The sequence below is a fragment of the Acinetobacter sp. YH12255 genome (genome assembly GCF_013417355.1).
In the GTDB taxonomy this organism is placed as follows: domain Bacteria; phylum Pseudomonadota; class Gammaproteobacteria; order Pseudomonadales; family Moraxellaceae; genus Acinetobacter; species Acinetobacter pseudolwoffii.
The window spans coordinates 1-50,959 of sequence record NZ_VPEC01000024.1 but is presented as its reverse complement, the minus strand read 5'-3'; the positions used below and the strand labels follow the sequence as shown (position 1 = coordinate 50,959).

Genomic DNA, 50,959 nt, shown 5'->3' with positions numbered 1-50,959 from the left:
AAATGTATATCGTTGGCAGAAGAAATTATTTAGACCAGTTATCAAAAACTTCATTGATGACTTTATTCTCGATAAAAATCATCTGCTACCACAGAGAATCTATAAATAATAGTGCGTAAGTCCTATATGTATAAATATTATCGAATAATTAAAGATTTAAATACAAATTAGCAATTTCAACACCAAAGAAAGAATACTTTAGACATACCGTTTATCTGCCTCCCCCTAATTTGGTGATAACAGTTTTTCTCTCAATTAAGTAAATCTAAACAGTAATTACTTCACAACAACAATACTCATCACAAAAGTAGATAAAGGTGATTACGATGTTACAGCTTGCGATTATCGGTGTCATAGCAGCGGTCATAGCCGTACTGGCATCAAACTGGAATGGAGCTAAAAACCCTCCTAATCCTTATAACCCTTCAAATCCAAATAATCCGTCAAATCCAAGTAACCCAAACAACCCGACTCAGCCACCACCTGCTCCAACAGCACCGGATTCTCTGATCAGTAATCCGCCATTGCTACAGAAAAATGCCAAAGGCAAATACGAACTGATCATCGCGTATAAAATGGATAAGTTGTATAACCCCAGAAAAGGAACATGGGATCAACTGGTGCTCCGTGGCTATGTGACCAAGCCCAGTTTATTTAATAAGAAAAAAGCAGGTGAATATGTCGAAGACCGGCTGGTTGGGCCACAGATTCGGGTCAAACAGGGAGAAATCTTTTCTGTGCATTTGAATAACCAACTGCCCACGGAGTCCACAGCAACCTGCCCAGAACATATTCTCGATGCGAATGACCCACATTGTTTTAATACCACCAATCTGCACACTCATGGCCTCTGGGTCAGCCCGCAAGGCAATAGCGACAATGTTTTCCTGAAGTTCAAACCACAGGAAAAATTTGACTATCAATTCAAAATGGAACCAAATCATCCTGCGGGTACTTACTGGTATCACGCTCATCTACATGGTTCAACGGCTATTCAGGTCTCTAGCGGCATGGCTGGCCCATTAATCGTAGAAGGCAGCCGTATTCCTCAAGTCAGGAATGGCAAAATCACATCGACGGGAGACATGGATATTCTGTGGAAAGATAAAGGCAAGAACAGCTATTCTAATGAAAATATCCTCCTGTTTCAGCAAATTCAGTATCGATGCACTCACCCGGCAGGTACAACCAATCTCAATAATTGTGATGCTGGTGAAGTCGGTATGCTGGAAGATTATCAAGGCCTGAATGCCTTTAATTCATGGGGAGCAAATCATTATTACACCTCGATTAATGGTAAAGTACATGGCGAGATTCAAGTTGAGCAAAACCAGTTTAAGCGCTGGCGTATGATTCATGGTGGTGTTCGCGACACCCTTGGTCTTATTATTAAGGAACTGCCAAAATCACAAAAATTTACCGCTGAACAAACCATTAAAGCTTGTTCTGAATTTCAGGAAGAAGACAAAAAAGCAGATTTTGATCAGCTCACCAGCTTGCCGGTCTATACCATTGCTCAGGATGGTTTAACCATGGATCATGTGCAGACACGTAGAATCTCGATATTTCAACCCGGTTACCGTCACGATGCGATGGTCGCCTTTCCAAGCACGAATAGATACTGTATTTTTGACACCAACTTGAACATTGATGATGAAATCAATGCCATCCCTACATCCGGACAAATTACCCCTCAACTCGCTCCGGGTAATACGTTAAATGCCCAACTACTGGGATGGGTGAATGTCAAAGCGAGTAAATTAAAAGCGCAAACGCCAGCCCAGTTTTTACAAGCTCAGGCACAGAAAATTGGCTTAAACAAAGAAATCCAGACCCAGCTCTCACAGTTAAAACTTTCTGCCTTTATCGACCATCCATCGCTGATGACCACTGAAATTGAAAATCGCTTAAAGAACCGCCCACCACAACGCTCAACCTTCGATGCCAGCTTTGGTCCAAATGGTAAGTTTGGCTACCGTTACAGTGATATTGAGGGAATCTATAGTTTTGGTGACCTCTTTACCGGCGCGGATGCAGTAGAAGGTGCATATGTACGGAAACTGGAATTTGGGCAAATTGATGAATGGATTCTTAGCAGTAATAACCTGAATCATCCTTATCATATCCATGTGAACCCCTTCCAGATTGTAAAAGTACTGGATCCAACGGGTAAGGATGTCAGCGATATTCCGCTGGCAGTAGATCCAAATCCTAATCTGGAAGATATTCAATACCGCGGCTTAAAAGGACAGTTTAAAGATACAATCTTTGTTAAACAGGGATATCAGGTAATTGTCCGCAGCCATTACAAGAAATTTGAAGGTGATTTTGTACAGCATTGTCATATTCTCGATCATGAAGATCAGGGCATGATGGAATATGTTCGGATTTGTGGCGGTAAATTCCCTTGTGATTCGCCATTGCCGGCTAGCCATCACCACTAAATATTATCATTCCATAAAAGCCGATGATTTAGATTGTCGGCTTTTTTGTTTGCCTCTATTTGATGCTTGCTGCACAATAACTGCATTGATTTATAGTATTCAAACTGGGGCTTATCATGGCAACGTCTCCTGCTTTTACATTGTTTAGTCTGAATGGTGTTGATGCACAAAAATTCCTTCAAGGTCAGGTGACTTTGAATACTGAAACATTGGCTGAAAACCAGACACGTTATACCGCGATCTGTAGCTTGAAAGGCCGTATTCAATTTGGCTTATGGCTTAAAAAGCTCAGTCCGGAAAGCTTTGAAATTGTAAGTACTGACGATCAGGCCACTGAACTGGCGAATCATATTAAAAAATTTGGTGCCTTTTCAAAAATGAAACTGGAACTGGTCGGTGCGGTTTATCCTGTGATCAATGATATTCATACTGACTTTGTTGCGACTGAAACCGATGTGGCGACCTGGGAGCAGCAAGCCATTGAATCAGGTCAGGCCTGGATTCAGGCGGCCACTGCGACCCTGTTTCAACCACAGGAATTGCGCTTACATCAACGTGAAAGCATTCACTATGACAAAGGTTGTTACTTAGGTCAGGAAGTCATGGCACGCTTATGGTTTAAAGCCAAGCCAAAACATTGGCTGCATCTGATTCAAGCGACGGGTGAAGCACCTGTAGTCGGCACTCAGCTCAACAACAATGTTGAAGTCGTGAATAGCATCAGTCTGAAGGATGGCTATAAAGCCTTGGTCGTAGCCAAACCTGACGCATTGGCCGAGTTGGGTCTAGAGGTTCTGAAACTTCCTGAAGCTTTGAGCGGTGATGTAGCACGTCCGCAATAATTCCGGTTTAGGCCCTAAAAAAGCCAAGAGTTAACTCTTGGCTTTTTTTGTTTTAGAAACCATGAAACAGCTTATTCATATCTTTCACCACATAATCTTTGAAGTGATAAGCACGAGCATGTTTGGCATCAAATTTTGTGGTTAATTCACCTTTTTGAAAGGTGTAGACCCGGTCTTCCTGACTAATCAAAAATTCTGCACCGAGCTTCATCAGCAGTGCGTCAATCTTGTCTTCATCCGCAATCGTGTCATCTACGTTAATTCTGTCATAGTGGCGTTTAATCGTTTTGACAAACATGGCTCAATCCTGGGAGGCTGATTTAAACCGAGATTTAACCAGAGAAGTTCCTTTAAGCAAAGTAATCCTTTCAATATCTGAATGATTGATAGGAAAGTTATCCAGATCAGTGATCTGGTTAAATCGGTATATCCTGCTTTGATGATTTATTTTGATTAAATCCCTTTCATAACTCAAGAAATGATAATTTTATTCATATTTAAATAGAGGTTGGACGTTCCTTCTCCCTTCGGGAGGAGGAGCATGCTGCGCAAGTCTCCGACAAGAAGATAGAATTTCATTTATAATAATTAAAAAATGATTTATGAAAGAACTCTAATGACAAATTGTATATTTACAAAGCACAAAATCCTTTTATGATGTAAGTGAAAATGATTAAAACCGCACCAAGGACTTAGGTGCCAGCAATAATAAGGTTATAGGAACCATGAAAAAGTTAATACTCGCTACTGTTCTTGCAGTTTCTGCGCAATTCACTCTGGCAAATACTGTAAAAGATCAGGCTGACCCCCAGTTTGTAAAAATTGAAGCCATGGTGAAAGCCAATAATTTCAAAGGCGCCTATGACGCTTTAAATCAATTGGCTAGTCAGGGAAATGCCCAAGCCATATATAACTTAGGCTATTTAACCCAGACCGGCCAGGGCACTGCCAAAGACGAGAAAAAAGCCATCCAGCTCTATGAACAGGCAGCCAGCAAAGGTTACCCTGTGGCCAATTATGTACTGGGCAAAAATTATGCGGCGGGTACATTAGGACTAAAGCAGGATTTAAGCAAAGCCAAACAGTATCTGGAACGTGCCTCAGCAGCCAATTTTGATGATGCCAGTGTAGATCTGGTTGTGCTGTTATTTGCTGAAAATACCCCTGCCTCAAATAAAATCGGACTACAAAAGCTGCAACCATTAATCACAAAAGGTAATATGCAAGCGATTCACGCCAAAGCCTTATATGACATCAGCTCTGGTTTTAAAAACAAAGATGAAAAACCGATTCAGCAAGGTTTAAGCAGTATTCAGGATCTGGCGAAAAAAGGCTATATCCCTGCCCTGATGGCTGTCGGCAATATGTTTGCTAATGGCAGTATCGTGCAGCAAAACTTGCCTGAAGCGAAAAAAATCTTTGCTGCATTGGCACAGCAAAATATTCCGCAGGCTAAAGAGTCTTTGGCAGCAGTAGACAAAATGATGGCTGAGCAGAAAAAAACACCTGCCAAAAAGAGTTAATTTGGTTTCACCCCAATGAGAAGCGGAGCTTCGCAAGAAAGGCATCTTGCGGAGCCATACTCTCATCGCAAAACTCGTCAGCCAGCACCCACTAGTAAATTTGTCGCAAAAACAATCATTTTTAATCTTGCGGTGCAATACACCGCATGCCTCAAACAGTTGCGGCTGACTTTTCTACCTGTAAAATATAATCATGAATTTAAAAAAGAAAATGCCAATATGGGGCTTTTTATAAGGAGAGAATCAATCCTGGAATGAGCTATCCCCACCACAAGGCAATCAAGCCGCTGGTCACGATAAAACCAGCGATAGTGCTCATCAGCAATGGTGTTAAGGCTCGATCATTTAAACCATAGGCCTGTCCCAACATACCGAAGATTGTTGGCATCGGTAAGGCAGCAATCAAAGTACCCGCATGAACCATTTCCTGACTTAAACTGGTCAATTGACTGAGGCCAAGATACATCAGCAGCGGCATCATAATGTTGTTAGAAAACACCAGATAGAAACTTTGCAGATTGACGTATTTCAGGCTCATTCCCACAATACCGCCACCAATTGCAAATAAGGCCAATGGCGATGCTGTCTGTCCGATCAAGGCAAAAACCTGATCGATATAGAGCGGAATTTTAATCTGGAAAATCGCACAGGCCATACCCAGTACGACCCCCATAAATAAGGGGTTTGTTACTAAAGTCAGCACCACACTTTTAAAAATGGAGCCAAGATTTGCCTGATGCTGTGTTCCCAGCGCAGCCATGACCAGTACCAAAGGAATCAGCAACATACTTTCAATGATGACCACCAGAGAAGTATAAGTCATGGCCTGCTGCCCGATTAACAGACTAAGCACGGCCGTACCAATCAGTCCGGTATTCGACATCGCGGCGCCCAGCGACAATACTGCACTCTGCGAATGCGTATTCTGAAAATAACGGCGCATCATCCAGAAACCGCTACCATAGAGCAGTAAAGTTACGCTGCTATACACCGCAAAGTATTCAAAATACCAGATTTCATGCAGGTCTTTAGAGGCGAGAGACTGGAAAAACAGCAGAGGCAACGCCACTTTAATGACAAAAGCACCGACTGTACCCACTTGCTCTTTGTCTAACACTTGACTTTTTACAGTCAGATAACCCAGTGCCAACAATAAAAAAATGGGCACAATGACCGCAAAAATCATAATGCAGCGTCCTCATTTGCAATGAGTGACTATTATACGACCTTCCTGCTTAGAAAAGATTGTTAAAAAGGCTCAAACAGATGGTTTAGACCATGCGGGGCACTGCGAAGATATTGGGGTGAAATCTTTAGTTTTTCTTCAAGTGCCGCAGCTGCATGCCAAGGCCAATGTGGATCGTAGAGAATTGCCCGTGCAATAGCGATGGCATCGGCCTGCCCTTTTTGCAGAATATGTTCTGCCTGTTCTGCTTCGGTAATTAAACCTACAGCAATCACCGGAATATTGACGGCTTTTTTGATGGTATCTGCAAAAGGTACTTGATAGTTCGGTTTCACATCAATGTTCTGTTTGACATGTAAACCGGCACTAGAAATATGAATATAAGCTGCGCCCACCGCTTCGAGGGCTTTAGAGAGTTCAACCGAAGAATCAATATTCCAGCTATCCTCATGCTCCATCCAGTCACTCGCTGAAATACGCACTCCGATTGGATAATCTTCCGGAACTGCTGCCTTCATCGCTTGCAATACTTCCAGCGTCAGGCGAATCCGGTTTTCCAGTGAACCACCATATTTATCCTCACGCTTATTGGAAAGTGGCGACATAAACTGATGTAACAGATAACCATGTGCTGCATGTAGTTCAATCAGGTCAAAGCCTGCATCAACTGCGCGTTTGGCACTTTCTGCAAAGTCTGCAATGACCTGATCAATCTCTGCCTGATTCAGCGCTTTAGGAGGATGTTCGTCTGCCTGAAAAGGAAGATCACTGGCAGAAACAGTTTGCCAGCCATGTGCCTCATCCGGTTTAAACTGGCCTCTACCTGCCCATGGTTTATCTGTAGAGGCTTTACGTCCGGCATGTGCAAGCTGGATAGCAAATGGCATTGGCGATATAGATTTAACTTTGGCCAATAATGCTTTGATCTGGGCAGCTTGCTGATCATTCCACAATCCCAGGTCTGCATAACTGATCCGGCCTTCTGGCTGTACCGCAGTCGCTTCGACAATACATAAACCTGCACCCGATAAGGCATAGTTGGCCCATTGCTGCTCGTGCCAATAGGTAATTTCCCCCTGCTCTGTTGCAGAGTACTGACACATCGGCGCAATTACGATTTTATTTTGAAGTTGCAGTGATCCAAATTGAATAGGTTGAAATAGTAATGCCACGCTGTATTTCCTCTTTTTATTGCACAGTTTCACTCTAGAAATAAAAACAGGCTCCCAAGAGCCTGTTTAGTTATAACGTGAACGATCAAACTTTAGAAGATGATTCGTGTAGTCAAACCGAGTACCAGTGCATCATCCACATTGTTGCTTGAACCTGGATTAATGACATATTGCAGGTTTGGACGCAGCATTAGCCACTTTGTTGCGTTATAGCTATAGTTCAGTTCAATATTGTATTCTGCACTCGCATCAAAATTCAGATTCTTGATCCGGTCATTAATATGCACACGGTTGACCGCCAGACCTAAAATGTCGTTCGGTTGGCTGTCCGCAAGACCGATATATTTCACACCGATTTGTTGTGAATGATCGACTTTATTGGTATCGCGGTCATGCCAAGTAAAGTTGGCAAATGAATGCAAACCCTGACGGCCCTGACCTGTAGACGTTAACTGTTGCTCTACAGCTAACCAACCAGCAAAGGTACGGTTTTTGGCATCAGTAGGATTGGCAATATCTTTTTGGTTGGCAACATCATCGGCCGTATTATACATTCCGCCGACCCGGTAGCTGCCTGGCAAGCCATTCACCCATGATTTCGGTGTCCAGATGACTTCTGCCGGAATTGTCACGCCATCAGCATGGTCGGTATCTAAACTCCAGCCTTGATCTTCGCCATAACTTAAGCCATTGTCTGGATTAAACTCATACACACCGACTTGTACTACAAGTTCAGGATTGAGTTGCTGCTTCACGCGCGCACCCCATTGTGCTACAGGCGTATTCATCCAGATATTGCCCTGCCATTTACCCATCTGAGCAGCACAAAATGCCGTACTGGCAAAATCACAAGCCATGACATTAAAGTCCATGCCCAGACCAAGACGACCCGCCTTAATACTGAGTCCTTGGTCTTTATAATTCTTTTCAATAGACAGCTCGCTCAGACGGCTATCCTGATTACCACGCCCAAACGTACCTTGTGCATTGGCCAGCTGTGGTGCATTAAGATCCTGCAAGTCACGGACAGAGGTACTTTGACCCTGACGTGCAGTCATCGCGGCACGTACGGTGACGCCATTCCATCCTGCCAGCTTTTCCATATCCAGTTGAGTACCCAGCCATAATTGGGCAGAAGTTAATGGATCTGCGCCCTCATTACGACCACCATCAGCAAGATAGGCGGTATCGGTTAACAGATTGGCTTCAAATTTAATTCCCTGTTGGGCCAGTTCTGTACGTTGACCATTCCAGTCCCCCAGTAAATACTGACCTTGTGGATCAAATGCAGATTCCGCCTGAGCGGTTGTCATGGCAGCCATTAAAGGCAATAGAGCTAGACCTAAATATTTCATGTAAAACCTAAACATTCGGAGAGAAAAACAAGCAAGGTTTTTAAATTGCTATTAGGTGCATGAATTTACATAACTTTTCATACAAATTCCCAGCATTTTTTTTATTACTCATTAAACTTTTAGTTATGTCTTAAACATAAAAATATAATTTTTATTTAAAAAATCTTAAATTATTTATATATTTTTCATTAGCTTATAATGTATTGATAATTTCCATTCGATTTACTTCTAAGAAAATTCGCTATAAAAACATAGAAACCTAGTTTATTCTTTAAACAATTCCAGTTTAAATAAAGATGAAATACCCAGTCATTTTCCAGCGATTTCACCCAGATTAACGCTTGCAATCCCAGCCAATTCACCCAATATTAGCTGCATCTCCCTCGCCTCTGATGTGTTATGCCTGAATTACCAGAAGTAGAAACCACCAAAACCAGTTTATTACCCTTGTTAGAACAACGTGTAAAACGGGTTGAAATCCGTCAGTCAAGTTTGCGCTGGCCCATTCCCGAAAATATACAAAAGCTGGTCGGGCAGAAATTACTCAACCTGTCGCGCCGTTCCAAATATATTCTGGCTGAGTTTGAGCACGACACCATGCTCTGGCATTTAGGCATGTCTGGCAGCTTTCGTTTGTGTGAAACAACTGAAGAATTACGCAAACATGATCATCTGATTATTCAGTTTGATGATATTGAACTGCGTTATCATGATCCGCGTCGTTTTGGCTGTATTTTATGGCTAGATGCGCAGTCACAAAGCAAACTGATTGATACGCTGGGACCAGAACCCCTGAGTGAAAATTTTAATTCTCAGTATTTATTTGAAAAATTGAAAAATAAAAATGTTGGCACCAAAGTTGCGATTATGGATAACCATGTGGTGGTAGGTGTCGGCAATATTTATGCAACCGAAAGTCTGTTCAATATGGGCATTCATCCAGCACAACCCGCCTCGACTTTAAGCTTGGCACAGATCGAAAAATTAGTGCTGGAAATCAAGCGCATATTAAAACAGGCCATTGATTTAGGCGGGTCGACATTACGGGATTACACCAACGCCATGGGGGAAAATGGCTATTTTCAGCAAACGCTGCTGGCCTATGGTCGTGCCGGGGAAATGTGCGTGAACTGTGAGACCACGCTTGAAAATATTAAACTGGGACAACGTGCTTCTGTGTTCTGTCCAGAATGTCAGCCTTTGAAAAAGATGCAACTCCCTGTCAAAAAACTGGCAACTGTACGAGGGAAAAAGTCATGAAAACAGCCATTGTGCGTCATATTCTGGTTAAAGATAAAGAAACTGCCGAGCAGCTTAAAAAGAAGATTTTGAGTGGCGCTGACTTTAATAAAATCGCCAGACAATATTCAACCTGTAATTCTGCCAAGCGTGGCGGAGAACTGGGCGAAGTGAAAAAAGGCCAACTGGTGCCTGTCATTGATAAGCTGGTGTTTACGGCTGCTGAACGGGTCTTACATGGTCCGGTCAAAAGCCAGTTTGGTTTTCATTTGGTAGAAATTAAGTTCCGGATGGATTTTTAATCTTATAAATCTCTCCCCACCTCCCTTTAACAAAAGGGGGGATTTAGGAGGATTAAAAAAACGGCGCAAGAGGCGCCGTTTTTTATTTGTGTCAGAACGCTTATGCTTCAGGACGTTTTTTCAATTCATCACGAATTTCACGCAGTAATTCGATATCTTCAGGGGTGGCTTCAGGTGCAGGTGCTTCTTCTGCCTGTTTACGACGAAGTTTATTCATCATTTTCACCAGTAAGAATACCACCCATGCCAACAACAGGAAATTAATCAGAATCGTTAGGAAGTTACCATAAGCAAATACATTCAGGCCTTCAGCCTGTGCATTTGCCAAAGAAGTGACATTATTAGGATTATCACCCAGTACCAGGAACCAGTTAGAATAGTCAACATCCCCACCTAAAATCCAGCTAACGATTGGCATGATGATATCTTTTACAAAAGAATCAATAATTTTACCAAATGCTCCACCAATAATGACACCGACCGCGAGGTCCATCACATTGCCTTTGACAGCAAACTCTTTAAATTCTTGAATAATACTCATTTTTTCTCCAATAATTCATTTTAAAGTTTGTGATGAATTATACATTAATTATAAGTGATTTCATTTTCATATAAGGTGATGTTTTTTATAAGTTTTATGGTTCTAGTTAAAATTTTAATACAAAAAACCGCAACCTTTGAAAAGATTGCGGCTTTAGGAATCTTAGATCAATAATCTACAGATTATTTACCTGAACGGTTACGTTTACGTTCGTTTTCAGTCAAATAACGCTTACGGATACGGATTGACTTCGGTGTTACTTCAACTAGTTCGTCATCTTCAATGAATTCAAGCGCTTGTTCAAGCGTATATTCAACTGCAGGAACAAGTGTTAATGCTTCATCAGTACCAGATGCACGTACGTTGGTTAACTGTTTTGCCTTAGTCGGGTTCACAGTCATGTCGTCAGAACGTGAGTTAATACCAATAATCATACCTTCGTAAACTTCTAACTGAGGCTTAGCGAATAGACGACCACGGTCTTGTAATGTGAACAATGCATAGCCCAGGCAAGTACCTTGAACCATAGAGATCAACACACCGTTTTGACGTTTCGCAACTTGGCCTTGTTTCATTGGACCATAATGCGAGAAGCTTGATGTCATGATACCCGTACCTGAAGTCATCGTCATGAATTCAGAACGGAAACCGATCAAGCCACGTGAAGGAACAGTTGCTTCAATACGGATACGGCCTTTACCGTCAACTTCCATATTGGTCATCTCGCCTTTACGGCTGCCCATTTGCTCCATTACAGAACCTTGGTGCTGTTCTTCAACGTCAAACGTCACGTTTTCGTACGGTTCTTGCATTTGACCGTCAATTTCTTTCAAGATGACTTGCGGACGAGATACACCCATCTCGAAGCCTTCACGGCGCATGTTCTCAATTAAAACTGAAAGGTGAAGTTCACCACGGCCAGATACTTTGAAACGGTCAGGACTGTCAGTGTCTTCAACACGTAATGCGACGTTGTGGATCAATTCGCGATCTAGACGCTCACGAATGTTACGTGAAGTTACGAATTTACCTTCTTTACCAGCAAACGGTGAGTTGTTTACCTGGAATGTCATTGTGACTGTAGGTTCATCTACAGAGAGCGGTGGAAGCGCTTCAACAGCTTTCGGATCACAAATCGTGTCAGAAATGTTCAATGCATCAATACCCGTTACGCAAACGATATCACCTGCGTTGGCTTCTTCGATGTCCACACGATCTAAACCATGATAACCCATGATTTTTAAGATACGACCGTTACGTGTTTTGCCTTCTTTATCGATTACAGTCACTTGCGTGTTCAATTTAACTGAACCACGTTGAATACGACCAACCCCGATAACGCCTACGAAGCTGTTATAGTCAAGTGAAGACACTTGCATTTGGAATGGACCATCAACGTCAACTGCTGGCGGTTCAACGATGTCTACGATTGTTTGGAACAATGGTGTCATGTCGTCAGCAAGTTCTTCTGGAGAAGGACCCGCCACACCACGAAGACCAGATGCATAAACGACCGGGAAGTCTAACTGTTCGTCAGAACCACCCAAGTTATCGAACAAATCGAATACCTGGTCAATCACCCAGTCTGGACGTGCGCTTGGCTTATCAACTTTGTTAATAATTACGATTGGCTTCAAACCACGTGCGAACGCTTTTTGCGTTACGAAACGTGTTTGTGGCATCGGGCCTTCTTGTGAATCGACAAGAAGAAGTACGCAGTCAACCATCGACATTACACGTTCAACTTCACCACCGAAGTCGGCGTGTCCCGGGGTGTCCACGATGTTAATGCGATATTCAGTATTGGTACGTGCATCCGTCCATTTAATTGCAGTGTTTTTTGCAAGAATGGTAATACCACGTTCACTTTCGATAGCGCCAGAATCCATGACACGCTCAATCTCACCCGCGCGATCACCGAGAGCACCTGATTGTTGCAAAAGTTTGTCTACAAGAGTGGTTTTACCATGATCGACGTGCGCAATAATGGCGATGTTACGGAGAGTTTTAATATCTGACATGTAAATTCAATGCGTATGTAATTTGAGGGCAAATTATACAGAAAAATACAAAACTTTTATAGTCACTGTTACCACACTCCTCAACTTTTTTTAAGGAGATGGGCTTTTTTTGATTTTGTAAAGGCGTGTAACTCGATTAGAATAGCGCCACCCTGCCTTAATTTGCATTGACACATGTCTGATTTTAATCAATCTCCTCCTCCTAAAGATCAACTCGACCTGGTATATGGTCTGGATGATCGTCCAAAACCATTTATTGCTTTTTTAGCTGCATTCCAACATTTATTGGCAATTATTGTCCCGATCGTGACCCCTGGCTTGCTAATTTGTCTGGCACTGGGGGTATCCAAAGAAGACACCAACATGATTTTGTCCATGTCCCTGGTGATCTCAGGTATCGCGACTTTTTTACAGTCTAAAAAAGTCGGACCTTTTGGTGCCGGTCTGTTGATTGTTCAGGGAACCAGCTTTAACTTTATCGGCCCAATTATTGGTATTGGTTCAGCCATGGTTGCTGCCGGTACGCCAGTTGAGTCAGTCATGGCAGCAATTTTTGGTGTGGTGATTGCAGGTGCATTTATTGAAATGGGCGTGTCCCAGATTCTGCCTTGGATAAAAAAACTGATTACCCCTTTGGTGACCGGGATTGTCGTCCTTCTGATTGGTTTAACCTTAATTAAAGAAGGTCTAATCAGTATGGGCGGTGGTTATCAGGCCATGAGCGATAAAACTTTTGCCAATGCAGACAACCTAATCATGTCCTGCACAGTCTTGGCGCTGATCATTATCCTGAACCGTATCCGGATTACCTGGGTAAAAAGTTCTGCCATTTTGATTGCCCTGGTTTGTGGTTATATTCTGGCCGGCTTTATGGGCCATCTGGATTTTTCAGGCTTAAAAGATGCCCCACTGGTACAGATTCCAACTCCAATGCATTTCGGTTTAAGCTTCTCCTGGAGCCTGTTTATTCCGATGGCATTCATTTATCTGGTGACCTCTTTAGAAGCGATTGGCGATATCACGGCGACCTCAAAGCTTTCTAACCAGCCAGTCGATGGGCCAAAATGGATGCAACGCATTAAAGGCGGTGTATTGGTTAACGGTGCCAATTCATTCCTTGCCGGTATTTTTAACACCTTCCCAAGTTCGGTATTTGCACAAAATAACGGTGTGATTCAGTTGACGGGTGTAGCGAGCCGTTATGTCGGCATCTGGATTGCTGCTTTACTGATCATTCTGGGTTTGCTGCCTGCGGTTGCCGGGATTATCCAGGCGGTTCCGCAAGCGGTACTGGGTGGTGCAGTGATGGTGATGTTTGGTGCAGTAGCAGCTTCCGGCATTAATATTCTGTCTGGCGTACATCTGGATCGCCGTGCCCTGCTGATTATTGCGATTTCACTGGCACTGGGTTTAGGTGTTGCACAAGTTCCACAAATTCTTGAGCATCTTCCTGAGTTATTCCGTAATATCTTTAGCTCAGGCGTTGCCACTGGTGGTATCGCTGCCCTTATTCTGAATGTTGTACTTCCTGAAACAAAGAAGTAATTTCATGTCCAAAGAACACTGTCTAGGTCAGACTTAGGCAGTGTTCTTTATATTGGAGAGATACCTATGGATCCTAAAAGCGAAGTTTTATTAAGACAATATGATTTTTTGTCGGGTCGCATCTTACTCATTAATGCACCGACAGATGATCTACTCGCTGAATTCGATGCCTCTATCAATCCCGCTGTCTGGACATGGAATTTTAATGATTTTCAATATTTCCAGTCGCAACAAGCAGATGTCCACTTTGGCGCAGAGATGCCTGAAGCTGAGTTTGATCAGGCGGTTATTTTTGTACCCAAGTCTAAAGAACTGCTCAATTATTTACTGCATAATGTGGCAGCACAACTTAAACCGGGCAGCAGTATTTTCCTGGTTGGTGAAAAGAAAGGCGGGATAGAGCGTGCAGCCAAACAGTTGCAGCCTTATGGTAAAACCCTCAAACTGGATAGCGCACGTCATTGCCAGCTTTGGCAACTGGTTCTAGACCACACGGTCGAGAAAAAATCACTTGCAGACTGGGCACAGCGTTATAGCGTCTCGACCCCGAATGGTGACCTGAATATTTGTGCCCTGCCGGGCGTGTTTAGTCAAAACCGTTTAGATATTGGGACTGCCACCTTATTACCTTATTTGTCACAAGTTACCTCGGGTAAAATCGCTGACTTTGGTTGTGGCGCAGGTGTGATTAGTGCGTATCTGGCAAAGTTGAATCCGAAAAACCGGATTTTCGCCATGGATGTGGATGCCTTTGCGCTAGCCTCCACCCAAATGACCTTTGATGAAAACCAGCTTAGCCCTGAACAGATTGAAATTAAAGCGGTCACTGGCATTGCTGATGCACCCTTGTTCTTGCATGCCATTGTCAGCAATCCGCCTTTTCATATGGGAATCGAGACCGATTACACGGCCAGCGAAACCTTGTGTAAAACTTCGCGTCGTCATTTAAAATCAGGTGGCGAGCTCTGGATTGTGGCCAACCGTTTCTTAAACTACCCGACCCTGATTGAACAAAACTTTGGTCGCTGCACAGTGAAAGCGGATCAACAAGGCTTTAAAGTGCTGTTCGCTAGCACACAAAAAAATGTTAAGGAATCGTGATGAGCGAAACGCAAAATACGATGCAGCTGCAGCGTAAGCTGGGTGCTCGTCATCTGAATATGATCGCTATTGGCGGATCCATCGGTACAGGTCTATTCCTAGCCTCGGGTGCGACCATTGCCAATGCCGGGCCAGGCGGAGCACTACTTGCTTATGCACTGATTGGTGTCATGATTTATTTCTTGATGACCAGTTTGGGCGAACTCGCCACGCATAATCCCACCTCGGGTGCATTTTTCACTTATGGCACTAAATATGTCGAGGGCGGTTTTGGTTTCGCCTTGGGCTGGAACTACTGGTACAACTGGGCCATTACCGTAGCTTTTGAGCTGGTTGCCGTTCAGTTCATCATGAAATTCTGGTTTCCCGATATTCCTGGTGTTTATTGGAGTGCAATTTTCCTGGCCATTATTTTTGGGATTAATGCCCTGACAGTTAAAGGCTTTGGTGAATCTGAATTCTTCTTCTCTCTGGTGAAAGTTGTCGCGATTATTGCCTTTATCATTATCGGTATCTGGATGATCGTGAAGATTATGCTGACCCCAGGCGCAGAAGCATTTGCCAACTGGAGTATTGGTGACGCACCTTTTGTCGGTGGTTTCCAAGCCTTAATTGGCGTGGCGATGATTGCCGGATTCTCCTTTCAAGGAACCGAAATGGTCGGGGTGGCTGCGGGCGAATCGAAAGATCCAAAGAAAACCATTCCGGTGGCAATCAAGCAGATTTTCTGGCGTATCCTGTTATTTTATATCGTGTGTATTTTCATTATCGGCACATTGATTGCCTACAATGACCCACGCTTATTACAGGCGGCTGCGACCGACAATATTGCGCTTTCTCCTTTTACCCTGCTCTATGAAAAGGCCGGCTTTGCCTTTGCTGCGAGCATTATGAATGCGGTGATTTTGACAGCCATTCTGTCTGCGGGTAACTCAGGCATGTATTCCTCTACGCGCATGCTATTTGATATGGCACGTAAAGGTAGTGCGCCAAAACTGTTTGGCCGTCTGGATCCACGTGGTGTACCGATGAATGCCCTGTATGCCACCACTGCAATCGCAGCACTGTGTTTCCTGACCACCTTCTTCGGTGAACAGGAAGTCTTTAACTGGCTACTCAATATGTCGGGCATGTGCGGCTTTATTGTCTGGCTCGGGATTGCGATTTCACACTATCGCTTCCGCAAAGGTTACTTGGCTCAAGGCTACAAACTGGAAGATCTGGCTTATCGCGCCAAGTTCTTCCCCTTTGCTCCTTGGTTTGCTTTTATTCTCTGTGCGATTGTCGTCCTTGGTCAAAACTATCAGGATGTTCTGGCAGGTCAATGGATGGGGGTTCTCTCGACCTATATCAGTATTCCATTGTTCTTGGCAATCTGGTTCGGATACAAATGGAAGAAAAAATCCAAACTGGTGTCTTATCAAGAGATGGATGTACAACCTATGAAACTTGATCAGGAATAAACCATCATAAATTAAAAAATCAGCCTACGGGCTGATTTTTTAATTTCTTAGATTAGTTATGCCGCATGACAAAATTACGGTCATCGATCACAATCACTTGCTGACAGATCCCCTCTGCCTGACGCTGCTGCTCGAATACATCTGCCGGCATCGCATCAAAACTGTCAAAGAAACTGATCTCATGTTCATCTATTGCATAGATCAATGAATGATTACCGACCCCTTCTAAGGTATCGTAGAAAACAATCACGAAACGGCCTGCTTCCACCTGCTGCTGGATTTCTGCATAAGAGATCACACGCTCTTCAACAGGTATTTTAAGTGTCTGTACTTGTTGATAAAAATCAAGCTCGACTGGCTGTTTATCTGCATCATATTCGCTAAAAAAAGCAACATCCAGTCCCAGCGTCTGCAAAGCCACTGCAAGGGCAATAGTTGAAGTTCCCATTTCCGGATTGTGACGACAGAGCTGAACCAAGTCCGGAATATGCAGGTCAATTCCATAATGATGGAAAATCATCCAGATCGAGAAAATTCCACTATTGGCTTCCAGATTTTGTAAATCTTCAGGAATTTCAACACCCATGTTATCACTCAATTACATCTTTAATGACTCAGTGTAGTCAAAATTCAAATATAAAAAAAGCGGCTCATAGGAGCCGCTTTTTTTTAACAATTCAATAATTAATTATTGAGCTTGTTGTTGACCTTCAACTAGTACAGTACGGCTACCAGTGATCGTCGCGAATACACGACGGTTCATAGCACGACCTTCTTTAGTGTTGTTGTCAGCAATCGGTTGATCCCAAGCAAAACCTTGAGTAGACAAGCGAGATGCATCTACGTTGTATTCATTCACAAGTGAAGATTTAACAGAGTTAGCACGAGCCAGAGACAAACGTTCGTTTAGTGCACGTGGACCAGTGTTATCAGTGTGACCTTCGATGCGAGCAGTAGCGTTTGGATATTCAACTAGCTTCTCAGCAACTTTCGCGATTTCAGGTTTGTATTGATCTTTGATGTTTGATTTGCTGGTATCAAAGAACACACGAAGTTCCATGTTCAGGTCTTCAGTCAACTCTTGTGGAGCTGGAGCAACCGGAGTTACAGGCTCAACTGGAGCAACTTCTACTACTGGAGCAGCTGGCTTCAGACGGCCACCTAGAACTACGTTAAGACCAGCAAGTGCTGTATAGTTCCAGAATTTTTCGTCAAAGTGGTAAGTACCACGAGCTTCAGTACGTAGTGCCAATGCATCATTAATGTGCCAGAATGCACCGATACCCGCATTACCTAGAGTACCTTCTTCTTCATTACCACGAGTACCGCGATTTACACCTTCAAATTCGTATTTGTAGTGACCAGCACCTAGAAGCATGTATGGCTTCACTTTGCTGTCATAGTTGCCAGTAAATACATCAGAAGTTGCGTAGAAGTTACCTGCGATGTTTTGGCCTTTATATTCTGCACCAGGCTCAGCACCGTCAACATCACCTTTAACTTGGCTGTATTCAGCTTCAAAACCTAACCAAGGAGTAAGTTCTACACCAATAGCTGCACCTACAAATAAATCATCTTGTAATTCAGGGCTGCTTGTAAGCTCACCATCATTACCGCCATTGTTGTGCTGAGTGTCTTGGAATGTATAACCTAACATCAACGGAGTAACAGTTACGCCTGCATTTGCAGCAGCAAAAGGTGCAGCTACAAGCATAGCTAAAGCAATACGACTCATTTTCATGGATTTATCCTCCAGAGATAACAATTGTTGTTCAAGCTCAAGCCCGTAATAGGCCATCCTGAGATAGGCTTTTTATTACCCCAGTTTTATTCTTAAGCTATTCACATGGCATCATACAAACACTTTATTATTTTTCCAAGTGCTTGATTAATTTAATCAAGTAAATTATTGACAAAATTACTTACAATTTCCGTTGTAATTCAGTAATTTTTTACTCAATTTTTTATTCTGAATGACCTATTGTGATTGCCAATTATTTTTTAATCGCTTTCTTGAGATTTGAGTAACAACCAAATTACATGCTCAACAAAGCATAAAAAACGCATAATTAATAACATGTTTCTTATAAAAATAATATATAAATCAGGTAACTCTATGTATAAAAAAATAACAAGAGCGTTCACTATTGTTGAGTTAATTATCTGTATTGCAGTGATTGCAATTTTAGCCAGTATTGCTTTACCTTACTTCCATGAGTATCGTTCCAAACAGGAAGCCAAAAATATTCCAATCAAATTATCTGCGATTAACCGCTATGCACGCAGCCAGGCAACAGTGTTTCATCAGAATATTGTCATCTGTCCAAGCCAGGATTCCCTGACTTGTCAATCTAACCAATGGAATAAGAGTATGTTGGTCTTTATTGATAAAAATAAAAATCGGCAAGTCGATGCGGGCGAACAAATTTTACACATTGATGCTCTAAATCTTAAATATGGCAACCTGAGTTGGCGAGGCGCATTAAGTTCACCAAGTGTCACTTATCAGGCACATACCGCCCTTCCGATTGGTTCGAATGGTAGTTTCTATTATTGTTCTGCTCAACTTTCCAGCCAGCAGCGTATTGTACTGAGTAAAATGGGACATATCCGGGTAGAAAGTCTCCCTTCTTGCTAACAGAACTATGCAGTTTATGATTGACTGCGATTAGCGCTTCAATCCTGAGTTTTTTTCAATATACTGCTTATGTTTGAAAAATTGATTAAAACTCATACGGAGATATAACAATGACTGATATCGTAATTGTCAATGGTGCACGCACAGCCATGGGTGGCTTTCAGGGTAGCCTTGCCAGTGTAACTGCACCTGAACTGGGTGCGGCTTCAATTAAAGAAGCGATTGCTCGCGCAGGCTTACAAGCAGCAGATATTGAAGAAGTCATTATGGGTTGTGTCCTTCCTGCGGGTTTGAAACAAGGCCCTGCCCGTCAAGCGATGCGTCAAGCCGGCCTTCCGGATTCAACTGGTGCTGTGACCATTAACAAACTCTGTGGTTCTGGCATGAAAGCGGTGATGCAAGCAGCCGATATGATTAAAGCCGGTTCTGCAAATATTGTGGTTGCAGGGGGGATGGAATCAATGACCAACGCGCCTTATGTATTGCCGAAAGCGCGCGGCGGCTTCCGCATGGGACATGGCGAAATTAAAGATCATATGTTCCTAGATGGTCTTGAAGATGCTGAGACAGGTCGTTTGATGGGTTCATTTGCCCAAGATATGGCAAATACCAAAGGCTATACTCGCGAACAGATGGATGATTTCGCCATTCGCTCATTGAAACGTGCACAAACTGCTGTGAATGAAGGCTATTTTTCTGATGAAATCGTAGCAGTTACGGTAAAAACACGTAAAGGTGATGTGGTTGTTGATAAAGATGAACAACCCTTCAATGCCAATATTGATAAAATTCCAACCCTGCGTCCAGCCTTTGCCAAAGACGGCACCATTACCGCTGCCAATGCCAGCTCAATTTCTGATGGTGCATCAGCTCTGGTGATTAGCTCAGCGGATCATGCCGCAGCAAAAGGTTTAAATCCTTTGGCCAAAATTGTTGCCTATGCTTCAAATTCACAGCATCCTTCTGAATTTACCATAGCGCCAGTGGGTGCAATTCAAAAGGTTCTCGATAAAGCAGGTTGGAATGCTCAAGATGTCGACCTCTGGGAAATCAATGAAGCCTTTGCCATGGTGACCATGTGTCCAATGGATGAGTTCAAGCTTGATCCTGAAAAAGTCAACATTAACGGCGGTGCCTGTGCCCTCGGTCATCCTGTCGGTTCAACCGGTTCACGTATTATCCTGACTTTGATTCATGCGCTGAAACGTACCGGTGGTAAACGTGGTATTGCTGCACTTTGTATCGGTGGCGGTGAAGCGACTGCTGTGGCGATTGAGTTGCTTTAATTAAAAGTCTCCCTTTTAAAAGAGAGATTTAGAGGGATTTTAGAAATCCTCCCCTCTTGCGGAACATCGTTCCTCATCCTTTAATAAAGGAGGGGGAATTTTAGAAATCAAAAAGCCTCCAATTGGAGGCTTTTTATCGTCAAATATTCAAAGCTGTACTTTAAATGATAAGACTTAAAGAATTTCTTTACGAAGTTGCTCAGGTGATTTCATTGACAACAAGCCCGGTGCCACATCAAATGCTGTTTTTGCACCATACTGCTGCATTTGATTTAAACGATAAGTTGCACGTGCATAAGCAACTAAAATGCTGGCTGTAAATTCTGGATTACTTTCTAGTTTTAATGAAAACTCAAGCACTTGTTTATGTGCATCACTGGTGTTTCCACTACGAATCACAAAACCACCATGCGGCATACGTTGGTGATCTTGTGCTAAAGTTGCTTCATCAATGAAATTCACAGTCGTGTCATAGTCGGCAAAATAATCCGGCATGGTCACAATCGCTTGCTTCACTGCTTCTGCATCTGCATCCTCTGCAAGCACCACATAACACTCACGGGTATGTTTTTCTTTGGTCGTTAATACTGGACGAACACCACTACGTACTTTCTCAATTGCTTCTGTTGAAGGAATGGTATATTGCACCCCTGCTTTCACACCTTCTACACGACGAATGGCATCTGAATGACCCTGGCTTAAGCCTTTGCCCCAGAAAGTATAGGTTTCACCGTCTGGCAGTAAGGCTTCACCAAATAAGCGATTGATCGAGAACATGCCTGGATCCCAACCAATGGAGATCATCGCAGTTTTCTTGCTGGCTGTTGCAGGTGCATCGACCGCTGCATAATATTCAGGAATACGTGCGTGGGTGTCAAAACTATCGACAATATTAAACTGGCTGGCCAAGATCGGACCTTGTTGCGGTAAGTCGTCTTTTGAACCGCCACATAAAATCAGCACATCAATTTTATCTTGGAAATCTGTCAGTGAGTCCATATGGAACACTTGGGTTGCTGCGAAGCAAGGAGATACCGTTTCAGGCGCACGACGGGTAAAAATACCCACAAGTTGTAAATCTGGATTCTTTTGAATGGCGGTTTCAACGCCACGACCCAAGTTGCCATAACCAGCAATACCAATACGGATAGAATTTTGCATAAAGACAAGTCACTTCATCATGAAAAAATTAAAAAAATAAATCAGATTACGATCCCATTAAAATCGCCCTCTTGATTGATTTTGCATACTCGAAAATTAGCGCTCTGCTCGCGTTACTCTCAGCATAAAGATACTTATGCTACAGCAATTCGCAGCAATTTAAAGCATTCAGGATAGTATAGAAACAATCATATCTATCGTCCAAAGCAAACAAAAAGCCTGCATTGCAGGCTTTTTGTTTATAAGAAAAACAGACTTATTTACAGACAAGCTTTTTAACTTTCAGGTTAGGCACCTGTTTGATAATTTGCCTGATTCACCGCGGTCGATGCTTGGTACGGATTTTTAAAATCATTTAAACCGGCAGCCGCCTCCTGAATGTCTTTACCTTCTTTAATCACGAAAGTATCGAAACCAGAACGCTTCATGTAGTTCAACACATCTTTGAATACATCACCAGTGGCACGAAGTTCGCCTTGGAAACCTTGACGGCGTAAAAGTGCCGCAAATGAATAGCCACGGCCATCATTAAAACCGGCGAATTCAATAAAGATTGCATCTAATTGAGCTAGCGGAAATTCATTGCTTTCAGGTGAAGCATCAACGGTTAAGTACAATGCTTTTTTACCTGAAACATGGCGAAGCTGATCTAACTGATCTACCGTCAGAACCACATCACCTTGTGGTAAAACACCCTCTTCACCGATGAGCTGGTAAGTATTTTCTGTCACTGTGCCATCTTTAGAGAGCACTGCGAGTGCGGTATTAAGCATATGCACGCTCCTTGAATGGTTGGATGCCAACACGGCGATAAGTATCGATAAACTCTTCAGCATCCTGACGTAGATCAAGATAGGTATTAAGAATTTCTTCTACAATATCCGGCACTACATCTGCTGCAAATGACGGCCCAAGAATGTCGCCAATTGAGGCATCATGGTCTGCATTACCGCCAAGCGTGATCTGGTAGAATTCAGCGCCTTTTTTATCAACACCCAAAATCCCGATATTACCGACATGGTGATGACCACAGGCATTCATACAACCAGAGATGTTCAAGTCCAGTTTACCCAAGTTGTAAATGGTATCCAGATCATCAAAACGGCGTGAAATCGCTTCAGAAATCGGAATCGATTTTGCATTGGCCAATGAACAGAAATCACCGCCCGGGCAGCAGATGATGTCGGTCAAGAAACCGATATGGGCACGTGCCAGGTTGTTTTGTTCAAGAGTTTGCCATACAGCGAACAAATCTTTTTGCGGCACATCGACCAGCGAGATATTTTGTTCATGCGTGGTACGTAATTCACCGAAAGTGTACTGATCGGCAAGGTCTGCAATCAGGTTCATTTCTTCAGTGCTGACATCACCCGGTGCAATGCCGGCACGTTTCAGTGAAATCGTCACAATACGATAACCTTTCACTTTATGGGCATTGGTATTGATATTGAACCACTGTTTGAATTTTGGATATTGCGCAAACAATTCAGTAAAATCTTCATCTGCATAATCTTGATAATCAAATGGGGTGAAGTTTTCATCCATTTTTGCCAAGGTGTCTGCATCGATTTTCAAAGTCTTAACAGTATGCGCAAATTCAGCTTCAACTTTCTCAGCAAATACCGCTGGCGTTAAAGCTTTGACCAAAATTTTGATACGGGCTTTATATTTGTTGTCGCGACGACCATGCAAGTTATACACACGAAGCACTGCTTCAAGATAAGCAATCAAGTCTTCACGTGGCAGGAACTCACGGATAAAGCTGCCAATCACTGGAGTACGGCCAAGACCACCACCCACTTTGATTTTATAGCCCATTTCGCCGGCTTCATTACGCACAATATATACACCGATATCGTGAAATGCAGTGGCTGCACGGTCGGTTTCTTCAAGCGCAGAGACTGCAATCTTGAACTTACGTGGCAAGAAAGCAAATTCCGGATGGAAAGTTGACCATTGACGGATCAATTCACAGGTCGGACGCGGATCGGCAATTTCACCAGCCACCACACCGGCATACTGATCCGTCGTGGTATTACGGATACAGTTGCCTGAAGTCTGAATCGCATGCATTTGCACGGTCGCCAGTTCAGCCAGCATATCTGGCACGTTTTCTAGTGCCGGCCAGTTAAACTGGATGTTTTGACGGGTCGAAATATGCGCGTAACCACGGTCATATTCTTTAGCCAAATCAGCCACTTTACGCAGTTGCTTTGAATTCATCAAACCATAAGGCACTGCAATACGTAGCATCGGTGCATAACGCTGTACATACAGACCATTTTGCAGACGAAGCGGACGATACTCATCTTCGGTGAGTTTACCGGCTAAATAACGTTCCGTTTGATCACGGAACTGTGCAACACGTTCATTAATCAGTTGCTGATCGAAATCAGTATATAAATACATGGCGTACAGCTGCTAGTAGTTTCTATTATATCGAACGCAAGGATAGCGAGATTAAACCTATCAATAAAATGCTTTTTATACATATTTCATAGCTGTTTTATTGATAAGCCTGCCAAAGTTTCACTGATATCACGGTTTAGCGCATTTAGTGTAGTTTTAAAGCAATAACGCTTTAATTCATCAATCGTTAGCAGTTATCTTCATATAGTGATATTTCAATCTTTTACCCTTTTTTGTCTTTTAAATAATTAAAAATATTACCATTTTTCAATCTCACCCAAAAACTGACCGACAAAATCATAACGTATCTTTGAACGTGAAAATTTAATCGGACAGGCCAGTTGTGCTTCGGTCTGCTGACTATCGGGTTTTAATGGAACCTGTACTAGCCATTCTCGCTGTTGCGCTAAATCAGAATGTAAAGCTTCTTCAAGTTTTAGCACCGGCTCGACACAGACATCCAGCGCTGCGAATAGTGTTTGCCATTCCGCTAATGGTTTTGACTTTATTCTATTTTGAATTGCCTGTTTCACCGCAGCACGATCTTCTGGAGCAAAAGAATTGCCTTTTTCTAGAATAATCGGCAGTTCTAAAGCCTGTGCCAATCCCTGCATAAATTGAGGTTCCAGACTGCCAATCGACAGATAACGTCCATCCTGTGTTGCATAATAGTCATAGAAAGTCCCGCCATTCAGATAGCCAGACTCAGGTCGTTGATGCTGATTGCCAGCCAGACTGGCGGATGCGGCCAGATTATTCATGGTGACCACACAATCGGTCATGGAAATATCAATATATTGACCTTTACCGCTGCGCTGGCGTTCGATCACTGCCGCCAGAATTGCAATCACGGCATGCATAGAACCACCGGCTACATCGGCAACCTGAATGCCTAAAGCAGGTGGCCCACTTTCGATCCGGCCACTGTGTCCAGCAATACCGGACAAGGCCAGATAGTTAATATCATGTCCTGCTTTCGCTTTGTAAGTACCGGTTTGGCCATAGCCAGTGATGGAACAGTAAATTAATTTGGGGTTAATTTCGCTTAAGGTTGAGTAGTCCAGCCCAAGCCTTTGCATCACGCCGGGACGGAATTGCTCAATCACAATGTCATAATCTGCAACCTTGGATTTGACCAATTCGATATTGGTCGGATCTTTCAAATCCAGTGCTACCGATTGCTTGTTTCGGTTCAGATAACTCTGTGAAGTGGCCTGTCCATTGGCAAAGGGGGGCATTAATCGCAACAGGTCCGGGCGGGTCGGTGATTCAATATGCACAACCTCGGCGCCGAGATCAGCCAGATATAATGTCGCGAATGGGCCTGGTAATAATGTAGAAAAGTCTAGAATTTTCAATCCTTTTAAGGTATATGACATTGGAATATTTACTCTACTTATATTGCTTTTTTCAGCATCATAGAAACATAAATGCATAAAAACAATGTCATGTTCAGCCATTTACCTTGATAGTTTCGGCAATCTAATATGTAAGAAAATGGCAAAGGTGTTCTTGTAAATTGCCATTGCTTTATTATTTTTCGTCATTTAGGTCAAATATTAGTGAACATTAAAGAGACTGAAGGATTAAACATGAGTCGTGATACGATCAGTATCCATTTCGTCAATGCAGCCTTATCTGGCGTCAAGCGCTTAGGCATGGATGTCGATACTTTATTGTCTCACGTCGGAATTGAAGCAGAACTGCTGCATCAACCCAAAGCCCGTATTTCACCTGAACAATATACCCGCTTTATTAAAATGTTATGGATGGTGACCCAGGACGAGCATGTCGGCTTTGACAAACAGCAACGCCGGTTAGGCACTTTTGCCATCATGTGTCAGCTCATCATTCATGCCAAAACCTTAGGTGATGCACTGGAACTTTCCTCGCAGTTCTATAAACTCTTCGGTGATGACTGGTCGGTGACCCTGGAACGTGACAAACACGAAGCACGTCTGGTGCCCCTCATTCCAAATGCGATGGATCCGGATCATTTTATTACCGAAAGCATGCTGATGATCTGGCATGGTCTGGCATCTTGGCTGATTGAACGTCGTTTACCGCTGGAACGTGTGCATTTTAGCTATCCACGTCCAGCCCATGCTGACGAATATGATGCCCTGTTCTTTGCGCCGGTAATGCAGTTCGACATGCCACGCACCGAAATCACTTTTGCTGCGGACTATCTGGACCTGCCGATCCGTCAGAATGAAGAAACCTTAGAGGAATTCTTGAAAGCTGCGCCTGCTCAGCTCTTGGTGAAGTTTAAAAATACCAACTCGCTGACCTCAAGAATCCGTGATGTATTGAAGAGCCAGATTGGCGAAGAAATGCCGACATTGAATGATGTCGCGTCAATGCTGTATTTATCTCCTCAAACCTTGCGCCGCCGTCTGGCAGCCGAAGGTAAAAGCTATCAAGGTGTGAAAGATGCCTTGCGCCGTGATGCCGCGATTCATCTGTTATTGAATCCAGATCTAACCCTCGAAGATGTCGCGCAGCAGGTCGGTTTCAGTGAAACCAGTACCTTCCATCGTGCCTTCAAGAAATGGACCGGTGTAACCCCAGGCCTATATCGCCAGTTGCATGGTTATCATTAATTAAAATTCTCGATATCCTCTTCTCCAGCCCAGGTTTCCAGACCTGGGCTTTTTTTATTGGCAAAAATCATCAAATGATCTGGTCCGTTCTCGTCATTGCACTTCAAAATTTAAGTATTACACTCGAGTCATTAGAATAATTTTCAGCAAATTAATAAAAGGGACATGCTATGAGCGAGGCATATATTATCGACGCCATTCGCACGCCACGCGGAAAAGGTAAAAAAGATGGATCTTTACATCAAGTCAAACCCATTTCATTACTGACTGGCTTGCTTAACGAACTTCAGGCACGTCATCAATTTGATACATCAAAAGTCGATGATATTGTGCTGGGTTGTGTCACTCCGATTGGTGATCAAGGCGCCGATATTGCCAAAACCGCGGCGATCGCAGCGGGTTGGGACAATGATGTCGCCGGTGTACAAATCAACCGTTTCTGTGCTTCCGGTCTGGAAGCTGTCAATCTGGCTGCACAAAAAGTCCGTTCTGGCTGGGAAGATCTGGTCGTTGCAGGCGGCGTCGAATCCATGTCCCGCGTGCCGATGGGTTCCGATGGCGGCCCTTGGGCACTGGATCCTGAAACCAATATGGCCTGTGATTTTATTCCGCAAGGTATTGGCGCGGACTTGATTGCCACGATTGACGGTTATAGCCGCACCGACGTAGACCAGTTTGCCGAGCAATCCCAGAAGAAAGCCGCTGCCGCACAAGCCAATGGTTATTTCAACGCTTCTGTTATCCCGGTCAAAGACAAGGCCGGTGTGGTGATTCTGGACAAAGACGAATTTATCAAACCGACCACAACTGCTGAAGGCTTAGGCAAACTCAATCCTAGTTTCGCGACCATGGGACAGATGGGCTTTGATGCCATCGCCCTACAAAAATATCCTGAAGTTGGCACGGTGAATCATGTGCATCATGCCGGGAATTCTTCCGGAATCGTCGATGGTGCAGCCGTAGTTCTCATCGCATCAGAACAAGCGATCAAAGAACAAGGTTTAAAACCGCGTGCCAAAGTACTGGCCACGGCGCTGGTCGGGGCTGATCCTACCATTATGCTGACCGGCCCTGCCCCGGCAGCACGTAAAGCTTTGGCTAAAGCTGGCTTGACGATTGATGATATTGACCTGTTTGAAGTCAATGAAGCTTTTGCTGCGGTGGTGATGCGATTTATTAGCGAACTCAATGTTGATCCAGCGAAAGTGAATGTGAATGGTGGTGCAATCGCTATGGGTCATCCATTGGGCGCAACAGGCGCGATGATTCTGGGAACTTTACTGGATGAGTTAGAACGTCAAGGCAAAAAACGTGGACTAGCCACACTGTGTGTCGGTGGCGGTATGGGCATCGCCACCATTATTGAATTGGTTTAACTCAAATATTTAAAGTGTTTGATTCACGTTTTAGTCATATGCAACCTGAGCAAAACCAAAGCACTGCTTTGGTTTTAGCGCAAGATCATTGTTTTACAAAATTAATAGATTTTGCGTATGACAATGGTTTTGCCTACTTTTGCTAAATGAGAAATACATTTCGTAAGGCAGGTCGAACTGAAGCTTAAACCAAGAATTTAGATGAATTTGGAAAGGCTCCGGAATAAGGAAAATTTCTAAAATCTAATCAGGATATTAATTCCAAATTCATCCCATTATGATCTGGATAAAAATTTATGAGCGCAATTCAATATCAAAAAACTGAAGATAATATCGTCACTCTGACCTTTGATTCTCCAAACCAGTCTGCCAATACCATGAATGCAGATTTTCGTAGCGCTTTGGCTGAAACCGTAGAAAAACTCAAAGCTGATGAAAATATTACAGGCATCATTTTCCGGTCTGCGAAAAAAACTTTCTTTGCCGGTGGTGATCTGGATGAGCTGATTCAAGCTACACCTGAACATGCGACTGAATTCTTCAACATGATTGAAGAGATGAAAGCACAGATGCGTTATATCGAAACCCGCGGCATTCCGGTTGTGGCTGCACTAAATGGCACAGCACTGGGCGGTGGCTGGGAGATTGCTCTGTGTGCCCATCATCGTATTGCCTTGAATGACCCTAAAAGCAAGTTTGGCCTGCCTGAAGTCACACTGGGTTTACTACCCGGTGGCGGTGGTATTGTCCGTAGCGTGCGCCTGCTCGGCCTGCAAAATGCCTTTCCCTTGTTGATGGAAGGCAAACAGTTGGGTGTAGAGAAAGCCCGATCTTTAGGGCTGATTCACGATGTGGCAGACAATACCGATGAACTCTTAGACAAAGCCATTGTCTGGATCAAAGCCAATCCGAAGTCACAACAGCCTTTTGATGTAAAAGGCTACAAAATTCCGGGTGGTAGCCCTTCAACGCCAGCAGTTGCACAGATGCTGGCGATTGCCCCAGCGATGCTGCGTGATAAAACCAAAGGTTGTTGCTATCCTGCACCTGAAGCAATCATGTCGGCAGCGGTAGAAGGTGCTCAGGTCGATGTCGATACGGCGCTGACCATTGAATCGCGTTACTTTACTTATCTGGCCACCGGTCAGATTTCTAAAAATATGATCGCTACTTTTTGGCATGGATTGAATGCGATCAAATCCGGTGCCAGCCGTCCCCAAAAGGTTGCGAAATGGAAAGCCACTAAAGTTGGCATTCTGGGCGCAGGCATGATGGGTGCAGGCATTGCTTATGTGACTGCCAGCAAAGGCATTCAGGTTATTTTAAAAGACATTTCGATTGAAGCGGCTGAAAAAGGTAAAGCTTATAGCCAGAAACTGCTGGATAAAAAAGTAGCTCAAGGACGTTTATCTGCTGATCAACGAGATCAGGTTTTAAGCCTGATTCAAGCGACTGCATCCAATCAAGATCTGGCCGGTTGTGACCTGATCATTGAAGCGGTGTTTGAAAATCCCGCACTGAAAGCTCAAGTCACACAAGAAGCAGAACAGTATCTTGCCAGTCATGGCGTGATGGCATCGAATACTTCGACCCTGCCTATTACAGATTTAGCTCAGGCTTCAAAAAATGATCAAAACTTTATCGGTCTGCATTTCTTTAGTCCGGTCGATAAAATGCAGCTGGTCGAAATCATCAAGGGGCAAAATACTTCAGCAGAAACACTGGCCAAAGCCTTTGACTTTGTCCAGCAGATTGGCAAATTACCGATTGTGGTAAATGACAGCCGTGGCTTCTTTACCAGTCGTGTCTTTGGTACGTTCGTTCAAGAAGGTTTGCGCCTGCTGGCAGAAGGCGTGCATCCGGCGCGGATTGAAATGGCTGCACTCAAAGCCGGTATGCCAGTCGGGCCATTGGCCATTCAGGATGAAGTGTCCTTGACCCTCTCCGAACATGTGGCCAATGAAAGATACAAAGCCTTAGAAGCACAAGGTCAGACCATCACCAAATCACCCGCAGATGAAGTCATTCACAGTATGATTCATGAGTTTAACCGTAAAGGTAAGGCTGCCGGTGCAGGTTTTTATGATTATCCAGAAAATGGTAAAAAGCAGCTCTGGACGGGTCTCAACCACTGGAAAAAAGAGGTTGATCTTTCTGAACAGGAAATGATGGATCGTTTCCTGTTTGTGCAGGCACTGGATACCGTGCGCTGTCTGGAAGAAGGCGTGCTGGAGTCTGTGGTCGATGCCAATGTCGGTTCCATTTTTGGCATTGGCTTTGCAGCCTGGACGGGTGGCGCGGTGCAATTTTTAAATCAGTATGGTCTGGCCAAGGCGCTGACCCGTGCCAAGGTACTCGAAAACAAGTATGGTGAACGCTTCAAAGCACCGCAACTCCTGAAAGACCGGGCAGCAGAAGGCCAGCCGATTCAATAATTTTGAGCTCTAAATAAAAAGAGGAACTGAGTTGCTCTTTTTATTTTCCGGATCTGGCTGAATCAGTGGATACACTCGTCTAATGACAGATTTTGATCTGCTTTTTGATCAATTTATGTTATAAAGTTACATAAGTTTGATATCCACGTGGGTAAGACCTATGACTGATCACAGTTCACCTGAAAAATCCCCTTGGGGTTGGAAAGCACTTATTATCTTCTGTATTTTAGGTGGATTATTCATGTTTATTTTTTGGCTTGCGGTGACGAATGAACCGGATTACATGCCAAGCCAGCAAAATAAACAGACGACCCAGCAGCATGCTTTTAAAAATGCACCGACCATGTCTCCTGAAGCAATTGCGAAGGCTCAAGCAGATCGTGAGGCACGTGCGACTGCCAATACGGCTCATTCCGATACAACAGCGAATGAACATAATATGTCAACTGAAGAACATGCCAACATGGAGAGTGCCGAGCATAGCTCAGCGCATGGCCACTGATCTTGATTCAGTAAGGGCGTAAAAAAGCGAGGTCAATGCCTCGCTTTTTTGTATCTCAATAACTAAAAAATTAAAGCTTTAAATACATATCAATATGCGGGATGCCGCAATCCAGATAGTCTTCGCCCTGAACCTTAAAACCCAATGCCTGATAAAAACCGATGGCATGTACTTGCGAAGACAGTTTTAAATCTTTTCGATGATCTGCTTTGGCATAATCGATAATCGCCTGCATCAATTGCTGCCCGATCTTCAAGCCACGATGTGGCTTTAACACTGCAACACGACCTACACTGTTATTCGCCAGCAATCTTGCAGTGGCTATCGCATGCCCCTTTTCATAGACCACAAAATGGATGGAAATGGCATCTTGCTCATCCCATTCTTCTTCAGCAGCGATATTCTGTTCTTGAATAAACACGGCTTCGCGAATGGTTTTGGCATGCTTCGCTAAATCCTCCCAACCACCCGAAACAATTTTAAGCTCTGAATCCTTTAGCATTTAGAACCAATCCCCTGCTGATCCCACTGATTATTCAATAACAATTCCAGTGAATGTTTTTGGATAGCGTACATTTCTTTCAAGTCCTGAATCTGTTTCAAGACCTCCTGATCGGGTTGTTGGTAATCTTTGCGTTTCGTCGCCAGAATCATTTTATTTTTACTGGTATGTTCCAGTGCCACAAACTCAAAAACTTTGGTTTCATAACCATAGGCTTTCAGCAATAACGCACGAATGGTATCGGTCAGCATTTCTGCCTGTTGACCGGCATGAATACCAAATTGCAGCATCGGACTCAGCACTTTTGGCGCCTGTAACTGTGGGCGCAATTCCTTATGGCAACATGGCGCACACATGATCATCTGTGCATTCAGGCGAATACCGCTGTGAATCGCAAAATCCGTTGCCACATCACAGGCATGCAAAGCGATCATTACATCCAGGCGTTTCGGTGCATAAGTACGCACATCGCCCTGAAAAAAGTCGAGCTGATCAAAGCCAGATTGTTGCGCGACCTTTTGGCAGAACTCGACCATTTTCGGATTCAGTTCCACCTCTGTAACCCACGGCGTCTCACCATGTTTTTGCATATAGTCATATAAAGCACAGGTCAGATAGCCTTTACCGGAGCCAAAATCCACCACACGCAGACCTTCGACTTGTGGCTTGAGCTGCGCCAATGCACCCGAAAAAATCTCGACAAATTTATTAATCTGTTTCCATTTACGCGCCATGCTCGGAATGATCTGCGCGTTATGATCGCTAATGCCGAGATGCTGTAAAAAGATGCTGTCCTGATCAACATAACGTTGTTTAATCCGGTCATGACCCTGTTCAGCGGACTTGACCTGAAGCGTCGAGTTTTTGTTTTTAGTACGGGTCAACATGGCTTTTTTCTTGTTTTTTTTCAGCTGTAATTCTTCATCTAGCGTCATTAAATTGGCTTGCTTGCAACATGCTAATAATACTGTCACCTGTGCCAGTGCATCCGCTAAAGGATAGTTTTTGGTGACATCCTGAGTTTTATGGCGATACAAACAGCTCAGTACTTTTTGCCCATTTAATGAAATGACTCGCAAGGTCATTTTCTCTAAATCCTGCAGTTCACCTTTATACTGGCTTAAGATCAGACGATCAAATTGATCACTTTCAACAGCTTGCTGAAATACATCTAAAAACTGCTGTTCTTGGTCTGAGAGAGTTGCCAACGTTGACATAGATAAAACCTGAAATGAATTGCCCCTCAAGTTTAAATCTTCTTAACCTAAAAGCAAAATTGAATTACTATACAAATGTATATTTTAAAGAAGAATGACAATCATGCAGAATGCGCCGCTGGTTCCAGATTATGATCACACTGAGGAACGAATTAATTATATCAGTCATGCTGTGGGTGCTGGACTATCGGTAATTGCTGGTATTCTTTTGATTATTAAAGGGTCTTATCTCAGTACTGGACAATGGATTGGACTTTGGGTCTATGCGCTGAGCATGATCTTGCTCTTCTCTGCGTCCATGCTCTATCACATGGCCACCGCAGCAGACCGTCGTTATTTTTATAAAAAAGTTGATCATACTGCAATTTATTATTTAATCGCCGGAACCTATACGCCTTTCCTGTCAATTGCCATTCCAACAGCCAAAGCCCAGTATTTATTGATTGCACTCTGGGTGATCGCCCTCATTGGTACACTGTTCAAGTTCGTTTTCATTCATCGTTTCCAGAAAATTTCTTTAGTGGCTTATCTGGTCATGGGCTGGCTGGCGCTGCTGGTGATGGATGATATGCAACAATATCTCAGTGCTCAATCTTTGACCTTTCTGATCATTGGCGGATTGGCTTATACCGTAGGTGCATTGTTTTACGCTTTAAAAAGAGTAAGATATACCCACGCTATCTGGCACATATTTGTATTGATAGGCGCAGGATCACATTTTCTGTCTATCTATCTTTACGTGATTTAATCATCTTCTTTTTCATTTCAGTGACCCTGAGCGAGTTAAAGCGAGAAGATTGCAGTTGTTTTTTTAAAAAATTACGCCTTTTTTAAAAAGATTACGCTTTTAAAACTAAGCTTTTTTATTTTTAGTAAGTGTAAGGTTCTCCATGGCGTCGTCTGATTCTGCTGCTCAGCCAGCACAAAATTCAAAATTTCGCGTTTTAACCGCGAGCTTGGTCGGTACTACAATCGAGTTCTTCGATTTTTATATCTATGCCACTGCTGCTGTCATTATTTTTCCATATCTGTTCTTCCCTGCAAGTACAGATCCGATGACTGCCACCATTCAGTCGCTTGCCACTTTCGCCATTGCCTTTATTGCCCGCCCGATTGGTGCGGCACTCTTTGGTCATTTGGGTGACCGGATCGGGCGAAAAGCCACATTGGTCGCTGCCTTGCTGACCATGGGTATTTCCACCGTTGCGATTGGCCTCTTGCCCACTTATGCGCAAATCGGGATTGCTGCACCACTCTTGCTTGCACTCTGTCGTTTAGGTCAGGGCTTGGGGCTGGGTGGTGAATGGTCAGGTGCAGTACTTCTTGCCACCGAGAATGCACCTGAAGGTAAACGTGCCTGGTATGGCATGTTCCCGCAACTGGGTGCTCCAATCGGCTTTATTCTGGCAACAGGTTCTTTCCTGACGTTGGGCGCTTTCATGTCTGAGGCTGACTTTATGGCTTGGGGCTGGCGTATTCCATTTATCTCAAGTGCCTTGCTGGTGATTGTCGGTTTATGGATTCGTTTAAAACTGCATGAAACCCCGGCATTCCAAAAGGTGCTGGATAAACAAAAAGAAGTGAACATTCCATTTGTTCAAGTCTTCAAAAAACATTCTCGCATGCTGGTACTCGGCACCATCGCTGCAATTTGTACCTTCGTGGTGTTCTACCTCACCACAGTATTTGCATTGCAATGGGGTACTAAACAGTTAGGTTATTCTCGTGAAGAATTCCTGCAATTGCAGTTGGTTGCAACCCTATGTTTTGCTGCCTTTATTCCACTTTCCGCAGTATTGGCCGAGAAGTTTGGCCGTAAAACCACCTCGATTGCAGTCTGTGTTATCTCTGCCATCTTCGGGATTTTCTTTGCAGATATGCTGGAATCTGGCAGCACGCTGGTGGTATTCCTGTTCTTGTGTATTGGTCTGGCGATCATGGGTTTAACCTATGGGCCAATCGGCACTGTATTGTCTGAAATCTTCCCGACTTCAGTACGTTATACCGGTTCTGCATTGACCTTTAACCTGGCAGGCATCTTTGGTGCATCCTTTGCTCCGCTGATTGCCACCAAACTGGCAACGACTTATGGTCTGTCTGCAGTCGGTTATTACCTGACCGCAGCATCAATCCTGTCACTGATTGCATTTCTGTTGATTCGTGAAACCAAGAATGATGATGTAAATAATCAAATTTAAAGTCTTAGTTTGATTTAAAAGCCAGCATTCGATGCTGGCTTTTTTATGATTTCACAACAAAACTCTGCTACTTATCTCGTTAAATTTGCTCAACAATCAAATGGACTCAACCAGACAATGAGGCAAGGCAATGCAGGAGCTTATTGAATCCCTAACCCAGAAACAGTTGGTCAATATTATCATTTTGCTGGAAGATGATAAAAAAATAGAGGCCGTTCGCTATATCACCGAGCACACGACCTTGGATGAAATCCAGGCGCTACAAGTGATTGAAGAGATTGTCCGTGAGCACGATGTGGTCATGAAAACTGAAAGCACAGGACCGCGCTTTAGTGATGATGCGGGTGAGATTGACCTGGTAACGCCTCCCCTTGAAATTCCGACCCATCCGAGCCTGAATACCCCCACAGAAGCTGAAATCACCGCACGACAATTACGCGAAGACGTCCCAACCCGAAAAATTGAAAATAAAATCTGGATTCTGGCAGCCATTGCAGTGCTGTTATTGATCCTGATCTGGATCATTAGTTAAAGCTGAACAGGACAATATCTCCATTTAGATCAGTTCAATAATATCGATAGTGGGCGGCACTCGAAAACGAAAAGGTACGCCGACCAAACCGGTGCCGACCGTGACAAACACATCTGCATGTTCATGACGGTACATGCCCTTCTTATGCCCCAAAATTGACACTTTTTTCATGACATAATCGGTCAGCCAAGGCAATTCCACCTGTCCGCCGTGGGTATGTCCAGCCAGCATGAGAGGACGTGTCGGCAATTTGGGAATCATATCCACCGTATCGGGATTATGCGACAAAATGACCCAAGGCTTGTCCTGAGGTAAATCTGGCAGACTGCGCATATCGGCTTTACCCGCCCAGAGATCGCCCACACCCAAGAGCCGAAATTCATCAAATTCGACAATTTGCCCTTCAATATCCATGACCTGATTGACTTGCAGTGCATAATGCAACAGTTCCTGAATCGGTGGTCCCGGATATTGCTCGTCATGATTGCCATTGACGGAATAGACTGGGGCATGAATTTCTTTTAAAACTGCCAGTTCTTGTGCCAGTTTATTTTCCGGCTCATAAGTCCAGTCTCCGGCCACCACCACCAAATCGGGTTGAACATGATTTAACTTATGCACAATTTGTCGCAACTGCCGTTCATGACCAGAAAACAGACCGATATGTAAATCTGCAATCAGGGCAATCCGGACGGGTTGCTTTAAGCGTTTATCCGCATTGATCTGATATTGTGTCGTTTTCACTTGAATTAAATGCGGCTCGATAAAGCGTGCATAACTCAAGACGGCGCTGATCAAAAATACAAAAACAGCTTCATGCAAGGAATAATAACCGCTCCATCCGGCATAAATACTGAAGAACACCAGTGGAACCAGTAAATAGGACAGGTAAAAAGCCAACAAATGACAAAATGCTTTAAATGGATGAATGGTCTCGGTACGAGATTGACTCGACCATGCCTGGTACACAGCCCAGATGGCCAGAATGGCCATGCCTAAATAAAAATAAAAAAGTACGGAACTGGTATCCCACATAGATTTGCCTTGTCGAGTCGAGAAGCTGATTACTGGCTTTATATTTATCTTTTCATAGCTGGCAATTATACTCAATTCTAATTTTTCATTCTTCGACTTATATGGCCACTGCTTCCCACGCTCAAGCTCATTCAAAATTTTCCTGCTTTTCATCAATTTACCGCTATAAAGCTGGGATTTTACTGAGCTGTAGCATGATCTTGGGTCTTCCTGCATGCAGTACTTTGCCCAAGCAAACTGAGCAGCCTAGCCAGATGGCATTTGAAACAGATACCTCACAAACCAGTTTGGCGCAAATTGTTGAACCTTTACGTGAACAGAACATCGGCCTGACCGGCTATCGTGTGCTCTATGACCCACTCGAAGCACTGGGTGCGCGTATCCAGCTGATTAAGAAGGCCGAGCGTAGTCTGGATCTACAGTATTATATTTGGGACAACGACCGGATTGGCACCCTTGCCCTGCATGCGATTATTCAGGCGGCAGATCGTGGCGTAAAAGTGCGTCTGCTAATGGATGACAATAATGCCAAGAAAATGGAAGGTATTTATCTGGCCTTAAACCAGCATCAGAATATCGATGTTAAACTGTATAATCCCTACCGTTTTCGAAAATATCGTGCCATGGACATGGTGCTGGATTTAAAGCGTATTAATCGCCGCATGCATAATAAAAGTTTTATTGCCGACAACCAGATTGCCCTGATTGGTGGACGCAATATGAGTAACCAATATTATAATGTCAGTGAAATTTATCAGTTTTCCGATGTCGATGTGATGCTGGTCGGTGCAGCATCGGATGAAATCATTCATTCCTTCGATGAATACTGGAATGATGATTATGCCTATCCGGTGCAACAGATTGTCAATCCGCGCCATCATGGCTTACGCTTTCCAAGCCTGAAACAACAACTGGAAAAGCACAGTCAGGATCAGGCCACACAGAATTATCTGGATCTGGCCAATCGTTCCAGAGCATTTGACCAATGGCTGGAACAAAACATTCAACTGGATTGGGTCGAAGCCGAAGTGGTCAAAGATCCTCCAAGCAAAATCAAGGCCAAGGCCAAAGCCGAAGAACATCTCAACTTCCAGTTATTACAACATCTGGAAAAACCTGAACAAAGTGTTGATATTGTCTCTGCCTATTTTGTTCCGGAAAAAATTGGCGCAGATCGTTTAAAGAAACTGGCGGATGAAAATATCGAGGTCCGTGTCTTGACCAATTCGTTTAAAGCCAATGATGTTGCCGTTGTACATGCCTTTTATGGCAAATATCGTCAGGATCTACTCGAGAATGATGTACAGCTTTATGAGTTTCTGGCAGCACCGGATAGCGACAACCTGAATGCCAATACTGAAGAGATTTCTAAAAAAGCCAAAGTCAGTCTAAAAGGCCTGAGTCGTTCCAGTCTGCATGCCAAGCTGATGGCGGTAGATCAGAAACAGGTCTTTATTGGTTCATTTAATTTTGATCCACGCTCGGCCTATCTGAATACCGAAATTGGCGTGTTACTGAACAGTCCATCTTTGGCACGTGCAGTGCATGAGACCATGGACCAGAACTTGAGCAAATATGCCTACAAACTGGTACTGGATGCCCAGCAGAATATTAACTGGAAGATCAAAAAAGCCAATGGTGAGGTTAAAAGCTTTAGCAAGGAACCCGGGATAAAATGGTATCAGAAAGCCGGACTTAAACTGGTGTCCTGGTTACCGATCGAAGGGTTCATGTAAGCAAAAAATCGCCTATTTTGAGCTAAATAAGCTCCCAAATAGCTAATACCAGTCAATCAAGAGATTGACTGGTATTTCTTTTTTTAAATTCACGATTCTATTTGATGGTTAGAAAAATTATCCGCAACTGTCTGAGATCTAACTGTATTACAGCGTAAGATGGTTTTCGTGCAAAGTTTTACTGCTCATCTGAACGAAAGCCAATGATTTAAAGATTTGATTTAAAAATTAGAGCTGTGTCGTAAATAGTTAAAAAGTTAAAAAGTTAAAAAGTTAAAAAGTTAAAAAGTTAAAAAAGTCTCTTTCTAAATTCCTGAACTGGTCAGCCTTGTTTTTAGAGTGACTTTTTTAATACCCGAGCGTGCAGATTTTTCAAACCGGCCTGCATGGTTTGCTGTACCACACGGGTCAGGCTTTCCACGCTATGTCCCTCAGTTTCAATTGCAGGCAAGGCAACCAAATGTGCAATCACTTGCGGCATCTCCAGGACTTTTTTGACATGCGCTGCAAAACTGATGTCATTGATAAACGGCGCCACAGTATCCAGTTCGCCGTGCTGATTCACATAACAAATCAGGCAAATTTGTACCGGACGCTGTGCTTCAATCGCAGCGCCTAAAATCCGGCCATGCACTTTTTTAATGGCGCGGCCATCAGAAGTAGTCGCTTCAGGAAAAAATAATACCGGGATATTCTGTTTTAAAAATCCGGTAATCTGCTCACGGATACGTACCGAATCACCAGAACCACGTTTGATAAATAAAGTGCCGCCACCTTTGGCCAGTTTGCCCAGAATTGGCCAGTTCTCAATTTCGGCTTTGGCCAAAAAGAATACTCGCGCACCTGAACCCAACACCGCAATATCCAGCCAGGACACATGGTTACTTACCCATAAAGCCGGTTCACGCGGAATCTCGCCATGCACCTGGACTTCGATATTGAAGACTTTGCATAACTGACGGCAGAAATATTGCACATAACGGGTATTGCAGGGATTGTTCGGATTTTTGTATAAACCGTGACGGAAAACCAAATAGAACCCTTCACTGATAACAGCCAGTGAAGCTGTTACTTTTCGCATATAAAGCCAGAATTTTGCCAAGCCATGTCGGTGAGATGTTTGATCTTGTACAGTTGGGTTCATAAAAACGTCACTAAATCCTAAGCTAGATACAGGGAATATCCACGAATTAAACTCATTCTATACTGTTCATTCGCAACATGCATTGATAATAAAAACCGACCAATAAGATCTATATCTTCAATTTTAATTGGATTAATGAATAATTTAGAATAAAATCATCGGAATATTGGATCAAAAAGGATCGCTGCCATGCCAGATCAAACCCAGCCTGCGAATGAAAAGCTTCAGCCTTTACAAGTGCTCAAATATATTTTGGGTGGTACCTGTATCTATGCCGCTGTACTGGTAACACTTGCACAACTGTTTGTCACCGCACTTTAAACCAAAGCCGCGCTAATTCAGTATCTGCCTCGCTCTTTTTCAACTACACTAAAGCTTTCAAGTGGAGATTGGCCTGAGTGGAATATTTAGAACAACATCGGGGGAAAGAACGCGTCATTCTGGTGAGTGTCAGCGTACAAATGCTGGATGACCTTGATGCTGAAGAGTTTAATCTGCTGGCGCAATCTGCAGATGCCGAAATTCTGGAACATATTCATGCTCAACGCGTCAAACCGGATGCCAAATTTTTTATCGGGTCAGGCAAAGCAGAAGAAATCGCCGAACGCGTAAAAGAACTGGACGCCAATCTGGTCATTGTCGATCATGCCCTGACACCGGCCCAGGCCCGTAATCTGGAACAGGTCATCAAGTGCCGTGTGGTCGATCGTACCGAACTGATTTTAGATATTTTCGCCCAGCGTGCCCGTACCTATGAAGGCAAGCTGCAAGTCGAACTGGCACAACTGCAACATTTATCATCCCGCTTAATTCGCAGCCGTGGCAATCTCGACAGCCAAAAAGGCGGCATTGGCTTGCGTGGCCCGGGTGAAACCCTGCTTGAAACTGACCGTCGTTTACTGCGTATTCGCATGGGACAACTGAAAGCCAAAATTGATAAAGTCCGCCAGACCCGAATGCAAGGTCGTATTGCCCGTCAAAAAGCAGCTGTCCCCACTGTGTCTTTGGTCGGTTATACCAATGCCGGCAAATCGACCCTGTTTAACCTGCTGGCCAAGAGTGATGTCTATGCAGCCGATCAGCTTTTTGCCACCTTGGACCCGACTTTAAGACGTCTGGAATGGGATGGCATCGGTAATCTGGTATTGGCAGATACGGTGGGGTTTGTTCGCAATCTTTCCCACTCGCTGGTTGAATCCTTTAAGGCGACCCTGGAAGAAACCGTAGAAGCTACCCTGTTGCTGCATGTCATCGATTCAAGTAGTCCAGAAATGCTGGAGCAGATTGAAGCGGTTGAAAAAGTCTTGAAAGAAATTGGTGCCGATGTTCCGATCCTGCAGGTTTACAATAAAATTGACTGTAGCGGCGATGAGGCCAAAATTATTTATCGACGCCCGGGCGAGCCAGAACGTGTCTATGTTTCAGCACATAGTGGCGAAGGGATCGACCTGCTGCGTAAAGCGGTACATGAAGCCCTGATGGGACAATTGCAATCCTTTGACCTGATTCTGAAACCCGCCTACGGCAAGCTGCGCAACCAGCTTTATGGTTTAAATGTAATCCAGTCAGAACATTATGATGATGAAGGTCAGCTGCATTTACATATTCGGATTGCAGCACAAAAACTGGAGCAGCTGATTAAACAGGCGCATTTACCTTTAGATGAAATTTTGGGAAAACAGGCACAGCAGTTTCAACGTCCACTGGAAGCATTTGAAATCCGGTCAAAGATCGAGTAAAACTTGATAAGTAAACTTAATAATTGATCATACGAATGAACTGGATAAAACGAATAGACTGGCCAGCATGGATCGGCACCCTGTTACTTATTATTGTCTTTCGGGAAGCATCCGTCTGGCTCATGACCCAACTGGATCATCCTGAATTGGGCAATCTGGTAGGATTGCTCAGCTTATTGATTGCCCTTTTTACCTGGCGCTATTTCGGTAAACTTCCCGCTCGTCTCGTAGACACCAATAACAAGCTGATGAAGGAAAGCGCCTTTGCTTTCCTGCCTGTCAGTGCAGGTGCACTAATGATGCTGGTCCATATGGGCCAGAAAATTCCGGCATTTTTGTTCATCATGTTTTTCAGCACCCTGATTCCTTTATGGATTTACGCCAAAATGGCCAAGCGCTGGTTATAGGAGTACCGCATGTTATCTATTTTATATGGCTTTGCGGTCACGCTGATGGCCTATCTGATTGCCAAACCCTGTAACCGGATCATCCCGCAAATTCCTGTCATCGTATTTAGCATGTTCTTTGTGCTTGCAATTTTATTTGTGCTCGGGATTCCTTATCAAAATTACATGGATCAAGTGAATCCGCTCTTCAATCATTTACTTGGCTATGTGACCGTCGCCCTGGCCATTCCACTGGCTGCAATGCGCTATGATGACTTACCACTAAAAGCGATTATCGGTATCTTGGTTTTTGCCAGTATCAGTGCTGTCGCCCTGCCGATGGGACTGGCATATCTGCTGCATATGTCTTCCGCAGATATTATGGCTTTCGCGACTCGGGCGGTGACGACACCCATTGCGATTAATATCGCCACCTTGCTGGATGCTCCAATCAGTATGGTGATTCTGATTGTGATTCTTTCCGGAGTGATTGGCGCAGCATTTTCACCGTTTATCCTGCGGCATATCAATGATGAACGTGCTTCCGGACTGGCCTTAGGATTGGCAGCACATGCGATTGGTACAGCTCAGGCCTGGCAGCGTGGCAGTGTTGCGGGACGTTATGCCGCTTTCGGTATGGCAGTCAATGCGGTGTTTACTGCCATCTGGCTGCCTACTTTTATACTTTATTTGCAAAAAATGTGACTAGTGAATCATTTTAATTGTTTGTTTTGTGCTTTAATCGTTCCTAATATACAAACATAAAACAATTTTATTCAAGGAACAGAAATATGAAAAAGGTTCAATTATTCTCGGCTTTACTTTTAACCTCTTTCAGCCATCTGGCCTTAGCTTCGGATCTGTCAGGGACATGGCGCAATATCGATGATAAAACCGGTTCACCTAAAGCATTCCTGGAAATTCGCGAAACAGCTACAGGCACTTATACGGCCAAAATTACCAAAATCACGCCGCGCCCGGGCTATACCCCAAAAGAAAATTGTGTCTCTTGTCCTGCACCTTATACCAATAAACCGATTCTTGGACTGGATGTACTGACAGGCCTGAAGCACACCGGCAATAATAACTTTGCTCAAGGCAAACTACTCGATCCATTATCCGGGAATGTGTATAGCACCAAGGCAAAATTAAGCAGTAATGGTAAACGTCTGACTTTACGCGGCTATGTAGGCGTTTCGGCCCTGGGTCGCAGCCAGACCTGGATTAAACAGGATTAATTCATACTCTATTGAATAAAATGTGATGAGTTTAAAATTTAGCAGAGAGAAGCTTGCATTTTCATACATTAAGTTGTATGAATATTGAACATATGCTTTTCTCATGGATTATGAAAGTATAATAAGTAGAATTTACATAATATGTATCAAATGGAATTTGATGCGTTGTCATAAGGATATCGTATGCAGAAAATTGCAATTTTAGGTGTATTTACAGCCTCTATAGTCACCTGCTCCATGGCATTTGCGCAGGAGTTATCGGGTTTCTGGCAACAGATTGACGATAAAACCGGCTCACCTAAAGCACTGATTGAAATGAAAACTCAGGCAGATGGTTCTTATACTGGGAACATTCACAAAGTTACACCGCGACCAGGCTATACGCCACGGGAAAAATGTATAAAGTGCCCACCCCCATATACAGACAAACCGATTTTAGGACTAGAGATCATTAAAGGGCTGAAACCAACCAGCAAGAATAACTATGGACATGGTCAAATACTCGACCCTTTAACTGGCAAAATTTATGATTTAAAAGGGCGGATTTCTGCCAATGGGAAACGACTGACTCTACGTGGATACATTGGGATATCTGCCATCGGCCGTACACAAACCTGGATTCGCCAGGATTAATAAAGCAGCACATTTGTGTTGGAGATATTTTATTTCATCTATAAAAAAAGGGATAAATATAATGAAACAATCTAAATTAGGATTAATATTCATCGCTGCCATGATGACTGGCACTGCGTATGCACAGGACTTAACAGGCACCTGGCAACAAATTGATGACAAAACCGGTTCACCAAAAGCAGTGATTGAAATTCGCCAAAATGATAACGGTACGTTTGCCGGAAAAATTATCAAAGTTACGCCACGTCCGGGCTATACTCCACAAAAAACCTGTAATAAATGTCCCGCGCCTTATACCAATCAACCTATTCTGGGCATGGATGTACTGACTGGCTTAAAACATGCGGAAGGCACCAATAACTATGAAAAAGGCCGTGTGATCGACCCGCTGGCAGGTAAAATTTACGATGCCAGAGTACGTCTAAATGCCAATGGTAAACGTTTAACCTTGCGTGGTTATGTCGGCGTTTCTGCTTTAGGCCGCAGCCAGACCTGGATTCGTCAGGATTAGTATCCAATTCTCAATATTAATAAAAGCTGCCAACTTGGCAGCTTTTTTTAGTACATTAACTCTATAGTATTCAGATAATTATTGACTATTTAATCATAATTCCTAACATGAGGGCGCGATGACAAAAAACTCTCTGGAATGACTCTCTATGTTAAAAAAAATATTACTTGCCGCATTGACCACAGGGTTTAGCATGACCCTTTGGGCGGAAGATATTACTGGAACTTGGCAACAAATTGATGATAAAACGGGAGCTGCCAAAGCGATTATCGTAATTAGCCAAGAGCCTAACGACACTTACTCTGCTAAAATTGTGAAAGTTACCCCTCGTCCGGGCTATACACCACGTGAAAAATGTAATGCCTGCCCTGCTCCCTATACCAATCAGCCCATTTTAGGTATGACAATTATCAAGGGCTTAAAACATGTTAAAGGCACCAATAACTATGAAAAAGGTAAAGTGATTGATCCTTTGGCAGGTAAAATTTATGACGCAAAAATGCGTTTAAACAACACTGGCAAACGTTTAACCCTGCGCGCCAGTGTAGGTGTTTCAGTACTTGGTCGTAACCAGACCTGGATACGTGCAGACTAATAGATAGTTTAAAAAAGCCACGTGATCACGTGGCTTTTTTTATTGGATTTACTTAGATCACCGGATTATCAACCGCGAACATCTGCTGATCTTCCAGACGGAATGCCATGAGTTGATTGCCCCAGACACAGCCACCATCGACATTTTGAATTCGGTCCGAAATAGTTTTACCATTTAAGGCAGCCCAGTGACCAAACAGAATCTGATGGCTTTGCGCTGCTAATGACTCAAATTCAAACCAGGGTTTAAAGCCTTCCGGCATTGGATCATCTAGCGCATCTTTAAAGCTGTATTCCAGACGCCCCTCTGCATCAGTGAGACGCATCCGGGTCAAATAATTCACGATACAGCGAATACGCTCATGGCCCTTTAGCTGGTCTGACCACAGTGCGGGTTCTTTCCCAAACATCTCTTTCAAAAAATCATCCAGCACATCGAAGTCATCATTAGAAATGATGGCTTCAACTTCTTGTGCCAATTGAGCAGTTTTTTCTGCATTCCAGATATTCGGAATCCCTGCATGGGTCAGAATAGTCTGCTCATTTGGAAATAGACACAGCGGCTGTTTACGCAGCCAGTCAATCAGGTCATCGCTGTCGATGGCATCAATCACATCACGAACATTGTCTTTTTCTTTAATCGGCTTGATGCCGCGGGCATAGGCCAATAAAGTCAAATCATGATTACCCAAGACTGTTGCAGCCGATCCCTGTTCGGCCAGCTTCTTGATAAACCGCAGTGCAGCAATTGAGTTTTCACCTCGTGCCACCAAGTCTCCAGCAAACCAGATAAAGTCCTGATCTGCATCGAAGCGGATTTCTTTGAGCAGAGCTTTCAAGGCCTCAAAACAGCCTTGCACATCGCCAATTACATAATTATATCGAACAGTGCGGTTCATCGTTATTTAAGCCACCATTTGATCTGAAAGTGCAACAAACTGTTCAAGGGTCAGAGTTTCTGGACGTGCCATCGGGTCAACACCCGCTTTTTCAAAACCATCTTCAACCAGCATGCCTTTTAAGCTATTGCGCAAGGTTTTACGACGCTGGGTAAAGACATGAGATACCAGACGTGCCAGCGCTTTTTCATTTTTGGCCACAATCGGCTTGTCTGCATAAGGCTCTAAACGAAATACCGCCGAGGTTACTTTTGGTGGCGGATTGAAAGATCCCGGTGGTACTTCAAACAGGAAAGTCGGTTTGCAGAAATACTGGATCATGACTGACAAACGGCCATATTCCTTAGTATTTGGTAATGCGGTAATCCGATCAACCACTTCTTTTTGCAGCATGAAGTGCATGTCCTGCACTTTGCCACCAAATTCCAAAAGATGAAAAAGCAGGGGAGTAGAAATATTATAGGGCAAGTTACCAACCACGCGCAGCGGACGGCCTTCTTCAAATAATGTTGAATAATCAAAGCGCAGTGCATCGGCTTCAATAATGGTTAAACGTTCTGGATGTGGTACACGACCCGGCAGGCCCGCAGCCAAATCACGGTCAAGTTCGACCACAGTCAATGCATCACATTCACCAATCAAAGGTGAGGTCAATGCGGCCAGACCCGGCCCAATTTCCAGAATGTTCTGACCTGGACGTGGGTTGACTGAGCGTACAATTTTGGCAATGACACGTTGGTCATGTAAGAAGTTTTGACCAAATCGTTTTCGAGCCTGATGCCCTTCTTCTTTTGGGTTTAAGGCATTAATTTGATACATAAAAACATTTCCAACGTGAGTGATGAACAATAATCAGTGGCGCGCCAGATCGAGGGCTAAATCGACAGCAACGTGCAGGCTGGAACTTTTCGCAAGTCCCGTACCCGCAAGGGAGAGTGCTGTGCCATGATCTACAGATGTACGAATAAAGGGTAAGCCGAGGGTAATATTAATGGCTTCACCAAAGCCCTGTGATTTTAACACAGGTAAGCCCTGATCGTGATACATCGCCAGAACCGCATCGGCATCTTTTAAGTTTTCCGGGGTAAATAAAGTATCTGCGGGCAAGCTTAAACTCATATTGATGCCTTGAGCACGGTAGCTTTCAAGTACCGGATTAATCACTTCAATTTCTTCCATACCCAAATAGCCACCCTCGCCTGCATGCGGATTGAGACCGCAGACCAAAATATGTGGATGTTCAATCTTAAATTTGGATTTCAGATCGTGAATCAGAATATCGATGACTTGATGCAAACGCTCTTTGCTAATCGCATCGGCAACGGCACGTAAAGGAAGATGCGTCGTTGCCAAAGCCACACGTAAAGTCTTGGTCGCCAGCATCATCACCACCCGCTCAACGCCTGCAAATTCTTGATAATATTCGGTATGACCGCTGAAATGGATGCCAGCTTCATTCATCACAGACTTTTGCACCGGTGCAGTTGCCACGCCGACACTTTTAGCTGACATGGCATAGTCCGCAGATCGTCGCAGTTGTTCTAATACATAAGCGGCATTGTTCGGGTTCAATTCACCTAATACCACAGGCCGATTGAGTGGCACATGTTCAACATACAGCTGACCTTTTTTTGAAGATGCGTCCTGTCCGGTATATTCAATCAACGCCACAGACAATTTCAATTGATCTGCACGGGCTTTCAGCATATTCAGATCAGCCAATACTATAATCGGACGTTCATCCACACGTTCTGCCAGACTCAGGCAAATATCAGGACCAATTCCGGCAGGTTCTCCGCTGGTGACATATAAAGGCAGCATCATCTTCTCAATTTGGCAAAGCTGAGAAATATTATAACCCGATCATATCCAGGCTGCAGCGATCATTGCAAAGCGTCCTTATAAATCAATATTTTGATACGATTGAAAGGATGGTTACAAATATAGTCATCGTTTTTGCGAGATATTCAGGTTTATGCCTTTCCTTATTTCAGGAGATTAGATAAAATACAGCGCTTGAAATTTCAATTTTCATTTGTGATTCTTCACGTATTCGTTTAGAATCGCGTCTCCTTTAGTTTGGACAGATTCCATAGTCCAAACCAACTATAATAGGTAGTGGTTTAATGAAAACTCTCAGCGCTAAGCCAGCTGAGGTTCAACACGACTGGTACGTTGTTGATGCTTCTGGCAAAACTTTAGGTCGCCTTGCGACTGAAATCGCTCGTCGTTTACGCGGTAAGCACAAGACTTCTTATACTCCTCACGTTGACACTGGCGATTATATCGTTGTAATCAATGCTGAAGAAATCACTGTGACTGGTAAAAAGTCACAAGATAAGAAATACTATCGCCACACTGGTTTCCCTGGTGGTATCCGTGAGACTAACTTTGAAAAGTTAATCGCTCACAAACCAGAAGCAGTTCTAGAAAAAGCTGTTAAAGGTATGTTACCTAAAGGTCCTCTTGGTTATGCAATGATCAAGAAAATGAAAGTGTATGCAGGTACTGAGCATCCACACGCTGCTCAACAGCCACAAGTTTTGGACATCTAAGGGATAACAGCACATGGCTACTAATTATGGTACAGGTCGCCGTAAGACCGCAACTGCACGTGTTTTCCTATCAGCTGGTACTGGTAAACTCGTAATTAACAACCGTACTCTTGAACAGTATTTCGGTCGTGAAACTGCTCGTATGGTGGTTAACCAACCTCTTGAGCTGCTTGAAGCAACTGAGAAATATGACCTTTACATCACTGTTGCTGGTGGTGGTATCGGTGGTCAAGCAGGCGCAATCCGTCACGGTATTACTCGTGCATTGATCGCTTCTGACGAGACTTTAAAACCTGCTCTTCGTCAAGCTGGTTTCGTTACTCGTGATGCTCGTGAAGTTGAACGTAAGAAACTTGGTTTACGTAAAGCTCGTAAACGTCCTCAGTTCTCTAAACGTTAATTCGTTTACCGAACCGGACAAAAAAGCCTTGGATTATTCCAAGGCTTTTTTTATAAGTATTCATTTTCAATATTGAAGGATATTTCTGCGGTTATTGTTCATGTATATCTTTACCCCAGACTCCGTCATGGCACCAAAATGATTTACTCAGATAATAATTTGCTACGCCAATAACAATAAATAGCAGGATGATGAGCAGTTTAATAAGCATGCTGTTTTTCTCCAGATATTTTTCTTATAATCTACCTTGGCTCAAGCCGATTGATCTTTGATGCTTGGTGCTTTTTAGGTTGAATTTTAGTATCCTAGTCTATTCATTAGAACTTCATCAGGATTTATGTCAGTCGAAAGCGCGCCTCTTCAAGGAATTACCTTATATAGTCATGCCGATGACTTCCGTTCCCATTGGATTCGCTATGTGCTTGCCGAGAAGCAAATTAAATACAACCTGATTCTGGTAGATACAGATGACGAGGATCTGGCCAGTCTCAATCCTTATAATCAGTTGCCGATGCTGATCGAAAATGAACTCAAATTATTCAATACTTCAATTATTTCTGAATATGTAGATGATCGCTATCGTCAGAATAAACTGTATGCCGATGCGCCGATGCCGCGTGCGGAGCAACGTCAATACATCTGGCGCTTTGAAAATGACTGGCTACAACTGGCCGATATCATGTTACGTCATCCAGACACCCTAGATAAAAAAGCCAAAAACCAGGCACAGAAGCAGTTACAAGATATCCTGACCTCATTGATGCCACTATTCCAGCATTTTCCCTATTTTATGTCTGAACAATTCAGTATTCTGGATTGCATGTTGGCGCCAATTTTTATCCGCCTGAAACAGATGGGCATAGAATTACCGCAGCAGCAATGCCGTCCATTTTATTTATATTGCCAGCGAATTTTCAGCCGTCCTGCCTTTGCAAAATCTATGACATTGCAGGAAAAAAACCGTTATTCAGCACAAATCAAGAACCTGTAGAGAAACATCATGTCCGAACAAGAATTCAACCTTAGCCCTACTCGTCCCTATATGGCACGCGCAATCTATGAGTGGGTTTGCGATAACAATATGACGCCCTACTTGCTGGTCGATGCGACACGTCCAAATACCATGGTTCCTGAGCAGTTTATTAAAGATGGGCAGATTGTGCTGAATATTGTGCCTCATGCGGTACATGCGCTACATATGAGTAATGATGCAATTAGCTTCTCTGCTCGCTTTGGTGGTGTCTCTCGTGATATCTATGTCCCTATGGCAGCCGTACTCGGTATTTACGCACGTGAAAACGGCCAAGGTTTATTCTTTGATCCAAGTGAATATGAACATACACAAACCGATGCAGATGCTTTAAAATCAAGCACTGAAGAAAAACCTGAACAGCCAAAGAAAAAACCAACTTTAAGGTTATTAGATTAAAAAATAATGGAGCAAGTGAATGGCTTTTGATTTAGTACAATATTTTGTTGAACAGATAGAAACTCAAAAGCCTGAGCTTCTAAAAGACCATACGAAAGAAGAAAGACGAAAATATATAACTGAAATTAATGCCTTAACTTTAGGCAAACTGATTACCGAGTGGCGCAACAATCCACAAAAAATTTATAACGAAATTAATCATCCTGATGAATTATATATACTGGAAGTCGTGCGTCATCTGGCCACCCATTCGGAAAACCAGTCAGCTCTGGATCGAACTCAACTAGAACAAAGCACCTCGGAAATTTTCCATTTACAGCTCACTGAATTAAAACAGTTACATGATACCGGCAATCATAATCTTAACAGCATTCAAGAACTGCTCACCGGCCAGATTGAACATTTATCCGGTCAAGCAGATGATTGGGTTTGGACAACAAACAACCTAACAGAACTCAAAGGCTCTAAACCAATTGTACAAGAAGAGCTATCATTGGAGGCATCAATGAAGGAGTTTAATCAAATGGTAAGCCAGAATCATCAGCATCAAGATGTTGAAGACGTCGTTCTTGTAGAAACCCCAACATGGGCAAAGATTGTTGAACCCATCATCGCCATTGCAATTCTTTGGGTATTAATCGCAGCCGTAATGCGCGTATTTGGTTAAAATGAACTGCAATCAAAAACCAGCATTTTGCTGGTTTTTTTATTTGCCAAGATTTATAAGATCGGCCTATCAATTATTTTAGAGCAAACCCAAGATTCAAGATCTCCTATCACTCCTATAAGAACAACCCTCCTAAGAAAGTTTTGATCAGCTTTGAAATATAAATATATTTAAGCACTTCAATAAGTTTGAGAAGCTCTAGTAGTTTCAATATTGCTTATTAAAAGTTCTTAAAAATCCCGCACACAAAAAAACACCCCCCTGCTTATGCAGGGGGGTGTTTCGAATAATGAGCTGGCGATGACTTACTCTCACATGGGTAACCCCACACTACCATCAGCGCAAAGAGGTTTCACTTCTGAGTTCGGGAAGGGATCAGGTGGTTCACTCTTGCTATTGT

The 50,959-nt window shown here is 43.5% G+C and carries 50 protein-coding genes, 1 rRNA gene and 1 pseudogene; 32 read left to right on the top strand and 20 right to left on the bottom strand.

All coding sequences use genetic code 11. The annotated features are described in order from the left end of the window. The 3 genes and pseudogenes from FTV30_RS11015 to FTV30_RS11005 form a co-directional block, all read left to right on the top strand. A pseudogene (locus FTV30_RS11015) lies at positions 1-109 on the top strand (IS701 family transposase); the annotation flags it as partial. Positions 110-326: 217 nt separating this feature from the next. Further along, positions 327-2,444 carry a multicopper oxidase family protein gene (locus FTV30_RS11010; protein ID WP_180001591.1) on the top strand — a complete coding sequence of 706 codons (2,118 nt, stop codon included), beginning with the start codon at positions 327-329 and terminating at the stop codon, positions 2,442-2,444. Positions 2,445-2,560: 116 nt separating this feature from the next. Continuing rightward, positions 2,561-3,286, top strand: coding sequence for a folate-binding protein YgfZ (locus FTV30_RS11005; protein ID WP_180001590.1), 726 nt, complete (start codon positions 2,561-2,563; stop codon positions 3,284-3,286). A 52-nt stretch (positions 3,287-3,338) separates the two neighbouring features. Here FTV30_RS11005 and FTV30_RS11000 read toward each other — a convergent pair whose 3' ends face one another. Continuing rightward, complete coding sequence (locus tag FTV30_RS11000; RefSeq protein ID WP_074383483.1) at positions 3,339-3,584, bottom strand: hypothetical protein; 246 nt, start codon at positions 3,582-3,584, stop codon at positions 3,339-3,341. Positions 3,585-4,011: 427 nt separating this feature from the next. Between FTV30_RS11000 and FTV30_RS10995 the strand changes: the two genes are divergently transcribed. Continuing rightward, entirely contained in the window at positions 4,012-4,809 is a 798-nt protein-coding gene (locus FTV30_RS10995; RefSeq protein WP_180001589.1) for a tetratricopeptide repeat protein, read from the top strand. Positions 4,810-5,068: 259 nt separating this feature from the next. Here the strand turns inward: FTV30_RS10995 and FTV30_RS10990 are convergent, their stop codons facing one another. From FTV30_RS10990 to FTV30_RS10980, 3 genes are all read right to left on the bottom strand, one after another. Continuing rightward, positions 5,069-5,995, bottom strand: coding sequence for an AEC family transporter (locus tag FTV30_RS10990; protein WP_005097988.1), 927 nt, complete (start codon positions 5,993-5,995; stop codon positions 5,069-5,071). A gap of 62 nt (positions 5,996-6,057) precedes the next feature. Continuing rightward, positions 6,058-7,167, bottom strand: coding sequence for an NADH:flavin oxidoreductase/NADH oxidase (locus FTV30_RS10985; RefSeq protein WP_180001588.1), 1,110 nt, complete (start codon positions 7,165-7,167; stop codon positions 6,058-6,060). A 92-nt stretch (positions 7,168-7,259) separates the two neighbouring features. Further along, entirely contained in the window at positions 7,260-8,522 is a 1,263-nt protein-coding gene (locus tag FTV30_RS10980) for a carbohydrate porin (protein ID WP_180001587.1), read from the bottom strand. A gap of 399 nt (positions 8,523-8,921) precedes the next feature. On the opposite strand from FTV30_RS10980, the gene mutM reads away from it, so the two are divergent. Then, positions 8,922-9,782 carry a bifunctional DNA-formamidopyrimidine glycosylase/DNA-(apurinic or apyrimidinic site) lyase gene (gene mutM, locus FTV30_RS10975; protein WP_005097991.1) on the top strand — a complete coding sequence of 287 codons (861 nt, stop codon included), beginning with the start codon at positions 8,922-8,924 and terminating at the stop codon, positions 9,780-9,782. Continuing rightward, positions 9,779-10,063, top strand: a complete 285-nt coding sequence (locus FTV30_RS10970) for a peptidylprolyl isomerase (RefSeq protein WP_005097992.1) — start codon at positions 9,779-9,781, stop codon at positions 10,061-10,063. Before mutM ends, FTV30_RS10970 begins: the two co-directional genes overlap by 4 nt. A 100-nt stretch (positions 10,064-10,163) precedes the next feature. On the opposite strand, the gene mscL is transcribed toward FTV30_RS10970, so the two are convergent. Continuing rightward, positions 10,164-10,604, bottom strand: coding sequence for a large conductance mechanosensitive channel protein MscL (gene mscL, locus FTV30_RS10965; RefSeq protein ID WP_005097993.1), 441 nt, complete (start codon positions 10,602-10,604; stop codon positions 10,164-10,166). 182 nt (positions 10,605-10,786) lie between these two features. After that, positions 10,787-12,625 carry a translational GTPase TypA gene (gene typA / locus FTV30_RS10960; protein WP_005097994.1) on the bottom strand — a complete coding sequence of 613 codons (1,839 nt, stop codon included), beginning with the start codon at positions 12,623-12,625 and terminating at the stop codon, positions 10,787-10,789. A 174-nt stretch (positions 12,626-12,799) separates the two neighbouring features. On the opposite strand from typA, the gene FTV30_RS10955 reads away from it, so the two are divergent. The 3 genes from FTV30_RS10955 to FTV30_RS10945 all read left to right on the top strand — a co-directional run bounded on the left by FTV30_RS10955 (position 12,800) and on the right by FTV30_RS10945 (position 16,734). After that, complete coding sequence (locus tag FTV30_RS10955; protein WP_005097996.1) at positions 12,800-14,170, top strand: uracil-xanthine permease family protein; 1,371 nt, start codon at positions 12,800-12,802, stop codon at positions 14,168-14,170. Positions 14,171-14,236: 66 nt separating this feature from the next. Beyond that, the gene (locus FTV30_RS10950; RefSeq protein WP_074383488.1) at positions 14,237-15,271 is read left to right on the top strand and encodes a methyltransferase; all 1,035 of its coding nucleotides are present in this window, start codon (positions 14,237-14,239) and stop codon (positions 15,269-15,271) included. Further along, positions 15,271-16,734, top strand: a complete 1,464-nt coding sequence (locus FTV30_RS10945) for an amino acid permease (RefSeq protein WP_005097999.1) — start codon at positions 15,271-15,273, stop codon at positions 16,732-16,734. Before FTV30_RS10950 ends, FTV30_RS10945 begins: the two co-directional genes overlap by 1 nt. 52 nt (positions 16,735-16,786) lie before the next feature. Here FTV30_RS10945 and FTV30_RS10940 read toward each other — a convergent pair whose 3' ends face one another. Both FTV30_RS10940 and omp38 read right to left on the bottom strand, forming a co-directional pair. Beyond that, entirely contained in the window at positions 16,787-17,320 is a 534-nt protein-coding gene (locus FTV30_RS10940) for a peptidase C39 (RefSeq protein ID WP_100354777.1), read from the bottom strand. 102 nt (positions 17,321-17,422) lie between these two features. Then, positions 17,423-18,475 (bottom strand): outer membrane protein Omp38, encoded by a 1,053-nt coding sequence (gene omp38, locus FTV30_RS10935; protein ID WP_180001586.1) that lies wholly within the window; start codon positions 18,473-18,475, stop codon positions 17,423-17,425. A gap of 375 nt (positions 18,476-18,850) precedes the next feature. On the opposite strand from omp38, the gene FTV30_RS10930 reads away from it, so the two are divergent. Together FTV30_RS10930 and FTV30_RS10925 are read left to right on the top strand one after the other, a co-directional pair. Beyond that, the gene (locus FTV30_RS10930; RefSeq protein WP_180001585.1) at positions 18,851-19,372 is read left to right on the top strand and encodes a GspH/FimT family pseudopilin; all 522 of its coding nucleotides are present in this window, start codon (positions 18,851-18,853) and stop codon (positions 19,370-19,372) included. Positions 19,373-19,482: 110 nt separating this feature from the next. Further along, the gene (locus FTV30_RS10925) at positions 19,483-20,658 is read left to right on the top strand and encodes a thiolase family protein (protein WP_100329175.1); all 1,176 of its coding nucleotides are present in this window, start codon (positions 19,483-19,485) and stop codon (positions 20,656-20,658) included. Positions 20,659-20,832: 174 nt separating this feature from the next. On the opposite strand, the gene FTV30_RS10920 is transcribed toward FTV30_RS10925, so the two are convergent. The 4 genes from FTV30_RS10920 to FTV30_RS10905 all read right to left on the bottom strand — a co-directional run bounded on the left by FTV30_RS10920 (position 20,833) and on the right by FTV30_RS10905 (position 25,607). Continuing rightward, entirely contained in the window at positions 20,833-21,819 is a 987-nt protein-coding gene (locus FTV30_RS10920; RefSeq protein WP_180001584.1) for a diaminopimelate dehydrogenase, read from the bottom strand. Positions 21,820-22,106: 287 nt separating this feature from the next. Beyond that, positions 22,107-22,592 (bottom strand): DUF934 domain-containing protein, encoded by a 486-nt coding sequence (locus FTV30_RS10915; RefSeq protein WP_005098005.1) that lies wholly within the window; start codon positions 22,590-22,592, stop codon positions 22,107-22,109. Next, complete coding sequence (locus tag FTV30_RS10910; protein WP_005098006.1) at positions 22,585-24,228, bottom strand: nitrite/sulfite reductase; 1,644 nt, start codon at positions 24,226-24,228, stop codon at positions 22,585-22,587. The genes FTV30_RS10915 and FTV30_RS10910 overlap by 8 nt, the downstream gene beginning before the upstream one ends. Positions 24,229-24,485: 257 nt before the next feature. Further along, a complete protein-coding gene (locus FTV30_RS10905) occupies positions 24,486-25,607 on the bottom strand; it encodes a CaiB/BaiF CoA-transferase family protein (RefSeq protein ID WP_180001583.1) in 1,122 nt (373 codons plus the stop codon). 213 nt (positions 25,608-25,820) lie between these two features. Here FTV30_RS10905 and FTV30_RS10900 point away from each other — a divergent pair, with 213 nt between their 5' ends. The 4 genes from FTV30_RS10900 (at position 25,821) to FTV30_RS10885 (ending at position 31,144) form a co-directional block, all read left to right on the top strand. After that, positions 25,821-26,831, top strand: coding sequence for an AraC family transcriptional regulator (locus FTV30_RS10900; protein ID WP_005169495.1), 1,011 nt, complete (start codon positions 25,821-25,823; stop codon positions 26,829-26,831). Positions 26,832-27,001: 170 nt separating this feature from the next. Further along, positions 27,002-28,207 (top strand): acetyl-CoA C-acetyltransferase, encoded by a 1,206-nt coding sequence (locus FTV30_RS10895; RefSeq protein ID WP_159138647.1) that lies wholly within the window; start codon positions 27,002-27,004, stop codon positions 28,205-28,207. A 296-nt stretch (positions 28,208-28,503) separates the two neighbouring features. Continuing rightward, entirely contained in the window at positions 28,504-30,642 is a 2,139-nt protein-coding gene (locus tag FTV30_RS10890; protein WP_180001582.1) for a 3-hydroxyacyl-CoA dehydrogenase NAD-binding domain-containing protein, read from the top strand. A 160-nt stretch (positions 30,643-30,802) separates the two neighbouring features. Beyond that, the gene (locus FTV30_RS10885; RefSeq protein WP_034608399.1) at positions 30,803-31,144 is read left to right on the top strand and encodes a hypothetical protein; all 342 of its coding nucleotides are present in this window, start codon (positions 30,803-30,805) and stop codon (positions 31,142-31,144) included. Positions 31,145-31,214: 70 nt separating this feature from the next. On the opposite strand, the gene FTV30_RS10880 is transcribed toward FTV30_RS10885, so the two are convergent. Then, positions 31,215-31,646: a GNAT family N-acetyltransferase gene (locus FTV30_RS10880; protein ID WP_180001581.1), complete on the bottom strand. Its 432-nt coding sequence runs from the start codon at positions 31,644-31,646 to the stop codon at positions 31,215-31,217. Next, positions 31,640-32,863, bottom strand: coding sequence for an SAM-dependent methyltransferase (locus tag FTV30_RS10875; RefSeq protein WP_180001580.1), 1,224 nt, complete (start codon positions 32,861-32,863; stop codon positions 31,640-31,642). Before FTV30_RS10875 ends, FTV30_RS10880 begins: the two co-directional genes overlap by 7 nt. A gap of 103 nt (positions 32,864-32,966) precedes the next feature. Between FTV30_RS10875 and FTV30_RS10870 the strand changes: the two genes are divergently transcribed. The 3 genes from FTV30_RS10870 to FTV30_RS10860 all read left to right on the top strand — a co-directional run bounded on the left by FTV30_RS10870 (position 32,967) and on the right by FTV30_RS10860 (position 35,593). Continuing rightward, positions 32,967-33,611: a hemolysin III family protein gene (locus FTV30_RS10870; RefSeq protein ID WP_005098015.1), complete on the top strand. Its 645-nt coding sequence runs from the start codon at positions 32,967-32,969 to the stop codon at positions 33,609-33,611. 142 nt (positions 33,612-33,753) lie between these two features. After that, the gene (locus tag FTV30_RS10865) at positions 33,754-35,061 is read left to right on the top strand and encodes an MFS transporter (protein WP_180001579.1); all 1,308 of its coding nucleotides are present in this window, start codon (positions 33,754-33,756) and stop codon (positions 35,059-35,061) included. A gap of 130 nt (positions 35,062-35,191) precedes the next feature. Continuing rightward, on the top strand, positions 35,192-35,593 hold the full coding sequence (locus FTV30_RS10860; protein WP_074383500.1) for a hypothetical protein: 402 nt from the start codon (positions 35,192-35,194) through the stop codon (positions 35,591-35,593). A 24-nt stretch (positions 35,594-35,617) separates the two neighbouring features. Here the strand turns inward: FTV30_RS10860 and FTV30_RS10855 are convergent, their stop codons facing one another. Next, entirely contained in the window at positions 35,618-36,628 is a 1,011-nt protein-coding gene (locus FTV30_RS10855) for a metallophosphoesterase (protein WP_034608396.1), read from the bottom strand. A 101-nt stretch (positions 36,629-36,729) separates the two neighbouring features. Between FTV30_RS10855 and FTV30_RS10850 the strand changes: the two genes are divergently transcribed. Beyond that, positions 36,730-38,364 (top strand): phospholipase D family protein, encoded by a 1,635-nt coding sequence (locus FTV30_RS10850; RefSeq protein ID WP_180001578.1) that lies wholly within the window; start codon positions 36,730-36,732, stop codon positions 38,362-38,364. A gap of 334 nt (positions 38,365-38,698) precedes the next feature. Here FTV30_RS10850 and FTV30_RS10845 read toward each other — a convergent pair whose 3' ends face one another. Continuing rightward, the gene (locus FTV30_RS10845) at positions 38,699-39,508 is read right to left on the bottom strand and encodes a 1-acyl-sn-glycerol-3-phosphate acyltransferase (RefSeq protein WP_180001577.1); all 810 of its coding nucleotides are present in this window, start codon (positions 39,506-39,508) and stop codon (positions 38,699-38,701) included. 189 nt (positions 39,509-39,697) lie between these two features. On the opposite strand from FTV30_RS10845, the gene FTV30_RS16340 reads away from it, so the two are divergent. The 8 genes from FTV30_RS16340 (at position 39,698) to FTV30_RS10810 (ending at position 44,610) form a co-directional block, all read left to right on the top strand. Further along, entirely contained in the window at positions 39,698-39,829 is a 132-nt protein-coding gene (locus tag FTV30_RS16340) for a hypothetical protein (protein WP_005098021.1), read from the top strand. Positions 39,830-39,906: 77 nt separating this feature from the next. Beyond that, the gene (gene hflX / locus FTV30_RS10840; RefSeq protein ID WP_005098022.1) at positions 39,907-41,247 is read left to right on the top strand and encodes a ribosome rescue GTPase HflX; all 1,341 of its coding nucleotides are present in this window, start codon (positions 39,907-39,909) and stop codon (positions 41,245-41,247) included. A gap of 35 nt (positions 41,248-41,282) precedes the next feature. Further along, positions 41,283-41,654, top strand: coding sequence for a hypothetical protein (locus FTV30_RS10835; RefSeq protein ID WP_005098027.1), 372 nt, complete (start codon positions 41,283-41,285; stop codon positions 41,652-41,654). Positions 41,655-41,663: 9 nt separating this feature from the next. Then, complete coding sequence (locus tag FTV30_RS10830; RefSeq protein ID WP_005098028.1) at positions 41,664-42,338, top strand: LrgB family protein; 675 nt, start codon at positions 41,664-41,666, stop codon at positions 42,336-42,338. 86 nt (positions 42,339-42,424) lie between these two features. Then, positions 42,425-42,871, top strand: coding sequence for a DUF2147 domain-containing protein (locus FTV30_RS10825; protein ID WP_005098029.1), 447 nt, complete (start codon positions 42,425-42,427; stop codon positions 42,869-42,871). A gap of 183 nt (positions 42,872-43,054) precedes the next feature. Continuing rightward, on the top strand, positions 43,055-43,504 hold the full coding sequence (locus tag FTV30_RS10820) for a DUF2147 domain-containing protein (RefSeq protein WP_005098031.1): 450 nt from the start codon (positions 43,055-43,057) through the stop codon (positions 43,502-43,504). Between the two features lie 61 nt (positions 43,505-43,565). Next, positions 43,566-44,015 (top strand): DUF2147 domain-containing protein, encoded by a 450-nt coding sequence (locus FTV30_RS10815; protein WP_074383505.1) that lies wholly within the window; start codon positions 43,566-43,568, stop codon positions 44,013-44,015. 148 nt (positions 44,016-44,163) lie between these two features. Then, positions 44,164-44,610 carry a DUF2147 domain-containing protein gene (locus FTV30_RS10810; protein WP_005098035.1) on the top strand — a complete coding sequence of 149 codons (447 nt, stop codon included), beginning with the start codon at positions 44,164-44,166 and terminating at the stop codon, positions 44,608-44,610. A gap of 52 nt (positions 44,611-44,662) precedes the next feature. On the opposite strand, the gene FTV30_RS10805 is transcribed toward FTV30_RS10810, so the two are convergent. From FTV30_RS10805 to pdxA, 3 genes are read right to left on the bottom strand one after another with little or no spacing between them, the layout of a single operon-like run. After that, the gene (locus FTV30_RS10805; protein WP_005169457.1) at positions 44,663-45,508 is read right to left on the bottom strand and encodes a symmetrical bis(5'-nucleosyl)-tetraphosphatase; all 846 of its coding nucleotides are present in this window, start codon (positions 45,506-45,508) and stop codon (positions 44,663-44,665) included. Between the two features lie 6 nt (positions 45,509-45,514). Beyond that, entirely contained in the window at positions 45,515-46,327 is an 813-nt protein-coding gene (gene rsmA / locus FTV30_RS10800) for a 16S rRNA (adenine(1518)-N(6)/adenine(1519)-N(6))-dimethyltransferase RsmA (RefSeq protein WP_005169455.1), read from the bottom strand. 33 nt (positions 46,328-46,360) lie between these two features. Then, a complete protein-coding gene (pdxA, locus tag FTV30_RS10795) occupies positions 46,361-47,329 on the bottom strand; it encodes a 4-hydroxythreonine-4-phosphate dehydrogenase PdxA (protein WP_074383506.1) in 969 nt (322 codons plus the stop codon). 305 nt (positions 47,330-47,634) lie between these two features. Between pdxA and rplM the strand changes: the two genes are divergently transcribed. The 5 genes from rplM to FTV30_RS10770 all read left to right on the top strand — a co-directional run bounded on the left by rplM (position 47,635) and on the right by FTV30_RS10770 (position 50,559). Continuing rightward, the gene (gene rplM / locus FTV30_RS10790; protein WP_004281682.1) at positions 47,635-48,063 is read left to right on the top strand and encodes a 50S ribosomal protein L13; all 429 of its coding nucleotides are present in this window, start codon (positions 47,635-47,637) and stop codon (positions 48,061-48,063) included. Between the two features lie 13 nt (positions 48,064-48,076). Then, positions 48,077-48,463, top strand: a complete 387-nt coding sequence (gene rpsI, locus FTV30_RS10785; RefSeq protein ID WP_005007735.1) for a 30S ribosomal protein S9 — start codon at positions 48,077-48,079, stop codon at positions 48,461-48,463. Positions 48,464-48,800: 337 nt separating this feature from the next. After that, positions 48,801-49,454 (top strand): glutathione S-transferase N-terminal domain-containing protein, encoded by a 654-nt coding sequence (locus tag FTV30_RS10780; protein WP_005169445.1) that lies wholly within the window; start codon positions 48,801-48,803, stop codon positions 49,452-49,454. Between the two features lie 9 nt (positions 49,455-49,463). Next, the gene (locus FTV30_RS10775; RefSeq protein WP_180001576.1) at positions 49,464-49,892 is read left to right on the top strand and encodes a ClpXP protease specificity-enhancing factor; all 429 of its coding nucleotides are present in this window, start codon (positions 49,464-49,466) and stop codon (positions 49,890-49,892) included. Positions 49,893-49,911: 19 nt separating this feature from the next. Beyond that, on the top strand, positions 49,912-50,559 hold the full coding sequence (locus tag FTV30_RS10770; protein ID WP_005169443.1) for a hypothetical protein: 648 nt from the start codon (positions 49,912-49,914) through the stop codon (positions 50,557-50,559). A gap of 292 nt (positions 50,560-50,851) precedes the next feature. Here the strand turns inward: FTV30_RS10770 and rrf are convergent. Next, positions 50,852-50,959 (bottom strand): 5S ribosomal RNA (gene rrf, locus FTV30_RS10765); the annotation flags it as partial.

What these genes read in the sequence shown, in the direction of transcription:
- FTV30_RS10885 (WP_034608399.1), top strand. Translation starts at nt 30,803, where the DNA reads ATGACTGATCACAGTTCACCTGAAAAATCCCCTTGGGGTTGGAAAGCA.
- mutM (WP_005097991.1), top strand. Translation starts at nt 8,922, where the DNA reads ATGCCTGAATTACCAGAAGTAGAAACCACCAAAACCAGTTTATTACCC.
- FTV30_RS10770 (WP_005169443.1), top strand. Translation starts at nt 49,912, where the DNA reads ATGGCTTTTGATTTAGTACAATATTTTGTTGAACAGATAGAAACTCAA.
- FTV30_RS10830 (WP_005098028.1), top strand. Translation starts at nt 41,664, where the DNA reads ATGTTATCTATTTTATATGGCTTTGCGGTCACGCTGATGGCCTATCTG.
- FTV30_RS16340 (WP_005098021.1), top strand. Translation starts at nt 39,698, where the DNA reads ATGCCAGATCAAACCCAGCCTGCGAATGAAAAGCTTCAGCCTTTACAA.
- FTV30_RS11000 (WP_074383483.1), bottom strand. Translation starts at nt 3,584, where the DNA reads ATGTTTGTCAAAACGATTAAACGCCACTATGACAGAATTAACGTAGAT.
- FTV30_RS10780 (WP_005169445.1), top strand. Translation starts at nt 48,801, where the DNA reads ATGTCAGTCGAAAGCGCGCCTCTTCAAGGAATTACCTTATATAGTCAT.
- FTV30_RS10990 (WP_005097988.1), bottom strand. Translation starts at nt 5,995, where the DNA reads ATGATTTTTGCGGTCATTGTGCCCATTTTTTTATTGTTGGCACTGGGT.
- FTV30_RS10815 (WP_074383505.1), top strand. Translation starts at nt 43,566, where the DNA reads ATGAAACAATCTAAATTAGGATTAATATTCATCGCTGCCATGATGACT.
- FTV30_RS10930 (WP_180001585.1), top strand. Translation starts at nt 18,851, where the DNA reads ATGTATAAAAAAATAACAAGAGCGTTCACTATTGTTGAGTTAATTATC.
- FTV30_RS10970 (WP_005097992.1), top strand. Translation starts at nt 9,779, where the DNA reads ATGAAAACAGCCATTGTGCGTCATATTCTGGTTAAAGATAAAGAAACT.
- FTV30_RS10955 (WP_005097996.1), top strand. Translation starts at nt 12,800, where the DNA reads ATGTCTGATTTTAATCAATCTCCTCCTCCTAAAGATCAACTCGACCTG.
- FTV30_RS10880 (WP_180001581.1), bottom strand. Translation starts at nt 31,646, where the DNA reads ATGCTAAAGGATTCAGAGCTTAAAATTGTTTCGGGTGGTTGGGAGGAT.
- FTV30_RS10945 (WP_005097999.1), top strand. Translation starts at nt 15,271, where the DNA reads ATGAGCGAAACGCAAAATACGATGCAGCTGCAGCGTAAGCTGGGTGCT.
- omp38 (WP_180001586.1), bottom strand. Translation starts at nt 18,475, where the DNA reads ATGAAAATGAGTCGTATTGCTTTAGCTATGCTTGTAGCTGCACCTTTT.
- pdxA (WP_074383506.1), bottom strand. Translation starts at nt 47,329, where the DNA reads ATGCTGCCTTTATATGTCACCAGCGGAGAACCTGCCGGAATTGGTCCT.
- rsmA (WP_005169455.1), bottom strand. Translation starts at nt 46,327, where the DNA reads ATGTATCAAATTAATGCCTTAAACCCAAAAGAAGAAGGGCATCAGGCT.
- FTV30_RS10910 (WP_005098006.1), bottom strand. Translation starts at nt 24,228, where the DNA reads ATGTATTTATATACTGATTTCGATCAGCAACTGATTAATGAACGTGTT.
- FTV30_RS10915 (WP_005098005.1), bottom strand. Translation starts at nt 22,592, where the DNA reads ATGCTTAATACCGCACTCGCAGTGCTCTCTAAAGATGGCACAGTGACA.
- FTV30_RS11005 (WP_180001590.1), top strand. Translation starts at nt 2,561, where the DNA reads ATGGCAACGTCTCCTGCTTTTACATTGTTTAGTCTGAATGGTGTTGAT.
- FTV30_RS11010 (WP_180001591.1), top strand. Translation starts at nt 327, where the DNA reads ATGTTACAGCTTGCGATTATCGGTGTCATAGCAGCGGTCATAGCCGTA.
- rpsI (WP_005007735.1), top strand. Translation starts at nt 48,077, where the DNA reads ATGGCTACTAATTATGGTACAGGTCGCCGTAAGACCGCAACTGCACGT.
- typA (WP_005097994.1), bottom strand. Translation starts at nt 12,625, where the DNA reads ATGTCAGATATTAAAACTCTCCGTAACATCGCCATTATTGCGCACGTC.
- FTV30_RS10825 (WP_005098029.1), top strand. Translation starts at nt 42,425, where the DNA reads ATGAAAAAGGTTCAATTATTCTCGGCTTTACTTTTAACCTCTTTCAGC.
- FTV30_RS10900 (WP_005169495.1), top strand. Translation starts at nt 25,821, where the DNA reads ATGAGTCGTGATACGATCAGTATCCATTTCGTCAATGCAGCCTTATCT.
- FTV30_RS10940 (WP_100354777.1), bottom strand. Translation starts at nt 17,320, where the DNA reads ATGGGTGTTGAAATTCCTGAAGATTTACAAAATCTGGAAGCCAATAGT.
- FTV30_RS10805 (WP_005169457.1), bottom strand. Translation starts at nt 45,508, where the DNA reads ATGAACCGCACTGTTCGATATAATTATGTAATTGGCGATGTGCAAGGC.
- mscL (WP_005097993.1), bottom strand. Translation starts at nt 10,604, where the DNA reads ATGAGTATTATTCAAGAATTTAAAGAGTTTGCTGTCAAAGGCAATGTG.
- FTV30_RS10920 (WP_180001584.1), bottom strand. Translation starts at nt 21,819, where the DNA reads ATGCAAAATTCTATCCGTATTGGTATTGCTGGTTATGGCAACTTGGGT.
- FTV30_RS10895 (WP_159138647.1), top strand. Translation starts at nt 27,002, where the DNA reads ATGAGCGAGGCATATATTATCGACGCCATTCGCACGCCACGCGGAAAA.
- FTV30_RS10810 (WP_005098035.1), top strand. Translation starts at nt 44,164, where the DNA reads ATGTTAAAAAAAATATTACTTGCCGCATTGACCACAGGGTTTAGCATG.
- FTV30_RS10925 (WP_100329175.1), top strand. Translation starts at nt 19,483, where the DNA reads ATGACTGATATCGTAATTGTCAATGGTGCACGCACAGCCATGGGTGGC.
- FTV30_RS10775 (WP_180001576.1), top strand. Translation starts at nt 49,464, where the DNA reads ATGTCCGAACAAGAATTCAACCTTAGCCCTACTCGTCCCTATATGGCA.
- FTV30_RS10870 (WP_005098015.1), top strand. Translation starts at nt 32,967, where the DNA reads ATGCAGAATGCGCCGCTGGTTCCAGATTATGATCACACTGAGGAACGA.
- FTV30_RS10995 (WP_180001589.1), top strand. Translation starts at nt 4,012, where the DNA reads ATGAAAAAGTTAATACTCGCTACTGTTCTTGCAGTTTCTGCGCAATTC.
- FTV30_RS10890 (WP_180001582.1), top strand. Translation starts at nt 28,504, where the DNA reads ATGAGCGCAATTCAATATCAAAAAACTGAAGATAATATCGTCACTCTG.
- FTV30_RS10850 (WP_180001578.1), top strand. Translation starts at nt 36,730, where the DNA reads ATGGCCACTGCTTCCCACGCTCAAGCTCATTCAAAATTTTCCTGCTTT.
- FTV30_RS10855 (WP_034608396.1), bottom strand. Translation starts at nt 36,628, where the DNA reads ATGTGGGATACCAGTTCCGTACTTTTTTATTTTTATTTAGGCATGGCC.
- FTV30_RS10905 (WP_180001583.1), bottom strand. Translation starts at nt 25,607, where the DNA reads ATGTCATATACCTTAAAAGGATTGAAAATTCTAGACTTTTCTACATTA.
- FTV30_RS10875 (WP_180001580.1), bottom strand. Translation starts at nt 32,863, where the DNA reads ATGTCAACGTTGGCAACTCTCTCAGACCAAGAACAGCAGTTTTTAGAT.
- FTV30_RS10980 (WP_180001587.1), bottom strand. Translation starts at nt 8,522, where the DNA reads ATGAAATATTTAGGTCTAGCTCTATTGCCTTTAATGGCTGCCATGACA.
- FTV30_RS10865 (WP_180001579.1), top strand. Translation starts at nt 33,754, where the DNA reads ATGGCGTCGTCTGATTCTGCTGCTCAGCCAGCACAAAATTCAAAATTT.
- FTV30_RS10835 (WP_005098027.1), top strand. Translation starts at nt 41,283, where the DNA reads ATGAACTGGATAAAACGAATAGACTGGCCAGCATGGATCGGCACCCTG.
- FTV30_RS10860 (WP_074383500.1), top strand. Translation starts at nt 35,192, where the DNA reads ATGCAGGAGCTTATTGAATCCCTAACCCAGAAACAGTTGGTCAATATT.
- FTV30_RS10845 (WP_180001577.1), bottom strand. Translation starts at nt 39,508, where the DNA reads ATGAACCCAACTGTACAAGATCAAACATCTCACCGACATGGCTTGGCA.
- FTV30_RS10950 (WP_074383488.1), top strand. Translation starts at nt 14,237, where the DNA reads ATGGATCCTAAAAGCGAAGTTTTATTAAGACAATATGATTTTTTGTCG.
- rplM (WP_004281682.1), top strand. Translation starts at nt 47,635, where the DNA reads ATGAAAACTCTCAGCGCTAAGCCAGCTGAGGTTCAACACGACTGGTAC.
- FTV30_RS10820 (WP_005098031.1), top strand. Translation starts at nt 43,055, where the DNA reads ATGCAGAAAATTGCAATTTTAGGTGTATTTACAGCCTCTATAGTCACC.